This window comes from Rhizobium sullae (assembly GCF_900169785.1).
Taxonomy (GTDB): domain Bacteria; phylum Pseudomonadota; class Alphaproteobacteria; order Rhizobiales; family Rhizobiaceae; genus Rhizobium; species Rhizobium sullae.
This window is the reverse complement of record NZ_FWER01000015.1, coordinates 114,032-168,917: the sequence shown is the minus strand read 5'-3', so window position 1 is coordinate 168,917 and position 54,886 is coordinate 114,032. Positions and strand designations below refer to the sequence as shown.

The window sequence follows — 54,886 nt, the reverse complement described above, 5'->3', positions numbered from 1 at the left end:
GTTCGAGCGCGCTGCAGTTCGCCATCTCGGTGATAGGTATCCTCGTCTTCGTCGGCCTGACTGCCTGGGACACGCAGAATATCAAGGAACAGTTTTCGGAAAACCACGATCAGGAATCGAACCAGAAGCTTGCCGTCTTTGGCGCGCTCTCGCTCTACCTGAACTTCGTGAACATCTTCCAGCTCCTGCTCAACTTCACCGGCGAGCGGGAATAAAGACCGCGCTTCTGGGGGCAAAGGAAGCGCAAGAGCGCCCGGTCTGCAATCTGTGACAGGATGGCGAGCCGGGCGTTCACCTTAAAAAGACGGCCGGGCTTGATGTCCGGCCGTCTTTCTTTTGTGTCAGATGATGCCCCAGGCGCGGTAACGTCCGCGGCCGGTGATTTCGCGGATGCCGATCTCGTTCAGCAGATTGAGGGCACCTCGGCTCGTGACCTGCAATTGGCGGGCGACCATCGCCGAGGATACCATGGGGCGCGAAAGGACGAATTCCGCAAGCTGCGGCAGACTGCTGTTTGAGCGGCGATCCCGGAAGCGCAGTTCCATCTGGGTGCGGGCAAGAGATAAGCGATCCATCTCCTTAAGCCCGGTCGCAGCGCTCTCCGTGATGGCGTCCAGAAAAGCGAGCAAGCGAGTCAGGCGATCGCGCGAGCGGCGCTTCTCGTGGCGGATGGACTTCAAACCGGCATAGAAGGCAAAGAGATGCGAGGCGACCTTACCCCGGGACCGCAGATAGCCCGAAACAAGGAGGCCGCCCAGCCAGTGCTGACGTCTGATCGGCTCGGTTCGCTCCCAGGCCTCGAAAAGCACTGCGGCGGCCAAGGCAGGAGGCAACTCGTCGGCAAGCGGAATGAGCGCACGCCAATCGGATAGGCGCTGGGCCTCGTCCCATTCGTCGTCGCCGAAGAGGCCGAGCGGATCGGCGCGCGTCTCCTTCGGCCTTTCTTCCACCGCAGGAGCTCCGCCGAGATGGGTATCCAGTAATCGCTGAGAGCGGGCGAGTACGGCGTCGATCTCGGCAAGTTCCACCGATAGCAGCGCTTCGGCTTCCTCCTCCGCTTCATCGGGCGGCGCTATCGCCCCCTTCACTTCTGTTGCGCGCGCGGTTTCCTCCAGACCGGCGCCGGCAAGCGCATTCAATCCGGCAGCACTAAGCGCCCAAGTGGGGTCGGCCGTCCAGATGCGGCGACGCGCCCGCAGGACAGCATGGGCAATCGTCAGTTCGTGGCTCGGCGTCCGGCTGTCCATATGTGCATCATGCAGCACCAGGTCTTCGACATGTACGAGTTCTCCCGCAACCCAGAGAGCGCTTGCCGCATCGAAAAAGTGGCCGCGTTCGGCAAAACCGTCGCCGACAGGCGAACGGGCTGCTCTTTCATCCAGCCTGGCCAGCATATCTTCCGCCAGCGCGATTGCAGGCAGCAGGCTCTTCAGCATTGCGTTGTCGATTTCGTAGCGCATCTTTTATCGGCCGGAAGTCATCTCAACGTTTACTTCCGCTATTTGCAGCATGATTCGCAATAGACGTGCTGCGAATTCTCAGGAGGCCGGGCTGAAGCGCGCGACGAGCGCATGGCGGTCTCCGGGATAGGTAAAGCGCACATGCGTAACCGATCCGGCGCTGCTCCAGGTGCGACGCTCGATAACGAGGCAGGCTGTCGAACGGGCGATGCCGAGCGCTGCTGCTTCCTCAGCACCGGCCTCAAACGCGTAAATTTTGTGCTCCGCCGCACTCCACGGAACCTGTTTTAAGAGCCAGGCGCCAGGGGCGAGCGCGCTGAAGTCGGCATCGGCCGCTTCGGGGACTGCACTAAGATTGATCAGGCGCTGCTCCAGGCAGAAAGGCCGGGTCCCCGCGAAATGGACGCAAACGATCTCTTTCACGAGACCGCCCGCCGGAAGATCGAGGTTGTCTTCGGCCTTTATTTTGCGGCTCACACTTTTCGTGACCGAATAGGAGTAGAGCAAGTTCAGCGACTGAACTTCCGCCTTGATGTCGTGGATTTCCAGTACGGCCGACTGTGCCTGCGGCTGGGTGACGAAGCTGCCGGACTTCTTGCGGCGCTCGATCAGCCCGGCTTTTGCAAGTTGCGTCAGCACTTTGTTGACGGTCATGCGTGAGCATCCATATTGCATGGCGAGATCGACCTCAAATGGAATGCGATAACCAGGCTGCCACTCGCCGGAGACGATCCGGCCTTCGATCTCGCTCAAGATGCGCTGATGCAGGGTCGCATCCTTGCTGCCGTTCATAACTCACTCCGCTTCGGGTCCGCTGCTCTAGTTGGAACGCAGCGGCAAGAAAAGACTTAGGCGGCGACCAGCTCGTGCATTGCTGCGAGGAAACTCCGATTGATCGCCTCGCGCTGCCGATGACGGCCGGCTTCGACCTGTTTGCGCCCAAGGGCCCAGACGCAATCGACAGCGACGCCGCCGGCAAAGATCCAGTGGTCGAGGATATGGTCATCGGTGAGATAAGGCACTGCGCCACAATCGAGCGCGACGATATCCGCATAGTTACCTTCAGCGAGACCCCCTGCAGCATCGAGAGCCGCACTGCCGCCCGCAAGTGCATTGTCCAGCAGTGCACGGCCCGTCGAGCTGCCGCTCTTGGCAATTACGTTGCGGGCGCGAAGCGCCAGCCGTTCGGAATATTCGAACTGGCGGAGCTCTCCAGGAAGCGAGATCTGCACATTCGAATCCGACCCGACGCCATATCGTCCGCCCTCTTCGAGGAAAAGCGGCGCCTGAAAGGTGCCGTCGCCGAGATTGGCCTCGGTGATCGGGCAAAGACCGGCGATCGCACCGCTTTTCGCCATGCGCCGGGTTTCATCGTCGGTCATGTGGGTGGCATGGATAAGGCACCAGCGGCGGTCGACGGGCGCATGCTCAAGAAGCCACTCGACGGGTCTTGCGCCTGACCAGGCGATGCAATCGTCCACTTCTCTCACCTGTTCGGCGACGTGGATATGGACCGGTCCGCCTTCTGCAAGCGGCAGGAGCTTTGCCATCTCATCGGGTGTGACGGCGCGCAGGCTGTGAGGTGCCATACCAAGCTTTCCGCCTTCCAGCTTTTGCGTGACCGCGCGAGCCCGCTCCATCAATTTGCCGAAGCTCTCGAGCGAATTGATGAAGCGCCGCTGGCCCTCGACGGGCGCTGCACCGCCGAACCCGGAATGCGCGTAAAAGACCGGCAGCAATGTCAGGCTTATGCCTGCCGTCTTGCTCGCGGCGCCGATGCGTTCCGCCAGCTCCGCAATATTAGCGTAGGGGCTGCCGTCCTTGTCATGATGCAGATAATGGAATTCACCGACACGCGAAAAGCCGGCTTCAAGCATTTCCATGTAGAGCTGTGCGGCAACTGCCTCCACATGCTCGGGCGTCATCGAAAGCGCGAACCTGTACATGACAGTGCGCCAGCTCCAGAAGCTGTCATTTGCAGGACCACGGACTTCGCCAAGGCCTGCCATGGCGCGCTGGAAGGCATGGCTGTGCAGGTTGGGCATCGCAGGAATAAGGAGGTGGTGGCGCTCGTCGCTCGCCTCGGCCTTCGCGCCGGCCTCGATCTTTGCGATACGGCCGCCTTCAAGCGACAGTCGTACGTTGCTTCGCCACCCCTCCGGCAAGAGTGCGGTCGCCGCATGAAGTGTCGTCATCGCCTTTTCCCTTCCTGTGAGCCTTCTATCTTTCTTTTCCATGGAAACGCCCAAATTTCCACTTGTCACCCGATTAATATGTATATACATGTTTCGGCATAAGGAAAGGCGTAAAGCTGATGAGCGGGAACAATCTTTTTACGAAGGAGCAGAGGCCGAGCCTCTGGCGCAACTGCCGGCTCATGACGCTCGATCCGGGTAAGCCAGGCTTAGGCACCGTCGAAAAAGGCGCGATCGTCACCGATAACGGCCGCATTTCCTATGCCGGTCCGGAAGGCGAGCTGCCCGTTTCTGTCATCGAGCGTGCCGAAATCGTCGACCTTGAAGGCCGTTGGGTGACGCCGGGGCTTATCGATTGCCACACCCACATCGTTCATGGTGGCAACCGCGCGCGCGAATTCGAAATGCGGCTTGCGGGGGCATCCTATGAAGATCTTGCCCGCGCCGGCGGCGGCATCGTCTCCTCGGTCAGGGCGACGAATGCGCTTTCCGTCGAAGGCCTTGTGCAAGCTTCACTGCCCCGCCTCGATACGCTGCTTTCCGAAGGCGTGACGACGATCGAGATCAAGTCGGGCTACGGTCTTTGCATCGCTGGCGAAGTAAGGATGCTGGAGGCTGCCCGAGCGCTCGGCTATGCACGGCCTGTGCGCGTCAACACGAGCTATCTCGGTGCCCATGCGACCCCCACCGAATACAAGGGCCGCAACCGCGATTATATATCCGACATCGTGCTGCCCGCGCTCGAAGAGGCATATGGCAAAGGCCTTGTCGATGCGGTCGATGGTTTCTGCGAAGGCATTGCCTTCTCTGCGGAAGAGATTGGCCTTGTCTTTGATCGCGCCGAGGCGCTCGGCCTCCCCGTCAAGCTGCATGCCGAGCAGCTATCCAATCTGGGCGGCGCCGAGCTTGCCGCCGAGTATGGTGCGCTTTCGGCGGATCATCTCGAATATCTCGATGACGACGGCGTGGTCGCCATGGCGGCAGCCGGAACCGTCGCGGTGCTGCTGCCCGGCGCGTTTTACGCGATCAACGAAAAGCAGAAGCCGCCGGTAAACGCGCTACGTGCCGCCGGTGTTCCGATCGCCGTCGCGACGGATTGCAACCCAGGCACCTCGCCCCTCACCTCCCTGCTTCTGGCGATGAATATGTCGGCGACGCTGTTTGGCCTGACGGTTGAGGAATGTATTGCAGGCGCCACACGTGAAGGCTCTCGCGCACTCGGCCTTCTTGCCGAAACCGGCACGATCCAGGCCGGAAAATCGGCCGATCTTGCCATCTGGGATATCGAGAGCCCGGCCGAGCTTGTCTATCGCATCGGCTTCAACCCGCTTTTTGCGCGTGTCTTCAAGGGCGAAAGGATCGACCGTTGACCATCATCCTCCATCCAGGTTCCGTTTGTCTGAAACAGCTGGAAACGATCTACTGGACCGGCGAACCGGCAAAGCTCGATGCCACCTTCGACGCTGGAATTCAAAAGGCCGCAGCGCGCATCGCCGAGATCGCCGCGGGCAATGCGCCCGTCTACGGCATCAATACCGGCTTCGGAAAGCTTGCCTCGATCAAAATCGACAGCGCCGATGTCGCCACACTTCAGCGCAATCTCATCCTCTCGCACTGCTGCGGCGTCGGCGCACCGTTGCCGGAGAATGTCGTGCGCCTCGTCATGGCGCTGAAGCTCGTGTCACTTGGCCGCGGCGCTTCCGGTGTACGGCTGGAGCTGGTGCGGCTGATCGAGGGAATGCTCGACAAGGGCGTCATCCCGGTCATTCCGGAAAAAGGCTCCGTCGGGGCCTCGGGCGATCTTGCACCGCTTGCCCATCTGGCGGCGGTGATGATGGGAGAGGCCGAAGCCCTCTTCAAAGGTGAGCGCCTTCCAGGCGGGGAGGCCTTGAATCGGGCTGGCCTCAAGCCGGTTATTCTCGCCGCAAAGGAAGGCCTTGCACTGATCAACGGCACGCAAACCTCGACCGCGCTCGCGCTCGCCGGTCTCTTCCGCGCACATCGTGCCGCTCAGGCGGCCCTGATCACCGGTGCCATGTCGACCGATGCCGCGATGGGTTCGTCAGCACCATTCCATCCGGATATCCATACGCTGCGCGGTCATCGCGGCCAGATCGATACGGCAGCCGCACTTCGGACGCTACTTGAAAGCTCTGTCATTCGTGAAAGTCATGTCGAAGGCGACGAGCGTGTGCAGGATCCCTATTGCATCCGCTGCCAGCCGCAGGTCGACGGTGCATGTCTCGATCTCCTGCGTTCTGTTGCCCGCACGCTCGAAATCGAAGCCAATGCAGTGACCGACAATCCGCTGGTGCTTTCCGACAACTCCGTCGTTTCCGGCGGCAATTTTCATGCCGAGCCGGTCGCCTTCGCCGCCGATCAGATCGCGCTTGCGGTCTGCGAGATCGGCGCAATTTCGCAGCGTCGTATCGCGCTTCTGGTCGATCCGGCTCTCTCCTACGGGCTTCCGGCCTTTCTCGCCAAGAAGCCGGGGCTCAATTCCGGCCTGATGATCGCGGAAGTCACCTCTGCCGCGCTGATGTCCGAAAACAAACAGATGTCGCATCCGGCTTCCGTCGACTCGACGCCGACGTCGGCAAACCAGGAGGACCATGTTTCCATGGCCTGCCATGGTGCGCGCCGTCTGCTGCAGATGACCGAAAATCTCTTCGGCATCGTCGGTATCGAAGCGCTGACGGCCGCACAAGGCGTCGAATTGCGCGCGCCGCTTGCGACCAGCCCTGAATTGCAAAAGGCGATCGCTGTCATCCGCAATGTGGTGCCGACGCTGGAAGTCGATCGCTACATGGCGGACGATCTACGCGCCGTCAGCGAACTCGTTGCAACCGGCGCGTTGAACACGTCCGTTTCCGAACACATCCTTCCATCCCTGGAGATCTGAGATGAGCAATCCCCGTCACAACATCCGCGAGATCCGTTCACCTCGAGGGCTGGAACTCAATGCCAAGAGCTGGATGACCGAAGCGCCGCTTCGCATGCTGATGAACAACCTCGATCCGGACGTGGCCGAAAATCCGAACGAACTCGTCGTCTATGGCGGCATCGGCCGCGCCGCCCGCACTTGGGACGATTTCGACCGGATCGTCGCGACCTTGAAGACGCTCACCGAAGAAGAGACGCTTCTGGTGCAGTCCGGAAAGCCGGTCGGCGTCTTCCGCACGCATAAGGATGCGCCGCGCGTTCTGATTGCCAATTCCAACCTCGTGCCGCACTGGGCGACCTGGGACCACTTCAACGAGCTCGATAAGAAGGGCTTGGCGATGTACGGCCAGATGACGGCCGGCTCGTGGATCTATATCGGCACGCAGGGCATCGTGCAGGGCACTTACGAGACCTTCGTCGAGGCGGGCCGCCAGCATTATGGTGGCAACCTCAAGGGTAAATGGATTTTGACCGGCGGCCTTGGCGGCATGGGCGGCGCGCAGCCGCTGGCGGCCGTTATGGCAGGCGCCTGCTGCCTTGCGGTCGAGTGCAATCCGGATTCAATCGATTTCCGCCTGCGCACCCGCTATGTCGATGCCAGGGCCGAAACGCTGGACGAGGCGCTCGAGATGATCGGCCGCTGGACCAAGGCAGGCGAAGCCAAGTCGGTCGGCCTTCTCGGCAACGCCGCTGAAATCCTGCCCGAAATGGTTCGTCGCGGCATCCGTCCGGATATCGTCACCGACCAGACCTCTGCGCATGATCCGATCAACGGCTATCTTCCGAAAGGCTGGACGATCGCGCAATGGAAAGCGATGCGCGAAACCGATCCGAAGGCGGTCGAAAAGGCCGCCCGCGCCTCAATGCGCGAGCATGTCGAAGCAATGATCGCCTTCTGGGATGCAGGCATTCCGACGCTCGACTACGGCAACAATATCCGCCAGGTCGCCCAAGACGAGGGTCTCGAAAACGCCTTTGCCTTCCCCGGTTTCGTGCCGGCCTATATCCGCCCGCTTTTCTGCCGCGGCATCGGCCCGTTCCGCTGGGCAGCACTCTCCGGCGATCCGGAGGATATCTACAGGACCGACGCCAAGGTGAAGGAACTGCTGCCGGACAACAAGCACCTGCACAACTGGCTGGACATGGCACGCGAGCGCATCTCCTTCCAGGGCCTGCCGGCGCGCATCTGCTGGGTCGGCCTGGGCGATCGGCACCGTCTGGGCCTTGCCTTCAACGAAATGGTGAAGAGCGGCGAACTCAAGGCTCCGATCGTCATCGGCCGCGACCACCTCGACTCCGGCTCGGTTGCATCGCCGAACCGCGAGACCGAAGCGATGAAAGACGGTTCCGGCGCCGTCTCCGACTGGCCGCTGCTGAATGCTCTTTTGAACACTGCCTCCGGCGCAACTTGGGTTTCACTGCACCACGGCGGCGGTGTGGGCATGGGCTTTTCGCAGCACTCCGGCATGGTCATCTGCTGCGACGGGACCGATGACGCCGCCCGCCGCATCGAGCGCGTGCTCTGGAACGACCCGGCAACCGGCGTCATGCGTCATGCCGACGCGGGTTATGACATTGCAGTCGACTGCGCTGAGGAGAAAGGTTTGCGGCTGCCGGGGATTCTGGGAAATTGAACCAAGCAACGTCCTCAGAACGGCTTGAGGGCTGGATACTGCAAGACCATTTTGTCGACGGTGACGAGCGGAATACCTTCAATAATCGCCTGAGCAATCAGGATGCGATCGAAAGGATCTTTATGGAGGGTCGGAAGGCCGGCGATGGCGATTGCATGCTCGCTGTTTATCGGAAGCTCGCAATAGCCATTTTCGAGTAGACGATAGCGCAGAATATAGGGATCGGCCTGAAAATCAGTCCGCCCCTGACCATGTTTTATGGCTGTTTCCCAAATACTTGCCGGGCTGAAGAGAAGTTCGTTTTGCTCCTCTTCAATGAGAGCTTTGATGCGATTGGGGATTGCGCCGATATCACCCGCCGCCCAGATCAGAATATGAGTGTCGAGGAGAAATCTCATTTTGGAAAGATATCGCCGCCGTAAAACATCTCCTCGATTTCATCCGCCATCATCGTGTCGAAATCGTCAGGAACCTTTATGAGACCCTTCATGAAGCCGATCCGCCGCTTTTTGGGCGCATCGACATCATCGATTGGAACGACCTTGACCATCGGCTTTCCGGCTTTGGCTATGATAAAGGGTTCTCCCTTCGCCGCCTTCTCGATCAGCCGCGAAAGGTGCGTCTTCGCCTCATGTATGTTCACGGTTTCCATAGTGACCTCCAGCGGACTTAGTCCATTAAACTTAGTCTATTTGATCTCCTATGACAACAACGGATCATAGCCATGCCGCGTACGGCCATTCTCACCGCTGACACGCACCGGCGCATGCCGTGGAAGAACGGCGGCGGCGAGACGGTAGAGATCGCTGTTTCGCCGCATGGTGCAGCCCTCGACGATTTCGACTGGCGGGTCAGTATGGCCACCGTTGCTTCCGACGGACCATTTTCGATCTTTCCCGGTACTGACCGCACACTTTCAATCCTTGCCGGTAACGGAATGTCCTTGGAAATCGACGGCCATGCGCCGGTCGTATTGGCACAACAGAGCGAACCGTTCGCCTTTGCGGCTGACATTGCCGTCATGGCACGGTTACAGGCGGGACCGATCACCGACCTCAATATTATGACGCGGCGAGACGGCTTTGTGCATAAGGTCGAACGGCTACATATCGGCCTGAATTGGAGCGGCACTCTACCGGCTGCACTATCGCTTGTGCTGTGTCACGACGGAAAAGCAGCATTCGAATTGGCCGGAGAACACGGCTCGCTTGAAACTGGCGACGTCTTGATGATCAAAGGTCATTACGGCGCCGCTTTGACACTCGCCGGCGTCGCACACTGCTATCTCATCGGCATCACGGCTATCTGAAGCCAAGGTGATTTCCTCGTATTTTGTATAGACAAAAGAAAAGCAGCGTGCCTAGTATGTCCCAATAAACAGGCAAACTCCTTACATGCCTAAACAAAGAGCAGGGAACTCAGACATGAAAAAAGCACCGATTTTTGCCGCGGCCCTAGCCGCCCTTCTCGCTGGCAGCGCGGCGCACGCCGCCGACACCAAGGTCTCCATCGGCATTTCCGGTTGGACCGGTTTCGCGCCGTTGACGCTTGCCAAGGAGGCCGGCATCTTCAAGAAGCACGGTCTTGACGTCAACATCGTCAAGGTCCCGCAGGCAAGCCGTCATCTGGCGCTGGCATCTGGCGACATCCAATGCGCGGCGACCACCGTCGAAACCTGGATTGTCTGGAACGCGGCCGGCGTCGCGACCAAGCAGATTTTCCAGCTTGATGTCTCGCATGGCGCCGACGGCATTGCCGCCAAACCCGGTATCGAAAAGGTCTCCGACCTCAAGGGCAAGTCGGTCGCTGCGTCCGCGCCGGGTACCTCGCCCTATTTCCTGCTCGCCTTCATCCTTGCCAAGAACGGCCTCAGCATGAAGGACGTGACGATCGTCAACATGGAGCCAGGCCCGGCAGCACAGGCGCTGCTTGCCGGCCAGAACGATGCGGCCGTCACCTATGAGCCCTATCTTTCAAGCGTTCGCGCCGCTCCGGACAAGGGCAAGATCATCGCGACCACGGTCGATTATCCGGCCGTCATGGATACTTTCGGCTGCACGACTGCCTTCCTGAAGGACAATCCGGATGCCGCCAAGGCGCTTGCCGCGAGCTACTACGATGCGCTTGATATGATCAAGACGGACAAGGAAAAGTCCTATGAGATCATGGGCAAGGACGTGAAACAGTCCGGCAAGGCATTCGGTGATTCTGCCGCCTATCTCGAATGGCAGGACAAGGCCGCGGCACAGAAGTTCTTCGAAACGACCTTCAAGAGCTTCAACGAAGAAGCCGCCGATCTTCTGCTTTCGGCCGGCGTCATTAAGGTGAAGCCTGATCTTTCGACTCTCGCCGACCCATCCTTCATCAAGTGATCCGCAGACATTCAAGGGAGCGCCGGGACGGCCCAGGCGCTCTAGTTATTCAGTAAGGGCGCGGCATGCATCCACTTCAACCCATCGGAGCCCGCAGTCGGGCGCTGTTCGGCCTGCTGTTCTTCGTGCTGTTCTTCGCGGGCTGGGGCTATGCCACGCTCGGCGGCTATGTGTCGAAAACCTTCCTCGCCGATCCGATCACCATGGTGCAGGACGGCTACGACCTTTTGGTCAACCAGGGCTTCCTCTTCGACATCGGCATGACGATTTGGCGCGTCGGCGGCGGCTTCATCCTGTCAGCCCTCGTAGCCGTTCCGCTCGGCATCATCATGGGCGCCTACAAACCGGTCGAGGCGCTGCTCGAACCTTTCGTCTCCTTCGCGCGCTACCTGCCCGCCTCGGCTTTCGTGCCGTTGCTGATCCTCTGGGCCGGGATCGGTGAGACGCAGAAATTGTTGGTCATCTTCATCGGCGCCGTGTTCCAGATCGTGCTGATGGTGGCGGTCTCGGTTTCCAATACCCGCCGCGATCTCGTCGAAGCAGCCTATACGCTCGGCGCCAAGGACAGCGGCGTTGTCCGCCGCGTGCTCATTCCCGCCAATGCACCCGACATTGCTGAAACACTGCGCCTCGTGCTCGGCTGGGCCTGGACTTATGTCATTGTCGCCGAACTGATCGGCGCCTCCTCGGGCATTGGCTACATGATCATCAACAGCCAGTCGCTGCTTGCGACCGGCCAAATCATCTTCGGCATCATCGTTATCGGCCTGATCGGCCTTGTCTCGGATTTCGCCTTCAAATGGCTGAACCGCTGGCTTTTTGCCTGGAGGCTCGCATGAGCGAACTCGTCATAAAGGGTCTCAGCCGCACCTTCCCCGGTGTTCGCGGCGGTCAGCCGACGCTTGCGCTGCAGCCGACCGATCTTAGCATTCCGCGCAACGACTTCGTCACCATCCTCGGACCGTCCGGCTGCGGAAAATCGACGCTCTTGCGCATCATCGCCGGTCTCGACCGGCCGACGGCCGGCACCGTCGCGCTTGAGGGCAAGGCAGTCAAAGGTCCAGGCGCCGATCGCGGCATGGTGTTCCAGTCCTACACGCTTTTCCCCTGGCTGACGGTGCGCGACAACGTCGGCTTCGGCCTGCGTGAGAAAGGCATTCCGGAGACGGAAAAGAAGGAGATCGTCGACAGCTACATCGACAAGGTCGGCCTTCGCGGCTTCGAGCATCACTGGCCGAAGCAGCTGTCTGGCGGCATGCAGCAGCGCACGGCAATCGCCCGGGCGCTTGCCAACAATCCGAAAATCCTGCTGCTCGACGAACCCTTCGGCGCGCTCGACAATCAGACGCGCGGCCTGATGCAGGAGCTGCTGCTTGGTATCTGGGAGCGTGAGCAGAAGACGGTCATCTTCGTGACTCACGATATCGAGGAAGCCGTCTTCATGGCCTCGCGTGTCGTCACGATGACGGCGCGGCCGGGCCGCATCAAGTCGATCACGCCGGTCGATCTGCCCCATCCGCGCCACTACACGATCAAGGCCAGTTCCGAATTCTCGGCTCTCCGGCTGAAGCTGACGGAGGAGATCCGAAGCGAGGCGATCGCCGCCGCGGCACATGGATAGGAGGAAGTGGCTGTGGGGGAAATGCCGCTTCACCTGCGCATCCTGAACGATGTCGAAAAGCGGATCCTCTCCGGCGAATGGCCGCCGGGCCACCGCATTCCCTTCGAGCACGAGCTGACTGTGCAATACGGTTGCTCGCGCATGACAGTGAACAAGGCGCTGACGGATCTCGTCAAGAAGGGGCTGATCGAGAGGCGGCGGAAGGCTGGGACCCATGTGAGCTTCCCGCATGTCCAATTTGCCGTCATGGAGATCCATGATCTGCGACGCGAGGTACAAGCGCTCGGCCTCCCCTATCGCTACGAGATCGTCAGCCTCAAGCCCCGGCGTGCACGGCGCGAGGACAATGCGAGGCTCGACCTTGCAGCGGGCGCCTCGGTGCTCGAAATCGTCTGCGATCACTTCGCCGGCGACCGGCCCTTCTGCCACGAAGAGAGGCTGATCAATCTTGCCGCCGTTCCCGAAGCGGCGAAGGAGACTTTCGAAGAAGGACCGCCCGGAACGTGGCTGCTTGGCAAGGTGCCGTGGAGCTCCGCAGAACACCGGATTCGCGCAGAGGCCGCAAAAGCGAAAATCGCTTCCGCTCTCTCAATCCCAACCGGGAGTGCCTGCCTCGTCGTCGAGCGTACAACCCATTACAGCGGCCTGCAGATCACCCATGTAATACTCACCTATCCCGGCGACAGGCACGCGCTCGTGGCCCAGTTCAAGCATGGCTAAGGGCAATCACGCGCCGGTCAATTCGCTGCGCAGGCGATGCAGGAAGATTTTCAGTTCCTCCTCGTCGATGCCGACGAGGTGGCGCTTTTCCGGATAGGTGCCACTTTTGACATCTTCGGCGAACTCGGTGAAGGCTGCGATCCGCTCGCGCTGCAGCCGGTCATTTTCGGCGGCGAAATCGCGATAAACCTTGGCGTGGCGTGGGTAGTGGTTACGGTTTGCGCCAAGCACGTCGTCGGCGAAAAGATACTGCGCATCGCAGCCGCTGCCCGCGCCCATGGAAATCATCAGCATGGAGGTGTTCTGGCTGATCACCTTGGCGACATCGCCAGGTACCACCTCGATTTCGGCGGCAAAGGCGCCGGCCTCTTCCAACGCTTTCGTCTGCCGCCAGATTTCAAACGCGCTTGCGGCTGTCTTGCCGACGGCGCGGAAGCCGCCGGTCCAGGTCGCCTTCGACGGGATCAGCCCGACATGGCCGCAGACCGGAATGCCCTCGTCGCGCATCCGCCGGATCGTCTGCAAGCTCGCCGCGCAATAGACGGCGTCGCCGCCCGCCTTCAACGCCTTGAAGGCCTCGCGCATATATTCCTCGGCTGAAACATAGTCGCCATATTCGAGCCCCGGTATGGCAAAAGAACTTGGGGCCGCCTCACGAAAGAGCGAACCGAGCAGTGCCGGCGGTACGGAGATGATGTCGATCTTCGCCTTTTCAGCAGCCTCTGCCTCCTCGAGCGTCGTCACGCGAAGCATGGTCAACTGCCGCTTGCCTTTCATCGAAAGCAGATCAGCAACGGTCGGCCGGGTGTGTTTTTTCATGGCGTTTCCTCTGAAAAGATCGACGGCCGTCAGGCGGCGAGAAGGGATTTGAGTTTCACATGACTTGTGGTGAGCGCTGCTGGATCGGGACATGCCCGCGCGGCAATCAGCATTTCCGCAAGCCGGATATCGCGGGCAACGGCATTGCCCGGCCCGATACCGCTTGCCGCAATCAACCGCCCTGTCTCATCCAGATGGAAGAGGATGAAAGCTCCGTCCCCGAGGTCGCGCCGCAGATGGGTGACTGCGCCCTCGGCAAGTCCGGCGATTTGCAAGGTCATGTCGTATTGATCGGACCAGAACCATGGAACAGCCGATACGGCTTCACCGGTGCCGAGCATATTGGCGGCAGCAAGGTTGCCTTGCTCCTGCGCGTTGCGCCAGGATTCGAGCCGTACGCGTATGCCGCTGTAAATATCAAGAGGGAACGAGCAGCAATCGCCCGCGGCAAAGACATCCAGCGCCGAGGTCTGCAGATGGGCGTTGACAGCAATCCCGTTTTCGATCGCAATCCCCGCCTTTTCCGCGAGCTCGACATTCGGTCTTGCACCGATCCCCACAAGGACAAGATCGGCCTCGACCACGTCGCCGGCAGCAAGCGTGATCCCCGCCTTTTCGTCGGCTTCATTCAGCGACTCGATGGAGACGCCGCAGCGAATGCGCACACCTTCGACGCGATGCCGCGCACAGACCGCATCGGCGATCACCTCCGGCACGCCGCGTTTCAATATGCGCTCCAGGCCCTCGAGAACGGTAACATCCGCTCCAAGCTTTCTAGCTGTCGCAGCGACCTCAAGCCCGATGAAGCCGCCGCCAATGATTGCAATGTGCCTGCCTGGCTTCAGCATATGATGCAATGCCATCGCATCGTGATGCGTTCTCAGCGAACGGATACAGGCGCTGCTTTCCGGCATCCCGGGAAAGGGTCGCGCTCTTGCGCCGGTCGCCAGCAACAGCTTGTCGTAGGCGATGATCGCGCCATCGGCGAGCGTGACTCTCTTGTTCCTCACGTCGAGATTGATCGCCGTAGCGTCCGTCCGCAGATGGATGCCGCTTTCGGCATATCTCTCCGGCGCGGCGATGAATTTCGGTTGAAGCGCCCCGGCAAGGCCCGCCTTGGAAAGCGGCGGCCTTTCGTAAGGCGCAACCGGCTCGCTGCCGATCAGGGTGACTTCATCGCCAAAACCCTTCTCGCGCAGCCCAAAGGCTGCACGAGTGCCGCATTCGCCTGCTCCGATGATGACATAGTGAGCCACGGTGCACCCCCTAGATGGAAATGAAGACGGTGCCGCCTTCGACCTTGACGGGGTAGGTATTTAGGTTGACGCAGACCGGCGCACCCTTGGCCTCGCCCGTCTTGTAGTTGAAGCGCCCGTTGTGCTTTGGACATTCGATGATCTCGTCCATCACCAATCCATCGGCAAGATGGATGTGCTCATGCGTGCAGAGGCCATCGGTTGCGAAGAACTCGTCGTCGGGACTGCGATAGACGGCAAAGGTCTTGCCGTCATGGTCGAAACGCATGACATCCTCCTCGTCGATATCGCCAGTGGCGCACACTTCGATCCAGTTTCCGCTCATTTTCATCCTCCCAGAGGGCTGGTCTCATTGCGCAGCAGGCGCGAGCTCGTTGTGAAATTCCTCGCGATAGGGCCGCGCCGTCGGCGGCAGCTCACGCTTCAGGAAGTAGTCCTCATTGCGCAATTGGCGCAGAAAGGCCGGGGCCATTTCGCGATAACCCGACCAGATCGACGGGCTTGGCGCCGGCAGGTCGTGCTTGATCATCGCATGCAACTGCGGCAGCGCATGGTAGGGTACCATCGGGAACATGTGATGCTCGACATGATAGTTCATGTTCCAGTAGATGAAGCGGCTGATGGCATTCATGTAGACCGTGCGGCTGTTCAGCCGATGGTCGATGACATTGTCAGCAAGCCCGCCATGCTGCAGCAGGCCGGTCAACACATGGTGCCAGGCGCCGTAAAGCCGCGGCAGGCCAATCAGCACCAGCGGCAGGAACGAACCCAAAGTGATCGCAAGCGCGACGGTTGCGCCGTAGATCGCCAGCCAGATACGGGCAATACGGATCGCCTTCGGCTGTTCCATCTCCGGAATGAACGTCTTTTCCTCGGCGCTGATCACGCCAAAACCGTTGCGGATCATATCGACCACGGCATGCCAAACGTCGAGAAGGCCAAAGAAATTAAGGATCAGCCGCACAAGATCCGGCGGGCGCATGACGGCAATTTCCGGATCGCGGCCGACGATGACCGTATCAGTATGATGGCGGGTGTGGCTCCAGCGCCAGGTTACCGGATTGCGCATGATCATGAAGCAGGCGATCTGATAGACGGCATCGTTCATCCAGCGCATTTTGAAGGCGGTGCCATGCCCGCACTCATGCCAGCGGCTATCGGATGCCGAGCCGTAGAGCACGCCGTAAGCAAGGAGGAACGGCACACAAAGCCACGAGCCCCAGAAATAGATACCAAGCCCAGCAAAGGCTGCCATGGCGCCTAGCCAGATCGCCGTATCGCGAATTGCCGGCGCATCGGAACGCTGCATCAGCGCCTTCATATCCTTGCGCGGAATCTCGGTGTGATACCACTCGGCCGCGGCCAACCCGATCTCAACCGCAGTGCGGCCGCTTTCGCCGAGCAGGCTGTAATCGCGCTTCGTCGCCTTCGTCGTCATGCTTTCCTCCCGGGCCTCCGCACCCATCGCTGATGGACGAGAATAAGTTGACTTTGAAAAGCACTCAATGCAGGTTTGATATAATCTATCAAAGAACATCATGAGTGAATTGCATTCGTGATGGAATTCCATCAGGATTAAGCGTATGCGCCGACCGACCATCTCCGATCTCGCCCGCGCTTCCGGCGTCAGCGTTGCGACTGTCGACCGCGTGCTGAACGGTCGCCATCGTGTGCGTGAGGAAACGGCAAGACGTGTCTATGATGCGGCGGAATCGATCGGCTATCACGCGCTCGGCCTCATCCGTCAGCGCGTCTTCGAAGACCTGCCGCAATACAAACTGGCTTTTCTACTGCAGAAGCCGATGCAATCCTTCTATCAGAATTTTGCAAGAGAGATTGAAACTGCAGCACGCGGGGTGGCGACGGCGCGCATTCAGACGCAGATCGATTTTCCCGCGGCGTCCACGCCCGCCGCGATCACGGAAAAGATAAAGGCGCTTGCAGCACGCAGTCAGGCCATTGCCCTTGTCGGTCCGGATTATCCTGCTGTGGCAGCCGCAATCGAAGAACTCAAAGAGAAGGGTGTACCAGTCTTCTCCCTTCTTTCAGATTTTGCCGCCGGCGTGCGCAAGGGCTATATCGGGCTCGACAACAGCAAGGTGGGCCGGACCGCTGCATGGGCAATCGCCAAAACGGCGCCGCACCCAGGAAAGGTTGCCTGCTTCGTCGGCAGCCATCGCTTTCACGGTCATGAACTGCGGGAAATGGGCTTCCGATCCTATCTTCGCGAGAATGCGCCGGAATTCGAGGTGGTCGAGACGCTTATTAATCTCGAGACTTCGGAAATAACCCATGAGGCGACTCTGACGCTTCTGCAAAAACACCCGGACCTCGTCGGGCTTTATGTCTGCGGTGGCGGGATGGAAGGTGCTATTTCGGCAATCCGCGAGGAAGGGTTCGTCGGCAAGATCGTGCTGATCGTCAACGAGCTGACGCCGGAAAGCAAGGCAGGGCTCGCCGATGATGTCGTCACGATGGCGATCTCAACGCCACTGCCCGCCTTGTGCAAGGAAATGATGACATTGATGACGACCGCCGTCGAAAACGGCGAGGCTGCCGTTCCCGGCCAAACCTTTTTGCCCCTCGAAATCTACATTTCAGAAAATATCTGAAGACTGATGGAATTCCATCATTCCTTTGGAAATTCTTGCATAAATGATGGAGTAACAGGCCCGATATGGCGTGGCTTGCGCCAGGATTTCCATTAGAGATTGCCCTGACGAAACCATATAGGCTCATCGATTGATGTGCCTTGGGAGGAGAGACTGAAATGACATCCATCCCCTTTGCGCTGAACCATATGTCGGCGCCCGCGCTGAAGATCGGCGAATTTTTCGCGCTCGCAAAGCAGCTCGGCATCGACGCCGTCGAAATCCGCAACGATCTGTTCGGCAACGCCATTCTCGACGGCACCGAACCGGAAGAGATCAAGCAGGCGGCGGCCGATCATGGGCTTTCGATCATCTCCATCAACGCGCTGCAGCGCTTCAACGAATGGAACGAGACGCGCTCGCACGAAGCTGCGGAACTGATCGGCTATGCAGCCGCCTGCGGGGCCGAAGCGCTCGTGCTTGTACCCAAGAATGACGGCACCGGCCGCGAAGATGGTGCGCGTCAGGCCAATCTGCGCCAAGCACTGCAAGCGCTAAAGCCGATGCTGGAAGCGGCCGGCATCATCGGCCTCGTCGAGCCGCTTGGTTTTGAAATCTGCTCGCTGCGCTCGAAAACAGAGGCAGCCGATGCGATCGAGGCGCTTTCGGCGCAATCGACGTTTAAATTGGTCCACGACACGTTCCATCATCACTTAGCCGGCGAGGAACCGATCTTCCCGCGTCTGACCGGCCTCGTCCATCTCTCCGGCGTCAGCGATCTGGACGTTTCCGTCAGCGACATGCGCGATTCGCACCGCGTTCTCGTCGACGCCTCCGACCGACTCGACAACGCCGGGCAGATGCGCACGCTCTTGCAGGCAGGCTACAAGGGTCGCTTCTCCTTCGAGCCCTTTGCGGACGAAGTGCATGGTTTGACAGATCTTGCGGCAGCCTTGAAGGCAAGCATGAACTATCTGTCGGCAGCGATCTGAGCGTTAATGACGAGCCGGCGATCCGGCTCGCTATTCTCTACCCCTGAACCGCCGCTGATAGGCGGGGTCGTAAAGCGCGCTTTCGCGAAAATCGCGGGCAGAAAGCGTCGGACCGACGAAGATGATCGCCGTGCGTTCAACCGGTTCGAGAGCGACCCTCGCCTCGATATCGGCAAGCGTGCCGTGCAGGATACGTTCGTCAGGCCAGGAAGCCTTGACGACAATGGCAACGGGGCAATCGGCGCCGTAAAGCGGAGTCAGTTCTTCGACGACCTGCCTGAGCGCATGAATTGCCAAATGGATCGCAAGAGTCGAGCCCGTCGCGCCGAATTTGGCAAGTGTTTCCTCATTCGGCATCGGCGACGCGCGGCCTGAGACGCGGGTCAGCACCAGGCTCTGGGCAACAGCCGGAATAGTCAGCTCGCGGCCAAGTGCGGAGGCGGCCGCGGCAAAGGCCGGAACGCCCGGCGTCATCGTGTAGGCGATGCCCAGTTTTTCGAGGCGTCTTGTCTGCTCGGCAACCGCGCTCCACACGGAAAGATCGCCGGAATGCAGGCGCGCCACGTCCTCGCCGGCCTTGGCGGCACGCAGATACTCCGCCTCGATCTCATCGAGCGACATCGGCGCGGTATCGATGATGCGCGCATCCGGCGGGCAGTATTGCAGCAGTTCCGGGGATACGATCGATCCGGCATAGAGGCAGACCGGGCATCTGGAGATGAGGTCGCGCCCTCGAACGGTGATGAGATCGGCCGCACCCGGGCCTGCTCCGATAAAGTGAACCGTCATCCTTCAATCCTTGATCCAGCGCCATTGCACCACGGGCATTGCCGGGCGCCAGCCGCTCATTGCGCCGAGGGGACCGGCGCGGGAAATCTCAATCCTTGTCAAAAGACCGCCGCGCCTTGCCTGCTCGGTAAGCAGCACGGCCTCCATTTCCAGCGTCACCGCGTTGGCGACGAGGCGTCCGCCGCTTTTGAGTGAGGCGATTGCTGCGTCCATGACGCCCGGCTCGCTGCCGCCTCCGCCGACAAAGATGGCGTCCGGTACCGGCAATCCACCCAATGCCGCAGGTGCTGTTCCCTCGACAACAGCGAGCCCCGGCACGCCGAAAGCGAAAGCATTGCGGGCGATCCTTTCCGCGCGCTCGCGTGATTGCTCGATGGCGACTGCCTTCAGCGACGGATCGCTGAGCATCCACTCGATGCCGATCGAACCAGAGCCGGCTCCGATATCCCACAGCAGTTCCCCGTGGCGCGGCGCAAGCGCAGACTGTGTCAGAGCGCGGACTTCACGCTTGGTGATCTGCCCGTCATGCTCAAAGAGTTCGTCGTCCAGGCCGGCGGCAAAAGGCAGGATGCGAGCCCCTTTACCTGCCTTGACCTCGACACCGCAGACATTGAGAGGATCTATATCGGAAAGCCGGAAATCGTCTGCGGAGGTACTGAGGATACGCTCGCGCGCGCCGCCAAGCGCCTCCAGAACAATCATGCGAGAATGGCCGAAGCCGCTGTTTGACAGCAGCGCTGCCAGTTCCCCCGGCCCCCTCGCGTCGGAGGTCAGTGCAATGATGCGCCGCCCGGAATGCAGATGCGGGCGGACGAGATCGATGGAACGGCCATGAAGCGAGAGGCAGGCAGTTTCCTGCAAAGGCCAGCCGAGGCGCGACGCGGCCATGCTGAAGGCCGATGGAGCTGGAATGGTGAGCATCTCATCGGCGTTCACGTGCCGCGAGAGTGTCGCGCCGATACCATAAAGAAAGGGGTCACCGGAAGCCAGCACGACGACCGGTGAGCCCCGCCGGCTAAGGATTGCATTGATCGACTTTTCGAAGGGGCTTTGCCAGAAAAGCCGCTCGCCTGTAATCAGACTGTCCATCAGTGCATGATGCCGTTCGCCGCCGAAGACGGCGGGTGCCGCAGAAATGAGCCGCTTGGCCTGCTCGCCAAGTCCTTCTGGACCATCCTCGCCGATGCCGATAATGACTAGCCAGGGTTTCGTGGTGTGACTAGGCATATCAGACATGGCAAAAATCCGCGGACTGATATTGGGCGGAACGACCGAAGCGCGTGCTTTGGCGCAGGCGCTCTCCAAGAAGGCCGGTTTTGACATCCTGCTGTCTCTTGCCGGCCGCACAGAAAAACCGTCCAATCAGCCTGTTCCTGTTCGCATTGGCGGTTTCGGCGGAGCCGACGGCCTCGCGTCTTTCCTGCGCGATGGAGGCTTTGACCTTCTCGTCGATGCGACACATCCCTTTGCCGCCCGCATCTCCGCCAACGCCGACGGCGCTGCACGTCTGTGCGGAATTGCGGCGCTTGCCCTTCGCCGGCCCGAATGGGTCCAGCAACCGGGTGATCAATGGATCGCGACTAGAAACATTCAGCAGGCGATTGCTGCGCTTGGCCCTGGCGCTCGCCGCGTCTTCCTGGCGACCGGACGCCAGGAGGCGCACTATGCAGAGGCGGCGGCGCATCATTTCTTCCTTGTTCGCAGCGTCGATCCCGTCAATCCGCCGCTCAATATTCCGAACGTGGAATATATTCTCGATCGCGGCCCCTTCGATGTCGACCGCGAGATCGGACTTCTTGCATCTCATCGCATTGATGCGGTCGTTGCCAAGAATAGCGGCGGTGCGGCGACCTATGCGAAAATCGAGGCAGCACGCCATCTCGGCATCGAAGTCTTCATGATCGCCCGTGCGCCCGCGCCTGCCATGAGAGCGGTCGAAACCATCGAGGAAGCGCTCCGCGCGATCGATCACCTGTTTCCTCCCGCCATGGAACGGGGCGTGTAGACAAGCTCCGGCTTGCCGCCGCCGGAAATGATCCGCGTTTCCGGCGAGCCGATGATGATGCAGGTCGCCATATCCGCAACGGAGGCGTGGGCGTCGCCGAGCGGCTGAATGATGATCCGTTCATCGGGACGTCCGGCTGCGCGGCCGAAGATCACCGGTGTCTGCCGCGGCAGATGCGCGCGCAGCACCTCAAAGGCCTTGCCGAGCTGCCAAGGCCGCGCCTTGCTGATCGGGTTGTAAAGGGCAATCACGAAGCCCGCCTTTGCAGCCAATGCCAGGCGTTTTTCGATGATATCCCAGGACTTCAGGTTATCCGAAAGCGAAATCGCGCAGAAATCGTGCCCGAGCGGGGCGCCGACGCGGGCTGCAACCGCAAGCATTGCGGTAATGCCCGGCACCACGACCAGCTCGACGGATCGCCATTCCGCCGGACCCGTATCGATTGCTTCGCAGACGGCAGCGGCCATGGCGAAAACGCCGGGATCGCCGCCTGAGACGATACAGACCTTGCGGCCGCTTGCCGCCATCGTCAAAGCGTCCCCTGCCCGTGTCATCTCCTCGCGATTGTCGGACGGATGGCGTTTTTGATGGGCGCTGAACTGCAACCGGTCGAGATAGGGACCATAGCCGAAGAAATCGGTCGATGCCGAAACCGCCGAATGCGCTTCCGGCGTCATCTGATCAGGGTTGCCGGGGCCGGTGCCAATGACAAACAGGATTCCACTCATCGGTTCGCCTCCCAGCCGGGCACAAGCACCAGCGAGAAATACGGTGCGTCACCGTCCGGCCGTTCTGCAAGCTTCAGCATCGCGGAATTCGCCATCGTGCCGCGCTCGACATAGACTGCTTCGCCGAGCCGCCCCGCAGCTTCAAGCGCGCGGCGGATCTTCGCAAGATTGCGGCCGACCTTCATGATGACGGCTGCCTGGGTATCGCCCAGCCGTCGCGTCAGTTCTGCTTCCGTCATCGTGCCCGGCAGCACGGAAAGCACGTCGTCGCCCTGGACGATCGGCATGCCGGCAAGCGACCAGCAGCCGGACATGGCGCTGATGCCCGGGATCACCTCGACCGGGTAGCGATCTGCAAGGCGCACATGCAAGTGCATGTAGGATCCGTAGAACATCGGATCGCCTTCACTGAGGACCGCGACCGTTTTTCCCGCATCGAGGCATGCTGCGACCACGGCTGCAGAACTATCGTAGAAAGCGGTGATCTGGCTTTGATAGAGCGCTTCGCTCTTTTCGATTTCGGTGGTCACCGGATAATAGAGCGGCAGCAGTTCGGTTTCGGGTCCGATCAGGTGCTGCACGACAGCCCGGCCGTTGCCCGCCCTGCCCTGTTTGGCGAAATAGGCAATGACGTCCGCGGCTTCGATCGCCTTGATTGCCTTGATGGTCAGCAGATCCGGGTCGCCTGGCCCCGTGCCGACGCCGATGAGACGGCCGGGCCTGGTCATAGTCCGGACCTCGCCAGCGCGTTGATTGCGGCTGCCGTCATAGCACTGCCACCCAGGCGGCCTCGAACGATCGCGAAGGGCACGCCATAGGAATTTTCCGCCAACGCATCCTTGGATTCGGCAGCACCGACGAAGCCGACCGGCATACCGATGATCGCAGCAGGCTTCGGCGCGCCGCCACGCAGCAGTTCGAGAAGATGGAAGAGTGCCGTCGGGGCATTGCCTATCGCGACGACGCTGCCCGCCAGGCGATCGAGCCAAAGCCCGATGGCCGCCGCCGAGCGCGTGTTGCGGCTTGCTACAGCCAGTTCCGGGGTGCGGGGGTCGCGCAGCGTGCAGATCACGTCGTTTTCGGCCGGCAGCCTGGCACGCGTAATGCCATGGGCGACCATTTCTGCATCGCAGAAAATCGGAGCCCCCTTCTTGAGCGCGCCGCGCGCCGTGATGACGAAATCCGGCGAGAAGTCGAAATGCGCGGCGGCTTCGACCAGCCCGCAGGCATGAATCATGCGCACGGCAATCTCGGTTTCTTGCGGTGAAAAGCGCGAAAGATCTGCTTCGCTGCGGATGATTGCAAAGGAGCGTTCGTAGATCGCCTCGCCGCTGCGGATATAATCGTAATCTGGCATCCCTATTCCTGTTTCAGCGCGTTGGCGATCGCCTGGGGGCCGAGCCGCGTCAGGCAGGCAGCCGCCGATTCGCAAGGGCTCTTGTTCTTCCCGACAAGCCGGGCGAGCTTCTCTATAGCGGAATCGATCTCGCTGCCAGCAATCGTTACATCCGGCCTGTCGCCCGCCCGTCCGTTCAACACAATACCATAACCGCCGGGCATCCCAATGATTGTGAGAGCTTGCCGCGGATGAGCACATCCCTTGGCACAGCCGGAAAGGTGAACCGCCAGCGATCCGTCGAGAAGGGCCGATGCATGCTGCAGCAGATGCTCTGCCCGCACCTTCGTTTCATAAAAACCCGAGGCGCAGGCCCCCGCGCCAGCGCAAGCCGCAATCTTTGCAAACGAATCGTTTGGATCGGAGCTAAAGCCAAGATCCGTTGCTACCTCTTGCAACCGCTCTGCACTTTGTGGGTTCAAACCGGTCAAATAAAATAGCCGGCCCGGCGCCAGCCGAATTTCTGCTGCCGCGAAGCGCTCGGCCTCTCCCAGAAATATCGACAGATCGCTTGCATTGATCTGGCCGAAATGTGGCCTGAGGCCAAGGACAACGCTGCGATTGGCAAGCTGATGAACTCCGGGCCTTGGCGTTTCTGAATGAGGCGCGGTGACAAATTGCGCCTCCATTGCCGGAAACATGTCGCGCAAGGCAGCCGGTCCGATGTCGCGCGCTCGAGAATGCATGCCGATTTTCACGAGCATCGCCAGCAATTGCCCGATCGTCCGGACAGCGTCATCCGCCGAGCCGATGCAAACAGGCACGGCCGTTTTACCATCGCCGTCTATCGCAACCCGCCAGCGGCCTTCGCCCAGAGCGGCAACGCGGATATCGGCTGAAAGACCAGATAGACCGAAACGTCCTCCACCGTCGACGATGATGGAGAGCTTCGGGGCCAGAAGTGGTGAAGACAGCGCAATCCTTAGCTCATCACGCAGCCGCGCTTCGATGGCGGCGGGATTTCCTATCTCGCGCGGGTCGATGCCATGTAGGGGCGAAAGCTCGATCGACGGGCCTGCCGGAACAAGAATTCCTGCCGCATCGACATCAGCAGCAAGCCGATCGACAGTCTCCGGCCGCAGACCGCGGACTTGCAGACTTCCGCGCGCGGAAATTTCCAGAAGATCGTTGCCGTTTGCCGCTGTGGAGGCTGCAAGCATCTTGAATTGCGCAGGCGTCAGCGCGCCGCCGGCCGGCCGCAACCGCACGAGCAGGCCGTCGCCGGTCGCCATGGGTGCGGCAAGCGTCGGACAGGCGCCGCGGCGCGATTCTTGCGCGGCAACGACGTGCGCTTCCCTGTCGATCTTTCTTTCGCCGGCAAAGCCCATGGCTCGTCCTTTCATTCCTGCCCTTACAGGACGGCGGCCCCCCGGCAAAGCGCCGCGACTAGTTCTTAACGTCGCAGCCTTTGCGCAATAAGTAGATGTCCATGATCCAGCCATGCCGTTCGCGCGCTTCAGCGCGTGCCCTGACGATATCATCGGCGACATCGCCGAGGCGCCCGGCACGGACGATTTCGTCTTCCGTGCCAAGATAGGCTCCCCAGAAGATTTCCGCGTCCGGATCATCGACCGTCGTAAACGCCTGGATTCCATCGAGCATTACAACCGTACTTTCCGTCTTGAGCCCCTCTTCGGCAAGCCTACGGCCGGTCGTAATTTCCACCGGCTTGCCGACGAGATTGACGGGGATGCGGTGGCTCGCGGCGAGCGCTTGAATGCTGGTAATACCCGGGATGACGGTGATCTCAAATTCCACTTTATCCCGCACCCGCTCCAGGATGCGCAACGTGCTGTCGTAGAGGCTCGGATCGCCCCATACGAGAAAGGCGGCTGTGCCGTTTTCCGGCAGATCGCCGACCAACTGACGATAGGTTGCAGCGATAGTCTCATGCCACTCATCGACGCTCTGCCCATAACTGCGCTCCTTCGTCTCGCGACGAGGTACGGCGAATTCGATGATCTTGCTGTCCGCCTTGTTGAGATATCGCGCACAGATTTCGCGGCGTACATCTGCAAGCTCTTCTTTCTGTGCGCCCTTTGTGGGGATAAAGACGTGATCGGCAGCGTTCATGGCGTTGATCGCCTGAATGGTCATATGTTCCGGGTTTCCGGTGCCGATGCCGATGACGTAAATATTCTTCACTGAGCCTCCTTGCGGGGTTTGCGCCGCTTTTAACGGATCAGGAGCGCGGTGCCGAAAAGCCCGATCGCGAAAACGGTATGCGCGATCAGATTGAGTGCACGTACCTTGTTCGGGTTTAGCGTCTTCGACGCGGCCCAGCCGATGCCGAGCCCCGGCTGCAGCAGAAACCAGCCGGCCCCGACGGTCACAATACCGAGGATCCAAGCGGGGATGAAAGTTGGCGCTGTCAGCCAGGATGGCCCCATGAGAACCGCAAGAACAAGGCCATAGATGATGCCGGTTGCATAATGCCCGATCCAGCCCAGCGCCAGTTCGTGCCTATAGGGCTCGGCATCGGCAATATTGTCGTGAAAAACCTTGCCGCGCCCGAGGTGCCAGAACCACCGTCCGACAGGCGCCCAGTTGGCAGGCGCCTGACCGAAGGCCCGGAAAAGGACGATTGCCCAAATATCCATGAGGATCGTCGCGCCGATCCCGATTGCGACGCCGCGCCATAAAATATCGAACATGATGACGATCCCGAATGGTAGAATTGCCGGACTGTCTTAAACACGGGCGGCAAACCCTGCAACATCGCTCTTACACTCAGGGGCCGGTTCCGGTACTGCGCGAAATGACACCCCAAGCGCTTGCCTCAGTTGGCCACAGATATTCTCCGGTCAGCAATGAAGGCTGAACCGGACGCGAGGAGCTGACCCGGTCCGCCCCTCGTAACTATCGAGAGGCAATGTGCCCAAGGGCAGCCCGCAGCGGCCCGTCCGAGACGTGGATGACACCGAGATACGGATGCGCCATGTCGATGACAAGGAAGACCGCTGCTGCGACCGACAGCGAGCAGACCAGCATGACGCCGATCACGGTCGGATTGGCCGGAGCCTGGAGCCCGAAGGTCAGGAACAGCCACGCGAGCCAAAAGACAAGGATGACGAGAAACGCGGTCGGCAACCCTTCCGAACTGCTTTCGACGAGCATCCAGTGGGCTTCGGCCAAGAGGCCGCTGATCTCGAGGGCGCGAGCCTGAAGCAGTCGCTGCGGCTCGGTCGCCGGAACGAGGTTGCGAAGTTCACCCTGTACAGGCTCGATGCCTTGGTTTTCATCATACGGTTCGATTCCCGCCTGCTCGGCCGCGGTGCCCCACCCCTGAACAAGTCTGTTCTCGACTAGACGATGCAGCCGGCTGCGTGCATCCGCCGTCTCTGGGCCGTACTGCGCCATTACCCGGTCAAGCAGCAGCAAGCGGGCAACCGAGGTCCGCAGTTCGGCTTCGGCGTTGTTGTAGACGGTGTTCGCGGACGCGATCAGCAGCCCGAGGGCAAGGGCAGACAACGTGCCGACGACCGCCGTCGACAAGCGGATCACGTCCTTGGATTCGGCATCCAGGTGATGGGCTGGCAGGCGGTTACGGACAAGGATGCCGATGAGCGATGCCCCGAACAGGCAGATGAAGACAAGCGTGCCAAGGGCGATCGAACTCAAACGGGCGCCTCCTGCTATCTCTGCGTCAGGCACGTCGGGGCGGTCGGCATCGCCGCGCAATTCTTGACCGCAACCTTCTGCCTTCCGCTGACTTGTCCGGTCAGGCCGCCGACATGATTGGCGTAGTTGCCGCGAGTATCGGCGTCAAACACCGCGACGGGGGCGGTCAGTACGAGGCCCGCGGCACTTCCGGCGGCAGCGGCCACCTCGGTTGTTCCGGCAAGGATGGTGTCGCCGAGACCGACCCGGCTGTCGGTCAGCGTCTGCCCTTCGGACAGCCGCGCGCCGATGAGCTGGGCGACTTCCGGGGATTCCGCGAACTTGCTGTGATTGCGATCGTCGCTGACCTTGATCTTGGTGAGGTCGATCTCCGAAATCTTGTAGTCGGCAAGCTCCGCCTTGTACGGCGCGGTTTCGGGATCGATCGACCCGAGGCGCGGAATGTTGCCCCAGACCCGTCGCGAGAAAGCGAGCGCCTTGTCGTCACGGGAGACGAACAGAGTGAACTGCGGGTGCGGGTCGCCCATGTCCTCGATCTGCGCAAGGCATGGAAGAAGTCGCCGAATACGACCAGCAGTCAACGAGTTAAACAAGCGCAAGTCATCCCCCATTAGCATTCCGACGTCGGCTCGCAGTCACATTCCCGAAATCAGGCAGTAGTTTGTGGATGCGACAGACACTTGTGCTGTTCGCGTGACATGTTCCGTCGCCATATCAGGGGGCGAGGATCTTCTCAATCATTTACGTGGTGCTTCTGCCCATGAGACGGCGCGAGGCATAGTCTTCCACCTGCTTGTGTGTCGCACTGACCCTGTCTGCGGTTGTCTGTCTAAAGCTGTCGTCGTCCGTCCTCAAATTTCATAGCACGTTATCGCGGCCAGACGTCACAGAAACCCGTGTTCTCGGTGCTGTCGGTACATGCCAGACTGCGGCGGCGTTCCGGCGAGGGAGGCCGCGCCTGCGATGCACGGGGGGCTTCGGCCCGGGTCGGAGCGAGCATTGGTGCGGCCACCATCATCAGGAGGTCCGTAGCCGTGGTGACGTTCTGAAAGTGCTTAATGAGCTTCACGTTCCGTCCTGCTTAAGGGCGCAGGTGAAACTTCACCTAGCGAATTCCTGAGAGGGTGCACCATGCCTCAATCATCGCGATTTCCTCAGCATGTTACTGGTGGTTACGGCGTAGCGACGGCGGCCGGGGCGGGCACGCCGAGACGGATTGCCTTCGAGAAGTTGGGCGATAATCCATCCGCCCGCGCCCGCTCGTCGATTTTCGAAATTTCTCGCAATCGGGCGAGCGGCATCGACGTGTCGATGGCTCCTCGGTCATAGGCGTAGTCGGGAAGATAACCGTTGAGGATCAGCCGCCAGTCGAACGGCACCTTGTCTCCGGCGACACGCATCAGCTTGGCGACGGTCGTCGTGCAGTTCGTCGTGATCGAGTTGTAGAACTGCGGAGTCTGGGCAAGGGCGTTGGCCCCGGCGACGTATTCGAGAAGCAGATTTCGTGCCTGCTCGGGACTGGCTCTCAGCCGATAGATTTGCACGTCCTCGCCCCGCACATTGGAGCGGACGCCGACAACGTCACGTTCGTCCGCGGCAAGGATTACAAGTGGGTCGTTCTTGAAGAGATCGGCAAGGGGAGAAAACGCCCCACCGACCTTGTGGCGTACCTCGATCGACCAGGCGAGCTGCTCGCCGCCTTCGAAGCCGAAGCTGAAGATGACATGTGCGATCTTCGGCCCCGCCCAGTATGACATGAACAGGTCGACGGTCTTCACCTTGCTGACATCGTAGGTTCGTGTCGTCCAGCGCTCCGTGAAGTCGGAATTGCTTCGCCAGCCGAAGTCCCGGACATCAGTCAAGGTCAGCGAATTTCCGTCGACACGACCCGTGACCTGCCGGGCGACATCTGGTGCCCATGCAGCGTTCGCTTCCGGCTTGATCGAGTTCCACCAGAAGAGAACCGGGGCGAACACGACAGCGAACGAAAGGATGGCTCTCATGCGCAGCCGGCTGGCAAGCGCCGCTACAGTAAAGAGACCGAAGACGAGGAAGACGCCAGCGCCAATTGCCCGCCCGGCATCAGGCAGGGGCAGGCGATACCAGAGGGCCAGTGAACACCAGGCTGTCAAAGCCGCCATGATTACGGCGACCGCGAAGTTGAGGATGAGCGCCATCAGTCGAGGCATGTTATTCCTTTTCTGTAGCCGCGGCAGTGCTGCGACGATTCGGCGATCGCGCGTTCAACGGCGACACAGAATGGCACGACCTTGGCAAGATGCAGCATGGTGCGGATCTCTTTGCCGAGGCCATCTTTGAGTTCGAGCGCCTCGGCGTAACGTCCGTCTCGCTCCGGAGCCGTAGACGACTCCCACTCTCGCACGAGATGGTCCGCAATGGAAAAGTCGTTGTACGGTTCTCCGAATCTTCATTGCGGGAGGCAAGCGCGTCGATCTCCAGCGCCTGCTCGGAAAACCTGCGCTTGGTGACTCCGTGTCGTATTCCATTCCTTCGCTCCCGGACAGGCAATGTGAGGGGGCCCGCACGTCGCGCAGTCGTCATGAATATGACACAGAATCCGACCGACACCATGTAGGTTACAGTAACACGGCGAGTTTCTTGCGGTGCGCGGCCACCGTGGCTTCAGGCCATCGCCGCGGCGGCAGCGACCGCATGGGGGTCCTGATGGCATCGGAACCTGCCGATCGGGTTGGGCAATGGATCTCGCAAACCAAGCGACCGTAGGTCGTGTCATACGGATTCGTTGCCGGAAAGGATGCTCGGTATCCTTGCGACGCTCAGATCAGATCCTTGCTGTGAACATCACTGTCTGAATTGATTTCCAGGCCTGCAACCAAATTGCCGCAGCCCGGTTTGCTCGATTGAGAAAGACGGAAACGAGCGTATAGTGATTTCAGTAATTTCTGAAATCACAGGAACAACGGAAATTGGCATGAACCTTCCGCCGCTCGTTCAATCCTTCGTTCTGCATTTCGGTGAGATGGGCTCGCGTTGGGGCATCAATCGCACGGTCGGCCAGATCTATGCGCTTCTTTATGTCGCGCCGTCGCCGCTCTGCGCCGAAGAGATCGTCGACGCGCTCGGCATCTCGCGTTCCAACGTGTCGATGAGCCTGCGCGAACTGCAGGCCTGGAACCTCGTGCTTTTGAAACACAAGCCCGACGACCGCAGGGATTTCTTCACCACGCCTGACGATGTCTGGCTCATCCTGCGCACGCTCGCCGAAGAACGGAAGAAGCGCGAAGTGGATCCCACCCTTTCGGTTTTGCGCGAAATCCTCATGCAAAGGCCTGCCAGCGAAGCCGAACGCTTCGCCCAGCAGCGGATGAGCGAAATGCACGGCTTGATCGAGCAACTGACACATTGGTATGAGGACGTAAAACAACTTGAAACAGAGCGCCTCGCAACGCTACTCTCTTTGGGAGCAAAGGTTACGAAGCTTCTGGAAGCCAAGGACCGGGTGGTATCGCTCGGCCGCGGGCGTCGGCCTGCGAACAAGAGCTAGCGCTATGGGGAGTGCTTTCTTCGACGAGGAAAAAGCGCGCGCAGCCGGAGCGCCAGCGATTGGCTCGCCGGTGCTTTCGTCCAAGCCTTCACGTCTTCGTCATGCCGCTACGGTTCAAACCGCTGCCGCCCTCTTGTGGATCCCGCAAGCTGGTCTACTTGCTTACGCCGTCGGCCGCACTGCGGATGGCGGCGGTCTTCGCGATGTCCTTTGGCCCGCCTTTTTTGTCTTGGTACTCGGCATTGCAAAGGCGCTGCTTGACGCGGCTGGCGGCCAGATCGCCTTCGACAGGGCGCGCACTGAACTGGGTTTGAGGAGACAGATTGCCGTTGCAGCGCTTGCCCGGCGATCGCCGATCGACGGCACGCGTCCTGCTTCCGGGCGGGTTGCGAGCATTCTCGGCGAGCAGGCGGAGCTGATCGTTCCCTACCTTTCGCGCTTCCTGCCGGCTCGCTTCAAAGCGAGCGCCATTCCTCCCATCATCCTCATCTGCATCTTGCCGATCTCCTGGGTCGCGGCACTTGCGCTGTTCATCGCAATGCCGCTTATTCCACTTTTCATGGCGCTCATCGGCTGGCGGGCGCAGGCAGCGAGCGAAAAGCAGCTCGCCGCAACAGGCAGCCTCAACGCATTTCTTCTCGATCGGCTCCGCGGACTGGCCACGATCCGCTCGCTTGATGCGGTCGGGCTGACTGCCACGCGGCTGCGGGCAGATGCAGAGGACCTCAAGACACGCACCTTGGCGGTGCTGAAAATCGCCTTTCTCTCCTCAGCCGTGCTGGAGCTCTTTGCAGCGCTCGGCGTTGCAATGGTCGCGGTCTATGTGGGCTTCAGTCTTCTCGGCGAACTCCGCTTCGGAACATGGTCGGGAAAGCTCAGCTTGACCGAAGGTCTTTTCATTCTCCTGCTTGCGCCCGCCTTTTTCGAGCCCTTGCGCGAACTTTCCTCAGTTTGGCACGACCGCGCCGCCGGAGAAGCGGCAGTTAAGGCGCTTGATAGCCTTTCCGATTGCGGCATGGAGATCGTCGAGTTGGAGACGGCCGGCTCGGCGCCGCGCACTTATCGGTTCGACATTGAGTTCAACGACGTCAGCTTCCGTTACGATCGCTCGCGGCCCTTCGCGCTTGCCGGCTTCAACTGTCTTTTCACAGAGGGCGAGCATGTCGCGCTTGCCGGTGCGAGCGGTGCGGGAAAATCCACGCTGCTTGCGCTGATCGCCGGTCTGGCACCACCTCTGACGGGTCAAGTCCTGATCGGCGGCCGGCCTGTCGATGCGGGCGCGCGCAGGGCCATGGCCTGGATCGGGCAGGCGCCACATATATTTGCCGGAAGCTTGGCCGGCAATGTCTTGCTGGGCAGGCATCGCGGCATTCTGCACGAGGCTTTGGCGCTTGCCAGGCTGGACGGCGTCGCGGCTGCCTATGGCAAGCGGCCGCTCGGCGAAAGCGGTACCGGCCTTTCGGGCGGCGAGGCGTTGCGGCTTGCGATCGCACGGGCGGCCGCCAATCCCGACATTCGCATCATCCTGGCGGACGAGCCGACGGCACATCTCGACGCGGTGACCGCAGCGGAGATCACGGAGAGCTTGCTTACGCTTGCCAGGGGCCGGACGCTCATTGTCGCGACACATGACCCGCGTTTTGCGGCACGCATGGGCCGCAGGATCGCCATCGGCACACAGTTCTTACAAGAGGCGGCTGAATGAGAAACCAGTTCCGGACCCTTGCGCCGATCCTTGAGCTTTTCTTCGCTGAAAGACCGCGCAGCCTGCTGACCGGTGCTTTGCTTTCGGCCGTCACGGTTATCGCCGGCCTTGCCCTGCTCGGCCTGTCGGGCTGGTTCATCACCGCCGCATCGATTGCCGGACTATCGGCGGCGGCGATCGCCTTCGACGTCTTTGCGCCAGCAGCTGCAATCCGCATGCTTGCGATCGGCCGCACGGTCGCGCGTTACGGCGAGCGGATAACGACGCATGACGCAACGCTGGGCATACTGGCAGCACTTCGCGAGAAGCTTTTTCGCGGCTGGGCTGGCCCAGGAGCAGCGCGCCATCTGCTCCGTCGGCCCTCCAGACTGCTTTTTCGCCTGACGGCCGATATCGATGCTCTGGATTCGCTCTACCTCAGAATTCTTGTTCCGATTGTTGCCGCGATAGGCGCTGCACTTGTCGCCGTCATCACGCTCGGCATCATGCACCCAGCATTCGGTCTCGCGGTCGGTGGGCTGTTGATCTGCTCCGGCATCGGTATTCCGCTCGTTGCCGGTTGTCTTGCCCGAAGGCCTGCCCGCCGGCGCGCCTATGGCATCGAGGCGCTTCGCTCACGCGCCATCGATTTGACCGCCGGCCAGACGGATCTCCTAATGGCATCGCGCATTCAAGCGCAATGCGCTGCCGTCATCGCAGCCGATGCTTACACGGCCAAGGCCGATCGTCACCTGAACCGGATCGAGACAGGTGTCATCTTGAGCTTCGGTCTCGTCACGGCGATCCTGCTCGCCGGCTCGCTTCTTGCGGTGGCAGCACTCACTGAAGCAAAGGCGATCACCGCGCCGGTTGCCGCATTGGGGCTATTGATCGCCTTTGCAGCAGTCGAACCCTTCACGGCCCTGCGGCGAGGCGCCTTGGAACTCGGGCGGATCCTTGTCGCCGCTAGGCGTATCGGTCCGCACCTTGCTGAAGAGCCATTGCGGCCGAAAGGCCGTGCGGCTGAAGCCGGCATGGCTCTTTCGTTACAGGCCGCAGGCGTCAGGCATGATGGCTCCGCCAGAGATGCGCTGCATGCAATCAGCCTGGAATTGAAGCTGGGTGAGACTCTGGCCGTGATCGGCCCGAGTGGTGCCGGAAAATCGACCCTGCTGTCGGTTTTCGCGGGCGAAATCCAGCCCCGCTTCGGGACTGCCGCATGCATGGACGCGACGCGTCTGACGCAAAGGACCGAGCTCTTCCAGGATACGCTCGAGGGTAATTTGCGGCTTGCCAAGCCACAGGCGTCCGAAATGGAACTGCGCGAAGTGCTTGCCGCCGCGGGGCTGCTTTCAGATGTCGATGCTCTACCGAAAGGTCTTAGGACCCCTCTTGGCGAGGGCGGTTTCGGTCTGTCGGGCGGCCAATCCCGCCGTCTGGCGCTTGCGCGCCTCTTCCTTCGGGATACGCCGCTTTGGCTGCTCGATGAGCCGACGGAAGGTCTCGACAGCGCAACAGCACGTGACGTGATGGCCCGTCTCAAGGCGAGGGCACATGGCCGGTCGCTCGTCATTGCAAGCCATACCCGCCGGGAGGCGGCGATCGCCGATCGGATCGCGATCATTGAAGGCGGCCGGATCACCGAAATCTCGCGCCGCGGAGAGGCGGCGTTCGAAAGCGCGCTCGAACGGCTGAGGCCGGATTGAGTGCTGTGCGTAACTGCGGACGCCGGCCGGCGCCCGTGGAATTCTCGACATCCCGTGGGACCGTGGGAGAAAGACAATGGAACTAGATATCGTCGCGCTATCGCGCTTCCAATTCGCGCTGACGGCACTTTACCACTTCCTGTTCGTGCCGCTGACGCTCGGTCTGTCGGTGCTGCTCGCGATCATGGAGACGACCTATGTGATGACCGGCCGCCAGATCTGGCGGCAGATGACGAAATTCTGGGGCACGCTCTTCGGCATCAACTTCGCACTGGGCGTGGCTACCGGCATCGTCATGGAATTCCAGTTCGGCATGAACTGGAGCTATTACAGCTATTATGTCGGCGACATCTTCGGCGCACCCCTGGCAATCGAAGGGCTCATGGCCTTCTTCCTGGAAGCGACCTTCGTCGGCCTCTTCTTCTTCGGCTGGGACAAGCTCTCGAAAGTCGGGCATCTGGTCGCAACCTGGGCCGTGGCGCTCGGCTCGAACTTCTCGGCACTGTGGATTTTAATTGCCAACGGCTGGATGCAGAACCCGGTCGGCTCGGCGCTCAATCCGCAGACCATGCGCATGGAGATCGTGAGCTTCTTCGACGTCGTCTTCAATCCCGTCGCGCAGGCGAAATTCGTTCATACGGTCTCGGCCGGTTATGTCTGTGCCTCGATCTTCGTGCTCGGCGTTTCGGCCTGGTATATCTTGAAGGGCCGCCATATCGAGCTTGCCAAGCGCTCGATGACGGTTGCCGCCTCCTTCGGCCTTGCCTCGGCTCTCTCGGTGGTCGTGCTCGGGGACGAGAGCGGTTATCTTGCGACGGAAAACCAGAAGATGAAGCTCGCGGCAATCGAGGCGATGTGGGAGACGGAACCGGCGCCGGCAGCCTTCACGGCCTTCGGCTTTCCGGATCAGCAAACCCGCGAAACGCATTTTGCCATCCATATCCCGTGGGTCATGGGCCTGATCGGCACGCGCTCGCTGACGACCGAAATTCCGGGCATCGACAAGCTGGAGAAGCAGGCCGAAACCCGTATCCGCGATGGCATCAAGGCTTACGATGCGCTGATGCAAATCCGCTCGGCCCCGACGCCGGACGGCATCGCGCAGGAGGTTCGCACCTCCTTCGAGGATCTCGGCCACCAACTCGGCTATGCACTTTTATTGAAGCGCTACGTCGACGACCCCCGTCAGGCAACGGAAGAACAGATCGCCCAGGCTGCACGGGACACGATCCCGCATGTGCCGACGCTTTTCTGGTCGTTCCGCATCATGGTCGGGCTCGGCATGTTCTTCATCGTCCTGACGGCAGTCTTCTTCTGGCTGTCGGCCCGCCGCCATCTCGACAAATATCCGTTGCTCTTGAAGATCGCCGTCTTTGCCATACCGCTTCCCTGGATTGCCATCGAGGCAGGCTGGATCGTCGCCGAGATCGGCCGCCAGCCCTGGGTCATCGAAGGGGTATTGCCGACGGCGATGGCGGTCTCCAGCCTGGGGGCAAGCACGGTGCTCATCACCATCATCGGTTTTGCCGCACTTTATACGACGCTGATCGTCGTCGAAATGAGCCTGATGCTAAAGGCGATCAGGCAAGGCCCGGAACCGGATGACGAGCCGGGCGCCGCCCTCATTTCCGAAACCCTCGCACCGGCAGCGGAGTGATCGCCATGATCCTTCATGAACTCATCGACTACGAAACCCTGCGTGTGATCTGGTGGCTGCTGCTCGGCGTGTTGCTGATCGGCTTTGCGGCAACCGACGGCTTCGACCTGGGTGTCGGCACGCTTTTGCCCTTCGTCGCGAAGACCGACACGGAGCGCCGTGTCGCGATCAACACGATCGGCCCGATCTGGGAAGGCAACCAGGTCTGGCTCATCGTTGGCGGCGCCGCCACCTTCGCCGCCTGGCCGCCGCTCTATGCCGTTTCCTTCTCGGGCTTCTATCTTGCAATGTTTGCGGTCCTCTTGGCGCTCATCCTGCGCCCGGTCGGCTTCAAATACCGTTCGAAGCGTGAGAGCGCCCGCTGGCGCAACAATTGGGACTGGGCGCTCTTCATCGGCGGCTTCGTGCCGTCGCTGATCTTCGGCGTTGCCGTCGGCAATGTGTTGCAGGGCGTTCCCTTCCGTTTCGCCGACGACATGCGCATCTTCTATGAAGGCTCGTTCTTCGGCCTTCTCAATCCATATGCGCTGCTTTGCGGCTTGCTCTCGGTCGCCATGCTCGTCATGCACGGCGCATCCTGGCTGGTGCTGAAGGCGGGCGGCCCCGTTGCCGAGCGCGCCAGAAACTATGGAAGCATCGCTGCCCTTTGCGTTATCGTGCTCTTTGCGCTCGGCGGCCTCCTCCTGGCGCTTGGCATCGATGGCTATCGCATCACCAGTCCTATCAGTCCGGCCGGTCCGTCGAATCCGCTCTTGAAAACCGCGGAGCATGGCGGTTCATGGCTTGCGAACTACAGCACCCATCCCTGGCTGCTGATCATTCCGGCGTTCGGCTTTTCGGGCGCCGCACTTGCGTTTGCGGCAATGCGGGCCAGGCGGGAGGCCTCGACCCTGCTCTTCAGCAAGCTCTCGATCTTCGGCATCATCTCGACGGTCGGCGTCTCGATGTTTCCCTTCATCCTGCCCTCCTCGCTCGATCCACGCTCGAGCCTGACCGTCTGGGACGCGTCGTCGAGCCATATGACGCTCTTCATCATGCTCGTCGTGTCGCTGATCTTCCTGCCGATCATTTTTGCCTATACCGCCTGGGTCTACAAAGTGCTCTGGGGCAAGGTGGACGAGAAGAGCGTCACGGACAAAAGCGGCCACGCATACTGAAGGAGAAAAACAATGTGGTATTTTGCATGGATTCTGGGGCTCCCGCTCGCAGCCGCCTTCGCCGTCCTCAACGCCATGTGGTACGAACTGGTCGACGACGAAGCCAAGAAGAAGAAACAATAACGCACAAAAAGGTCAGGCCCTGCGGCCTGATCTTTTTGAATGCGTCCTGTCGAACCGCCGCTCACCAGCGCTGACGCGTTTTTGGTTAATCTGGCACAAGGATTGCCTCTTAATATCTATCGGAATATGGCGCGCCGGCAGGAGAGGATATCATGGTGTCAGTCACGGATATGATTGGTGCAACCTGGCGTCTCGAAGATGCGATCCGGGAAGTGATCGCCGACCCACAGGCTTTCTCCAATGAAACCAAACCCATGAAGCAAAAGGCTAAAGTTCTGCCGCACCTTCTGGTGCAGAAGTATCCGCATCTCTCCGATATTGAACACGAACTGCGCGGCGTCTTCGAAACCTGCCGCCTGGCCATTGATCACAAATCGATCAGTCCGGTCGTTGCGAAGGCAGCGGTTGCCATTGCCGACGAATATCGGGAGATCATCATCAAGTTGAAGCACTGAATTCGCCTGGACGCGCGCGCCCCTAAAACTTGGGGACAGGAACGTTTCCCACGCCGCATTTGCTTGACCTTGCGTTATTCATGGTTGACGCGGCGTTCCTGGGACACTAGCACGCTTCTCGAAGGCATTCTGGGGACGTTTCCATGGAAATCTTTACTGCTGCGGGCCTGACTGCACTCCTGCAAGTCATCGCGATCGATCTTGTTCTTGCCGGCGACAACGCCGTCGTCATTGGCCTTGCTGCAGCCGGGCTTCCCGCCGTGCAGCGCAAGAACGCCATTCTGGTCGGTATTCTTGCCGCCACCGTTTTGCGTATTCTGTTTGCATCCGTGACGGTTCAGCTTTTAAGCATCGTCGGCCTGCTGCTTGCCGGTGGCCTGCTTCTGCTCTGGGTCTGCTGGAAGATGTGGCGCGAACTTCGCTTGCAGCATGCGAACGGTGGCGAGTTTGGTCAGGAAGGTGCTGCGTCCACCGGGCCCAAGAAGACCTTCATGCAGGCTGCAACCCAGATCGTGATCGCCGACGTGTCGATGTCGCTCGACAACGTGCTGGCGGTTGCCGGTGCTGCCCGCGAGCACCCGACAGTGCTGGTCCTGGGCCTTGCACTGTCGATCGCCATGATGGGCGTCGCGGCGGGCATCATCGCCCGGCTGCTCAACCGCCACCGCTGGATCGCCTATGTCGGCCTGCTGATCATCCTCTACGTCGCGCTCGACATGATCCATCGCGGCATCCTGGAAGTTTGGCCGCACCTGCAGCCCTAAGAGCTGACGCAATTGTGATTGAGGGCGGATCGGCGAAAGCCGGTCCGTTTTAATATTCCCAGAAGACAGCGATGCTCATGAGACTGGCGATAGCGATGTCGGTCCCAACGGAACCTTCACGGGTGTGATGACCGCCTGGGAACCGCTCTGCCTGGCAGTGCTACTTTCTGCCTTGGATGCCGGCCGAACGGGGCGAGGCCTGCTTCAGGTGCGGGCGATCGAAACAACAGGTGCCGGGCAGCCGCGGGACGGCGCACAAAACTCGATGCGTACTGTCAGGGTCATCGTGCAGTGATCGAACGGACGCAATCGCGCTATGTTAGTTTGCCTTCAAACACCGCGCGCTCGCGGATGAGGCCCTCACCGACAATATCGAAAAACGCGCGCACGCGAGCAGTGCCCTTCAGGTCGGTATGGGTTACGATCCAGAGCTCGCCCGCCAGTTCCGCGATGGGGTCGGCGAGTGCGCGCACCAGTTCAAGGTGGCTGTCGCCGAGATAACAGGGAAGCAGGGCAACGCCTATCCCGGCTTTGGCAGCTACCAGTTGATTGACCAGACTGCTCGTGCGATAGACAAAGGCGGCTGCCGGGGCGTGACGGCCGAGCCAGTCGGCAGCAGCGATCCCGGCCACATATTCTTCCCAGCCAATCAACGGATGCCGGACGGCATCCGCCGCCCGCGTCAACGGCCCCCCGATGGCCTCGAGAACCATCGGCGATGCATAGAGCATCCAGCCGACATCGGCGAGTTTGCGTCCCCAAAGGTCACCTTCTCTCGGACGAACCGGACGGAGCGCGATGTCGGCCTCGCGGCGGGACAGGCTGAGCACGCGGTTATCGATCAAGAGCTCGACGACAATCCCCGGATGCACTTGGCGGAACGCAGCGAGGTGCCGTGTCAGCATGCTGTATGCAAGCGTTTCGGAGGAAGTGACGCGCAGCTTGCCGGAGAGCTGGTGATCGCGGCCCGCAATGTCACGATCGAGCGCAAGCGTCTCGTCTTCCATCCGCTCGGCAGCGGCGGCCATTCGTTCACCGGCCTGCGTCACCTGATATGATCCACCCGGAAGGCGTTCGAACAAACGCACGCCAAGTCTCTTTTCCAGCGCATTCAAGCGGCGAAACACGGTCGAATGATCGATAGAGAGCACGCTTGCCGCCGCTGTGAGACTGCCTGTCCTGTGCACGGCCAGGACGAGACGCAGTTCATTCCAGTCTTCCATTCCAGCCTCCATTCGAGGTCGATAACATATCGCGCGCTTGCAACTGTGCAAGCAGGGCTGGCAAAACTCCAACGAGCTTTGCGTTCGTACTGGGCCTATCCTTGCGCTTGTCGAATGACCCATGGGGTCTTCGTCGAACCGCGACAGCACTCGGCACAAGAAGTGACGATTAACCGAAAGGACCCGCCGTGAAGCTCTACTACGCCCCCGGAACCTGCGCGCTATCCCCGCACATCGTCGCCCTGGAAGCTGGAATTCCGATTGAACTCGAGCGGGTGGATATCCGCAAGACGCCACACCTGACCAAAGCGGGTGTGGATTTCGCTGTGATCAATCCCAATCTTTACGTACCGGCGCTAGAACTCGACGACGGCTCGGTGCTGACCGAAGGTACCGCCATCGTCCAGTTGATTGCCGACCTGAAGCCGGATGCCGGTCTGGTTCCGGCATTTGGTTCGCCGGAGCGATATCGCTTGCAGTCCTGGCTGAATTTCATCGCGACCGAACTACACAAGGTGTACAGCCCCTGGCTGTTCCACTCTGAATATGGAACCCAGGCGCAGGACGTGGCGCGCACGAAGATCACCGAGCGTCTTGAATTCGCCGAGGATCATCTCGCCAGGAGCGGACCGTTTCTGATGGGCGACCGGTTTTCTGCTGCGGATGCCTATCTCTTCACCATTGTCGGCTGGTCCGAATTCGCGAAGATCGACCTTGCCGCCTTTCCCCACCTCCGCGACTTCATGAGCCGGGTCGGTGCGCGGCCGGCGGTTCGTGCGGCAATGGCGGCGGAAGGCATGAAGGTGGCGGCATGAGAAAGTTACAGTGGTTCAGCGCAGCTTCAAGTTCCAGTGCTGTCCAAGCAAAGCCGCGTAAGTGCATTCAATGAAAGGGAGACTTTCCATGGGCGCTCCATCCCCCGAACTTTGCAATCTCTGGCTCGCCCGCGCCTTCAACGCTCGCGATGTCGAAGCCGCGGCGGCAATGTATCATCCAGAAGCCTCGATCGTGCAGGTCGATGAGGTCCACGGCGGAACCACGATTGCCCGCGGGGCCGACGGCATCCGCCAAACCATGGCTGCCTATATCGGCCTCAAGCCGCACATGGATGTGGTCACCCATCACACCACGATCGCCGGAGACTTCGCCATGACCCGTTCGCAATGGTTAATCAAGGGCATTGACGAGGACGGCCAACCAACTGAAGTGCATCATCATGGCATGGAAGTTCACCGCCGGTTGCCCGATGGAAGCTGGGTGTTTTACCTGGATCATCCATTTGGAGCTGATCCAAGTTGGGCTGTCGGCGCACCCCCGCATACCGAATAGCGATGCCGCCATCATCGATGCGCCTGCTGCCGAGTGAGCAGCCAAATCAGATACGGGCCGCCGATCAGTGCGGCAAAGAGCCCTACGGGAACCTGATATGGATAGATGACGACACGCGAGAGCCAATCGGCGAAAATCAGAACGGCGGCACCGATAAGGATGCTTGCCGTAAGCTGATGCGCCTGTTTCTGGAAGCCCATCAATCTCGCAAGATGCGGGGCCATCAGACCCGTCAGGCTGAGAGGACCAACGAGGTAGGAAGCAATGGCCGTCATGAGTGCTGCGATCGTTGCAAGGACAAGGCGGCTTATGCTCGCTGAAAGGCCGAAGGCGCGAGCCGCCGAACCGCCGAGCGGCAGGATGGTCAACCATCGGCTCAGGCAGGGTAGCGGCGCTGCCAGAACGGCCAAGGCGGCCACGGCGATCCATGCCTCGAACGGTCCCGCCCGATTTGTCGAACCCGAAAGCCAGGTCAGCAGGGTGTAGCCGCGCATGTCGCCCTGCGCGAGGACCATCGTCACGACCGCCATCGAAAAGGCGCTGATGGCAATGCCGGCAAGCAGCATGCGCTCAGGAGCATACTGCGCGCGCGCCGCAATCGCGATTATGATGAGCAAGGAGGTAAACGCACCAAGCGCCATCGCGGTCAGCATGACGGTCGGCGACGGAAAGCCGAAAATGAAGAGGGCAACCGTGAGCCCTGCCCCGCCGCCGGCGCTGACGCCCAATACCTCCGGACTGGCAATCGGATTGCCGGTCACGCGCTGCATGATGAAACCTGCAGCCGCCAGCATCGCACCCGCACCGCCGGCGGCAGCCGTGCGCGGCAGGCGAAACGGCAGGAGGTCCGCGAAAAGCGCGCCGCTTGCGATGTGCCACCCGTCATCGGAGGGAGCCACCATCAATGCGAGCGCAATGACGCCCGTGAGTGCGACCAGCAGCACAAGCAAGCCGGCGGAAGGCTTGCGGATGTGGCGAAAAGCAGACGGAGACTGAGGTGCGACCGCCGAGAAGGAATGAATGCGCGGCAGCAGGTAAAGCAGCAGCGGACCGCCGAGGAATGCCGTTGCCGCTCCTGCAGGCGCAAGATCGGTGAAGCCTGGGCCTAGCAGCTGCGTGATGCAGTCGGTCAAAAACAGCAGCCCTGCGCCCGTCAGCGGCGCCGCTATCATGATTTGTCCGGTGGTTCGCGCGCCGGCGAGGCGCGCGATCGTTGGCGCGGCAAGCCCCATGAAGCCAATGATTCCTACACGCGCGGTGACCGAAGCCGAGAGCCAGACCGCCAAAGCCAGCACCGCAAAACGCGTCGCACGGAGAGCCACGCCGAGGCTTCTTGCTCCCGTATCATCCAGCGATAAAACTCTGAGCGGCCGAATAAGCAAGGCGGCGGCGGTGAAGCCGATCGCAAGCCGCGGCGCAAGCGAAATGACGCCGTCCCAGTCCTGCTGGCTGAGCGACCCGGCACCCCAGATGTAGATCGACATCGCATATTCGCCGCGGGCGAGGATGACGGTAACGCTGAGGGCCGACGCAATCAGCGTGATGATCATGCCCGATAGAGCGACGGTTACCGGATCGAGCCCGCGCCGCCAGCTCAAAGCCAGGACGATGGCGACGGCGGCAAGCCCGCCCGCAAAGGCCGCAAGCTCGCGCGAGATGCCCGGCAACAGGGGTGAAAAACTCATCGCCAGCGTGAGCGCCAGCTCAGCACCGGAAGCGATACCCAACGTCGAGGCGTCGGCGATCGGGTTGCGCAGAACTCTCTGCAGCAGCAGGCCGGAAAGCCCAAGAGCAGCGCCGGCGATCAGCGAAAGCACGGCGCGTGGCATCAAGCTCTGCCAGAGCAGGATTGAGTCGAGCGCTGCCTCATCGTCTGGAAGCCTGGGGCGAAGCAGGACGAGCAGCGCGAACGCGACAAGGCAAAGGCCCGCCAGCACGAAACCGGCGGCAAACGGCTGCCGGGTTTGGCATGCCGCAATCGTGCGGTCAGCCATTCCATGCATCGGAAAGCGCCTCCGCGAGAAGATCAGCAAAACGCATCGCTGCCGGTAGCGCGCCGTAGGGGTTGATGGAACCGAGCCTCATCACCCGGCCTTCACGAACGGCAGGAAGCGCGTTCCAGAAGGCGCTGGCGCTCAAAGTCGCCAGCGCATCTTCGGGGTGCGGCGGGATCAGGACGATCCAGGCATCCGGCATAGCGGCGAGCGTCTCGATCCCGACCGGCGCCGTGGCGGAATAGCTGGTCGCGCCCTGCCAGGCATTCGTCAGCCCTGTGCGGTTCAGGACGGCACCGAACATGCTGTCTGAACCGAAGACGCGATAGTGGCGCGAATCGCCGAGATTGATCGGGATGACGGGACGCCCGTCGCCTTGAGAAAAGATGGCGCGATAGCGCTGAAGTTTCGCAGCCAGTTCTTCCGTGAGCTGCCTTGCGGCCTCAAGCTGAAGCCGTTCACCGATTGCCAATGTCGTCTGCTGCGCAAGTGCGTATGGGTCTTCGCCCGGTTTGTAGATCGCGTGATTTTCAACCGGTGCGATCGGGCTCATGCGTGCATCCGCCCAGGCATAGAAATTCGAGTTGAAGATCAGGTCGGGTCTGGCGAAACGCAGCACTTCGAAATTCGGTGTGCCCCGCAGTCCGAGGTCGGAAACAGATGCCGGAATCTCGGGCTTCACCACGATCTGGCGGAACTGCCGGAGCTCGGTTCCGGCAACTACATTTGCGCCGATTGCAAGCAGCGTTTCGAGCAGCGCCCAGTCAAGCGTCGCCACCCGTGGCGCGTCAGCCGCCCTGACAAAAGGTGGCGTTGCGAGCACAGCTGTCAGCGCCATGAACCGCCTGCGGGTAAAGTGCGCCATGGCCGTCACAGCAGATAGCTGACGGGTTCGCCGCGTGCCGGATGCGAAAAAACGCCCATGCCGACGCCGAAAATCGCGTGCAGCAGGTCGGCGTGCATGATCTCGGCCGGTGTTCCCTGCGCGGTGATGCGCCCGCGGTTGAGCGCGATGATCTCGTCACAATAGCGCGCAGCAAGGTTGATGTCGTGCAGCACGATCACGACGCTCAATCCGCGCTCATGGCTCAGCGACTGGACGAGCGAAAGCACGGATGCCTGGTGCGCGAGGTCAAGCGCCGAGGTAGGCTCGTCAAGCAGCAGGCAGCGGGCGTTCTGCGCCAGCATCATGGCGATCCAGGCGCGCTGGCGCTCGCCGCCGGACATGTTCGCCACCATTCTGTCGCTGAATTCATCAAGATCCGTTCGTGATATGGCGTCATCGACCAAATCACGATCCACTTTTCCGAACCGGCCAAGCGTGCCACGCCATGGAAAGCGGCCGAGCGAAACAAGCTCGCGCACCGTCATGCCGTCGGTTGCCGGCGTGAATTGCGGCATATAGGCGATGTTGCGCGCAAAGGCGCGGCCGCCCCATTCCGCCGCCGCTCTGCCCGCAAGCGTGAGTGTGCCGGAGACGGGTGCGATCTGCCGAGCGATGATTTTCATGAGCGTGCTCTTGCCGGAGCCGTTCGGTCCGACGAGCCCGTAGATGCGCCCGTGCTGCAATGTCAGATCGATGCCCGAAAGGATCGTCCTTGCGCCCGCCGCATAGCCGATGCCCGACATCGTCAAAAAGGGTGTGGACACGATCAAAACCTCCGCTGCCGCATAAAAAAGCATTCGGGAGGGCAAATACCCTCCCGCCTCGCGTTTCCTGCAAAACTATACTTCTATTGTCAACTTACCACTTCTTGCTGAGTTTGAAGGTGATCGTGCGCGCATCGCCGTAGCCGCAGACCGTCAGCCCTCGGCAAGCCGTGACATATTCCTTGTCGAATATGTTGGCGACGTTGAGAGAGGCGCCCCAGTTTTCCTTCTCGTAGCGGATTGCTGCATCGAAGACCGTGGCGGCGGGGACCTTCTTGGTATTGGCTTCGTCTGCCCAGGACCAGCCCTGATAGCGGACACCTGCGCCAAAGCTCATGCCCTCGAAGACACCTGTCGTCAGCGTATAATCGACCCAGAGCGAAGCGGTAACCTTAGGCACGACATAGAGCGAGTTGCCGACGAGCGCCGGGTTGCCTGCATTTTCGAGGACGTCCGTGTCGGTATACGCGATGGAACCGAGCGCCTTCCAGTTCTCGTTGACGTTCACCTTGCCTTCGAGTTCGGCGCCGTGCGACTCGACCTTGCCGAGCTGGGTCTGAGCGAAGGTCACCGGATTGCTGACTGTGTTGTTCCGCTTGGTTATATGGAAGAGCGATGCAGTCAACGAGCCGTCAATGAACGTCGGATCGTATTTGATGCCACCCTCGAACTGCTGGCCTTCTTCCGGCTTGAGCGGCCCGGAAACGCCGGTGCCGATCAGCGGGTTGAAGAAAGTTGCCGCGCTGAAATAAGGTGTCAGACCGTTTTCGAATTCATAAGCAAGGCCTATGCGGCCGCTAACGGCGCTATCGTTCGAGGCATAGGTGGTTCCAACGACAGCATCCGAATTGGTATCGACGTAGTCATAGCGGCCATTGAGCGTCAGCAGCCAACCGTCGCCGAAATGGATGCGGTCCTGAGCATAGACGCCGATCTGCTTCTGAGTCACGACTTGATCGATCCCAACGCCATTTGCCGGCTGCGGCAGTCCGTAGATTGGGTCCGTCGCGCTGATCGGCGTTGCGGTGATCGGCCAGGTCGGCCACTTCTGAATATGATCCAACCTATAATATTTATAGTCGACGCCTGCGAGCAGATTGTGCGTCGCGCCGCCGAGTTCTGCTTCGCCCTCAAGCCGGTTGTCGATCGCAAAAGTATCGACGGCCGAGCGGCCTTCGAAGCCGATGCGGGCGAGCAGGTAGTTCGGCCCAGCCGGGACACCGCCGACCCAACCGTTGAGATACGGGCCGATTTCATGCTTATCGAGGTGGCCGTAACGGAAGTTCTGCGAGAATTTGACGCCGTTGTCGAATTCGTGCTCGAACTCGTAACCAATCATCTTCTGCACATAGCTGCCGTCGTCGATATCCGGCTCGCCGTAAAAAGCGTCACGGTCGATCTTGCCGAAGGTCGCGTCCTCAACCGTGCCAACATAAGGGAAGAAACCGTTGCCGGTGTGCACTTGGTCGAGACCGGAAAGGTAGGCCCAGGCGGTAAAGCGGGTGGAAGCATCCGGCGAGACGGTGATCTGCGGCACGATGAAGCCGCGCAGGTCCTCCGAGAAATCCGAATAATTGTCACCGCCGGCAACCTTGCCGGTGATGCGGTAGGTCATCGTCTCGCTGGAGCCGACCTTGTCGGAGATATCGAGACCGGTGAAGGCATTGCCGTTACTGTTGATGCCGATGTCGGTATAAAAAAGCGGCTCGTCCAGGGGGCGCTTGCGGACCAGATTGACGATGCCGCCGGGATTGGCGCCTCCGTAAAGAACAGACGCCGGGCCTTTCAATACCTCGACGCGCTCCAGCATGAACGGATCGAGCTGGAATCCGCCGAAACCGTAACTAAAGAGCGTGAGGTTATCGAGGAAGACGCCCGTCTGTGTCGCGTCGAAGCCACGGATGTAGAACCAGTCGGTGTCGCCGTCGGTGCCGAAAGGTTGAGTGGTCACGCCCGGAGTATAGCGCAGTGCCTCATCCACCTTGTTCACGACACCGCGGTCGTTCATTTCCTCAGCCCCGACAACCGAGACAGACTGCGGTATCTCATTCAAAGGCGTGTCCGACTTGGAACCCGTCGCAGAGCGCTTCGCCACATAACCGTTCACCGGGCTCGTCGCGGTTGCCTCGGAGTCGCCACTTCCTGCCTCCCCCTGGATGACGACCGGTTTCAGTTCGGTTGTTTCCTGCGCCCCTGCCGGCATCGCGGCCGCCAGCCCGATGGCGGCAACACCGGTCAATAGTTGCGCCTGGAAGATAAGCCCCTTGGTTTGCCCACGCATATTCGTTTACCCCACTTGCACCGCGAAGCTTTGAATACCGCGGCCAATGCCCATTTTGATAAGATGAGCGTTTAACTCAAATTTAAGGGTGTGGATTGTCACATTCGGTGGAATTTGAATGTTCTTGGGCAAATTTTCGCACTGCACGCAAATGCTCGCAGGGCGTTGTTTTCAGGCAACGTGCGCCTTTTTCCAATGGGCCGGCGTGGTGCCCACATTCTTGCGGAAGACACGTGTGAAATGCGCCTGATCGGAAAAGCCGGTCTCGGCGGCGATCGCCGGAAGCGTGAATTCGCCCCGTGAAAGCAGTTGTTTGGCCCTGTCTAGCCGCGCATTCGTCTGCCACTGGTGGGGCGCAATGCCGGTCGACGCTTTGAAGGCATGGCTAAAATGCGATTGCGACAGGCCGGTGAGATTTGCAAGCTCTTCCAGCCTGATATTGCGAAGGCAATTCTGTTCAATGAATTCCGTGACGCGGCGGAGCTGCCAGCTCGCAAGCTTGCTTCGTTTGCGGGCTGGCGCTTTCGTCAGCTTCATCACGTCGATGATCAGCGACAGGCAAAGCCCGTCGCCGTAAAGATCATGCAGCGGCTCGGGATTGATGCATTCGGCGGCAATCAGATTTGCCAGCGTCAGAACGCGCTCGTCGTGAAAAAGCAGCTGCGCGTCGTTCAAGCGCTTCGGATCGATATCTTCCATTAGCCGACGGCCGACGATCTCAGCGTCGAAATGGACGTCCAGATGCCGGACGAACTGCACATCGACGAGATCGGCCCAAAGCTCCATGCCTGCCGGAACATAAGAGATCGGCCGCCGCGCCGTATCCTGCACTGCGCCGCTGCTCTTCGGCGCCAGTTTGACCTTGGAATTGCCTGCACCGCGCAAGTCGAGAAGAATGAAAAGCCGTGGGTCGCTGGCGACATAATAGCCGCCCGCGTAAGGCGCACACTCGACATCCCACACGTCTGCGACGATGCCGTTCCAATTCCGGCGGTTCATCCCGCCGACAACGGAAAAGCCTTCGATCCTGTTCTGCATCCGCGGTTGAAATGTCATATCCGATCCCGCGCCGGTGGGGTCACGATTAAACCTTCTTGCAATACTCAAGTTTTCGTACCGAAAACGGGAGCGATTAGCAAGAGGCAAACCGGGCACGGGAAGCCATCGCACCGCGAGATAAGCGTCATCTTCGAGCCTCTCAAAGCCCGTAGAAGCGCTCGCCGTTCGATGCCCAGATCTTTTGCTGGTCGGCGGGCGGCAGGTTCGTCATGGCATGGCCAAGCGTTTCGATCCAGCGGCTGTAGTCCGCGACCAGATTGACGACCGGCCAATCGCTGCCGAAAACGAGACGATCGGGACCGAAGATTTCGAAGACCGCCTCGAGATAGGGCTGAAGGCGTTCCGGCGCCCAATCCGGACCATCTTCGGTCACGATGCCGGAGATCTTGCAATGGACATGGCGAAGATCGCGGAAGCGTTCCATATCCCGCAGCCAGGGCTCGAAGCTACCGCTTCCGATTTCAGGCTTCGCCATGTGGTCGACGATCACCGGCAGATCGGGGTAGCGCTCGATGAACCGGATCGTGTTGAGGATATGCCGCGGCTTGATCAAGGCGTCGAACCGGAGCCCGAGGTCGAGCATGGCCCGGACGGCCGGATCGAGCTCTTTCTTCAATATCCAATCGTCTTCGGGCAGATCCTGCAGATAGGGACGGATGCCCTTCAGCTTGGCAAAGCGTGCCCAACAGGCAAGGTCGGCTGCGGCCGTCGGCGCAAGAAGATCGAGCCATGCAACGACGCCCTTGATGAAGTCCCGCCCGTCGGCAAGGCCGAGAAGGTAGCCGGTCTCATGAACGGAAGACGCTGCGGATACGACGACAACGCCCTCGACGTTGTTCTTCTCCATCAACGGAACCGCGTCGCGCGGCCCGTAGTCGCGATAAAGCACCTTGTCACCCGGCGACATCCAGAGCGAATAGTAGGGCTCCATCGACAGTGTCCAGAAATGCATATGGCAATCGACGCGCCGCATCGTCTCCTCCTCAAACGTCTCTCCGCGCGACAAAGAAGGTCAGAAAAGCGTCGGGACGGCAAGTGCAGCGATACACGAAATCGGATTGAAATTCCTCAAGTATCGGATACGGTTCGGAGGCTTTTTTCAAAATCCCGATCTTCCTGGATAGCATACGCCATGAGCTTCGAATCCGTCCGCGCGTTTTTCAGCGCACATGCACCTGACATCGAAATCGTCGAAACCGCCGAAAGTTCTTCGACGGTGGCACTTGCGGCCGAAGCGCACGGCGTCGAGCCGGCGCAGATCGCCAAGACGATCTGCCTCAGGGTCGGGAACGAAACCATGCTGGTTGTTGCAAGCGGCACTGCCCGCCTCGACAACCGGAAATTCAAGGATGCTTTCGGCGGCAAGGGCCGCATGCTCGGACCGGAGGAAGTCCTGGAGGTTACAGGCCATCCGGTCGGGGGCGTTTGCCCCTTTGGATTGCCCGCGCCGATCCCGGTCTATTGCGATGTTTCTCTGAAGCGTTTCGACGAAGTCGTGCCGGCCGCCGGTTCCACGAACTCGGCGGTGCGCATCCCGACGGAACGGCTGGCCGAACTTACCCGTGCCAAATGGGTCGATGTCTGCCAATAACTCGGCTCGCCAACTTCACATCATCAACAGAATACCTATATTACATCGCAAACATGCCGTGGTTGTGCATGACAGGAGATAAGATGCCGAGTGCCGTTTCGCGTTTTGCCAAGATAGCGGCGATAGCCGTTCTGACGAGCGCTTCCGTTTTTGCTGCCTATAGCGATGCCGAGGCGCGCCGCGCCGGAGGTTTCGGCGGATTCGGCAGCCGCGGAACGCGCACATTCGACGCGCCGCCGGTCACGCGCACCGCGCCTGCACCGGCCGCACCCATGGAACGGACGATGACGCCGCGCCAGCAGACGCCCGCTACCGCTCAGCAGCCTCTTAATGCCCAGCGTCCGGGCGGCCTCTTTGGCGGCTTTGGCCGTTCGATGATCGGCGGCCTGATTGCAGGCGGCCTGCTCGGCATGCTGCTCGGCCATGGCTTCGGCGGCGGCTTCGGTTTTCTTGGCATGCTGCTGCAGATCGCCCTGATTGGTGGCGCGGTCATGCTTGCCATGCGCTTCTTCGCCAATCGCCGCCAGCCGTCCTACGGTGCGGCAGGAGGCCGCGGTCAATCCTTTAACAACATGTCCAGCAACATGTCGTCAAACAGCAATTCGTCCAGCAATTCGTCGTTTCGCATTCCGACGATCGGCTCAGGCACTGCGGGTTATCAACAGCAACAGCAGCCTCGCGCCGACCGGCCGAGCGACGAAATCGGGCTGGCACAGGCCGATCTCGACCAGTTCGAGGAACTGCTGACCAAGGTGCAGACCGCCTATGGCGCCGAGGACTATAATACGCTTCGCAAGCTGACGACGCCCGAAGCGATGTCCTATCTTGCCGAAGAACTTGGCGAGAATGCCACAAACGGCGTGCGCAACCGCGTCTCGGACGTCAAGCTTCTGCAGGGCGATATCGCCGAAGCCTGGCGCGAGAATGGTCAAGACTATGCAACGCTTGCCATGCGCTATTCGTCAATCGACGCAATGGTCGACCGTGACAGCGGCCATGTCGTTTCCGGTGACGATCGCCAGCCGAGCGAGAGCACCGAGATCTGGACCTTTGTGCGCAAGACCGGCAGCGACTGGAAGCTTGCCGCCATCCAGGGCACGGAGCAGCGTGCCGCCTGAGATATCAAGTCTTGAAGGTGTAGTCGGTGATCGACTGCGCCTTCATTTCAATTGAAAAACCTGGTTTTGACGGCGGCATATAGGCCGCGTCCCTGATCACGCACGGGTCGAGGAAGTGTTCGTGCAGATGGTCGACATATTCGATCACGCGCCCGTCCTTGGTCGCGGACACCGCGACATAGTCGATCATCGACAGGTGCTGTACATACTCGCAAAGACCGACGCCGCCGGCGTGCGGCCAGACTGGCAGACGGTATTTGGCGGCGAGCAGCAGCACGGCCAGAACCTCGTTCAGGCCGCCCATGCGGCAGGAATCGATCTGAACGATGTCGATCGCACCTTCGGCGATGAACTGCTTGAACATGATGCGGTTCTGGCACATCTCGCCGGTTGCCACCTTGACCGGGCCGATGGCATCGCGGATCTTCCGGTGTCCGGCGACGTCGTCGGGACTTGTCGGTTCCTCGATGAAATAGGGTTTGGCAAAAGCGAGTTCCTTCACCCAGCCGATCGCCTGCCCGACCTCCCAGACCTGATTGGCATCGATCATCAGGTAACGATCCGGGCCAATCACCTCGCGGGCAATGCGCAGCCGGCGGATATCGTCTTCAAGATCGCGGCCGACCTTCATCTTCACGTGGTTGAAGCCGGCATCGATTGCCTCCTGGCAAAGGCGGCGCAGCTTTGCGTCGTCATATCCGAGCCAGCCGGCAGACGTCGTATAGCAGGCGTAACCTTCCTTTTCGAGCGTCGCGATCCGTTCCGTCTTTCCGACCTCGGCACTCCTTAGGATCGTAACCGCCTCGTCGCGCGTCAGCACGTCGGTCAGGTAGCGATAGTCGACGATGTCAGCGATCTCCTCGGGGCTCATCTCCGCAACCAGCCGCCACACAGGCTTTCCCGCCTGCTTGGCGAGAAGATCCCAGACCGCGTTGACAACGGCGCCTGTCGCCAAATGGATGGCCCCCTTCTCCGGACCGATCCAGCGAAGCTGGCTGTCGCTCGTCAGATGCCGCCAGAATTTGCCCGGCTGGGCGAGGACGTCGGCAAGGTCCGCGCCGACAACCAGATGCGCCATCGCCTTTATCGCCATGCAGCAGATGTCGTTGCCGCGGCCGATCGTGAAGGTGAGCCCGTGGCCCGAAAGCCCTGGCTCATCCGTATCCAGAATGACGTAAGCCGCTGAATAATCGGGATCCGGGTTCATAGCATCGGAGCCGTCGAGGCTTTGCGAGGTCGGAAAACGAAGATCGGAAACACGAATGCCGGTTATGCGGGTCATGGGCTCCTCCCGAACTGGCCGGGCAGTCAGATCGTCCAGCCGCCGTCGATGGCGAAGGCCTGTCCGCTGGTATAGGTAGCACCGGCGAGATAGACGGCAAGATCGGCAATTTCTTCCGGCGTGCCGAGGCGGCCCATCGGCTGGCGGGAAATGAAGGCGGCCCGTGCTGCGTCGTAGTCCCCCTGCGCGCGCATGCGGTCCTGCAGCGAGGGGCTCTCGACGGTTCCGGGGCAAATGGCGTTGCAGCGGATGCCGTTCGAAACGTAATCGGCGGCAACCGATTTCGTAAGGCCGATCACCGCCGCCTTGGTGACGCCATAGGCAAAGCGGTTCGGCACGCCCTTGATGCTGGAGGCGACCGAAGCCATGTTGATGATTGAGCCGTCCTTCCGCTCCAGCATGCCGGGAAGCACAGCGCGGATCGTGCGGATCATCGCCTTGACGTTTAGGTCGAAAGCGAATTCCAGATCGGAATCCTTCATTTCCAGGATGGATCCGGCATGAACGAAACCGGCGCAGTTGAAGAGCACGTCGACCGCGCCGATTTCAGCGACCAATGCCTTCACGGCCTCCTCGTCGAGCACGTTCAGCTTGTGTGCCGACACCCCGGTCTCGGCGGCAAGAGTTGCCAGTGCATCCGTATTGATATCTGTCGCATGAACCGTGGCCCCGGCGTTCTGAAAGGCAATCGCGCTGGCACGCCCGATGCCTTGGGCCGCCGCTGTGATGAGAACGGTCTTGCCGGAAAGAGTGATGGTCATGTCTTGGCCTTTTCATGGTTTTAATGCGTGAGGAAGCGCATTTGGCGCCCGGCTTCATCGGTGCAGAAACTGAACGGCGGCTCTTATGGTGTCAATCGAATAGTGAAATCCGCCAACGCGGGCTGTCTACCGCTGCCATTGACGCAACGCCACTAACCGTTTTCGCCCGGAACTTCTGTTTGCAGAGCAAGTTTGCACAAAAGGAGGCATTGGCAATGACAGTCGGCGCCGTTCAGTTTCTCGCCATTACCATTTCAGCGCTTGCACTTGTCCCGTCAGGAGCACATTTCGCGGCCCTGCCTAACAAGATCGCGCTGCCGCAATCCGAATATTTCACCGTTCAAACCATCTATTATGGATGGGCAATTTTGGGTTTGCTTTGGCCTGCTGCGCTCATCATGAATGCGCTGCTCGCTGTCGTTGTTCGTTCGCAGAAATGTCCATTCTGGCTTGCCGTGGCTGCCGCGCTCTGTTTTGCCCTCATGTTTGCGATATTCTTTCTTTGGACGCTTCCCGCCAATCAGGCGACGAACGACTGGACGACAGCTCCCGAAAACTGGGAAACGTTCAGGCGGCAGTGGGAGTATTCTCATGCCGCAAACACAATCATTGTGTTTGTCGCACTATGTTTCACGACCCTGTCGGCGCTTTCGTGGCGGGAGATAGGTTCGCCTTGAAGGCACTCCCGCTGTCGGACGGAGGCCAGCCTGAGAAGCTCATCGGCGAATAGCGCCGATCCGCGCAAGAACTTCGCCGGGAATCCCATACCGCGCGATGACGTCCCGGTTATTGCGGAGCCCGCAGACCTCTCGCTGAATGAACAATGCCCAGACCGCTTCCGAGGCCTCCTCAAGGAGGCTTTCCCGATCAGCTGTGCGATGATCGTTTTCCGACGAGGCGGCAAGCTTCGCAAGTGCCGCTTCGACTTTGCGGCCTTGGCGGCCAAGTGCATCGGCCCGCTCCGAGGCGAGTTCGTACTCCAAGGGGTTGAGTGCAGTGCTCGGCCGATCCGAAAGCGATCGCGGCGGTCTGAAACTCACGAGGGGCCTCTCAGGAAACAGAGGAACAGTTACGACCTATGGAAGTTTGGTTCTTTACGAAGCGGGATCAAGAGGAGGAGACCGTGTGGACAATCTTGATTGGTGCTATTTTCGTCATATGCGGCATACTTCTCCTGTGTCGGGAGGCACTCGGCCGGCGGCCCCTCAGCGATCCTCACCGATCATCCCTTAGCGAGCGGACATTGGAACCCAGGGGACAAGGCGTTCGATTTCTGGGACTGACGAGGAACTGGCTGGGTGTCGCCATGATCGCGGCCGGAGCAGCGCTTTTACTGCTGGTCTCATTCACGTAGCGCTCGCTTTCTTTGCCGCGGTCTCCCAGTTCTGGTAGGGGAGACGGAAGGTGGGAAGGCGATCTGCGACGCAGGCGAGCTTCTCGAAGGGCTTGTGAGGCTCTGCCTGGTACCAAAACGCGACCGAGGAAATATCGTCCGATCGGCGGTTTGCATGGCCGTGCTCGATGGTGACGCGAATGCTTTTTTGGAAAATCGCCGGATCTTCGATGTGCCAGCGTTAGAGCGTGACGGGGTTCGGTCCAGTTCGGCCCGCCGGCTGCGATGATACCGTGATAGGGCCTGCTGTATTCTTGCGTCGGGCACCAGGCGGTGTTGAAATAGTCTTCCGTGCCGGTCCCGTGCAGCGTCGCTGGCCAGGCATCGTTGGCGCCGGGCGTGCTTTCGCCGCGCGGCTCGATGAGTGCGGCCTTCGGCCCGATGCGCGGATCCGGCTTGCGCACGGTATCTGATACGGAGAGCCCCGATTCGCCGTCGATGAAGATCATGTCGTCTCCTTCGCCGTACCAGTCCCAGACGCCGGAGCGCCGGCGGGAATAGACGCTGAAGAGAACGCCGACATAGTGCCCTTGCCCCTCGGCTTCCAGAATAGTGTAGTTCTTCCTTCCGTCGGTCGTCTCTCCGCCGAACAGGAACTGTTCGTTGGTGAGCCCATCCTCGCTCTCGGCATGCGCAGTTGAATTTGCACTGCTCTGCCACGAAAAGGCTGGCTTCGGATGTGAGAACATGCGCCGCGTCGAATTGCAGAACGGGGGTCTATATTCTGCAATGGCTCGGGAGCAGCGCCATTTAATTGTCTTTCCGCTGCTTCAGGGCGCTCTAATTGCTTCGGCAAACCCATCAGCCGGTAAGAAATGGCAAACACCGCAGACAATTCAAAAGAAACTGGCAGCTCAAAGCAAACTGGTGATCGCACCGCCGCCGGATCTGCGCGTCCGCCGAAGGTCGAAGGATTTCCGGCTGAGGGCGCTGAAGAAACAAGTGGCGATCACGAGGGATCATCCGGATCATCATCATTGCCAGAACAGTC

57 protein-coding genes and 1 pseudogene (2 of these 58 cut by a window edge) are annotated in these 54,886 nt (G+C 60.5%); 26 read left to right on the top strand and 32 right to left on the bottom strand.

The window, feature by feature from the left end; genetic code table 11:
* A protein-coding gene (locus BN1800_RS15530) for a Bax inhibitor-1/YccA family protein (protein ID WP_027509649.1) crosses the window boundary here: on the top strand, positions 1-215 show its 3' portion. The gene continues 502 nt to the left of window position 1, outside the view; 215 of the gene's 717 nt are visible here — the last part of the coding sequence; its start codon lies off the left edge, out of view; it ends in the stop codon at positions 213-215.
* Positions 216-341: 126 nt separating this feature from the next.
* On the opposite strand, the gene BN1800_RS15525 is transcribed toward BN1800_RS15530, so the two are convergent.
* The 3 genes from BN1800_RS15525 to BN1800_RS15515 form a co-directional block, all read right to left on the bottom strand.
* A complete protein-coding gene (locus BN1800_RS15525; protein ID WP_086999087.1) occupies positions 342-1,460 on the bottom strand; it encodes an RHE_PE00001 family protein in 1,119 nt (372 codons plus the stop codon).
* A gap of 78 nt (positions 1,461-1,538) precedes the next feature.
* Positions 1,539-2,252 (bottom strand): histidine utilization transcriptional repressor HutC, encoded by a 714-nt coding sequence (gene hutC, locus BN1800_RS15520; RefSeq protein ID WP_086999084.1) that lies wholly within the window; start codon positions 2,250-2,252, stop codon positions 1,539-1,541.
* A 56-nt stretch (positions 2,253-2,308) separates the two neighbouring features.
* Positions 2,309-3,655, bottom strand: a complete 1,347-nt coding sequence (locus BN1800_RS15515) for a formimidoylglutamate deiminase (RefSeq protein WP_086999081.1) — start codon at positions 3,653-3,655, stop codon at positions 2,309-2,311.
* A gap of 119 nt (positions 3,656-3,774) precedes the next feature.
* On the opposite strand from BN1800_RS15515, the gene hutI reads away from it, so the two are divergent.
* From hutI to hutU, 3 genes are read left to right on the top strand one after another with little or no spacing between them, the layout of a single operon-like run.
* Positions 3,775-5,025 (top strand): imidazolonepropionase, encoded by a 1,251-nt coding sequence (hutI, locus tag BN1800_RS15510; protein ID WP_086999078.1) that lies wholly within the window; start codon positions 3,775-3,777, stop codon positions 5,023-5,025.
* Positions 5,022-6,557, top strand: a complete 1,536-nt coding sequence (gene hutH, locus BN1800_RS15505; RefSeq protein WP_086999075.1) for a histidine ammonia-lyase — start codon at positions 5,022-5,024, stop codon at positions 6,555-6,557. The genes hutI and hutH overlap by 4 nt, the downstream gene beginning before the upstream one ends.
* A 1-nt stretch (position 6,558) precedes the next feature.
* Complete coding sequence (hutU, locus tag BN1800_RS15500) at positions 6,559-8,232, top strand: urocanate hydratase (protein WP_086999071.1); 1,674 nt, start codon at positions 6,559-6,561, stop codon at positions 8,230-8,232.
* 14 nt (positions 8,233-8,246) lie between these two features.
* Here hutU and BN1800_RS15495 read toward each other — a convergent pair whose 3' ends face one another.
* Together BN1800_RS15495 and BN1800_RS15490 are read right to left on the bottom strand one after the other, a co-directional pair.
* Positions 8,247-8,630, bottom strand: coding sequence for a type II toxin-antitoxin system VapC family toxin (locus BN1800_RS15495; protein WP_086999069.1), 384 nt, complete (start codon positions 8,628-8,630; stop codon positions 8,247-8,249).
* On the bottom strand, positions 8,627-8,884 hold the full coding sequence (locus BN1800_RS15490) for a type II toxin-antitoxin system Phd/YefM family antitoxin (protein WP_086999066.1): 258 nt from the start codon (positions 8,882-8,884) through the stop codon (positions 8,627-8,629). Before BN1800_RS15490 ends, BN1800_RS15495 begins: the two co-directional genes overlap by 4 nt.
* Positions 8,885-8,956: 72 nt before the next feature.
* On the opposite strand from BN1800_RS15490, the gene BN1800_RS15485 reads away from it, so the two are divergent.
* From BN1800_RS15485 to hutC (BN1800_RS15465), 5 genes are all read left to right on the top strand, one after another.
* Positions 8,957-9,541 (top strand): HutD/Ves family protein, encoded by a 585-nt coding sequence (locus BN1800_RS15485; protein WP_086999063.1) that lies wholly within the window; start codon positions 8,957-8,959, stop codon positions 9,539-9,541.
* 115 nt (positions 9,542-9,656) lie between these two features.
* Positions 9,657-10,604 (top strand): ABC transporter substrate-binding protein, encoded by a 948-nt coding sequence (locus BN1800_RS15480; RefSeq protein ID WP_086999060.1) that lies wholly within the window; start codon positions 9,657-9,659, stop codon positions 10,602-10,604.
* A gap of 65 nt (positions 10,605-10,669) precedes the next feature.
* Positions 10,670-11,443, top strand: a complete 774-nt coding sequence (locus tag BN1800_RS15475) for an ABC transporter permease (RefSeq protein WP_086999057.1) — start codon at positions 10,670-10,672, stop codon at positions 11,441-11,443.
* Positions 11,440-12,225, top strand: coding sequence for an ABC transporter ATP-binding protein (locus BN1800_RS15470; RefSeq protein WP_086999053.1), 786 nt, complete (start codon positions 11,440-11,442; stop codon positions 12,223-12,225). Before BN1800_RS15475 ends, BN1800_RS15470 begins: the two co-directional genes overlap by 4 nt.
* 21 nt (positions 12,226-12,246) lie before the next feature.
* Positions 12,247-12,945 (top strand): histidine utilization transcriptional repressor HutC, encoded by a 699-nt coding sequence (hutC, locus tag BN1800_RS15465; protein WP_086999050.1) that lies wholly within the window; start codon positions 12,247-12,249, stop codon positions 12,943-12,945.
* Positions 12,946-12,951: 6 nt separating this feature from the next.
* On the opposite strand, the gene BN1800_RS15460 is transcribed toward hutC (BN1800_RS15465), so the two are convergent.
* From BN1800_RS15460 to BN1800_RS15445, 4 genes are read right to left on the bottom strand one after another with little or no spacing between them, the layout of a single operon-like run.
* Complete coding sequence (locus tag BN1800_RS15460) at positions 12,952-13,764, bottom strand: 3-methyl-2-oxobutanoate hydroxymethyltransferase (RefSeq protein WP_086999047.1); 813 nt, start codon at positions 13,762-13,764, stop codon at positions 12,952-12,954.
* A 29-nt stretch (positions 13,765-13,793) separates the two neighbouring features.
* Entirely contained in the window at positions 13,794-15,020 is a 1,227-nt protein-coding gene (locus tag BN1800_RS15455; RefSeq protein WP_086999044.1) for an NAD(P)/FAD-dependent oxidoreductase, read from the bottom strand.
* Positions 15,021-15,030: 10 nt separating this feature from the next.
* Positions 15,031-15,345, bottom strand: a complete 315-nt coding sequence (locus BN1800_RS15450) for a MocE family 2Fe-2S type ferredoxin (RefSeq protein ID WP_086999041.1) — start codon at positions 15,343-15,345, stop codon at positions 15,031-15,033.
* 24 nt (positions 15,346-15,369) lie between these two features.
* Positions 15,370-16,458 (bottom strand): fatty acid desaturase family protein, encoded by a 1,089-nt coding sequence (locus tag BN1800_RS15445; protein WP_086999038.1) that lies wholly within the window; start codon positions 16,456-16,458, stop codon positions 15,370-15,372.
* Between the two features lie 145 nt (positions 16,459-16,603).
* Here BN1800_RS15445 and BN1800_RS15440 point away from each other — a divergent pair, with 145 nt between their 5' ends.
* Together BN1800_RS15440 and BN1800_RS15435 are read left to right on the top strand one after the other, a co-directional pair.
* Positions 16,604-17,632 carry a LacI family DNA-binding transcriptional regulator gene (locus BN1800_RS15440; protein WP_086999035.1) on the top strand — a complete coding sequence of 343 codons (1,029 nt, stop codon included), beginning with the start codon at positions 16,604-16,606 and terminating at the stop codon, positions 17,630-17,632.
* A 158-nt stretch (positions 17,633-17,790) separates the two neighbouring features.
* A complete protein-coding gene (locus BN1800_RS15435) occupies positions 17,791-18,603 on the top strand; it encodes a TIM barrel protein (protein WP_086999032.1) in 813 nt (270 codons plus the stop codon).
* Positions 18,604-18,633: 30 nt separating this feature from the next.
* On the opposite strand, the gene cobM is transcribed toward BN1800_RS15435, so the two are convergent.
* Together cobM and cbiE are read right to left on the bottom strand one after the other, a co-directional pair.
* Positions 18,634-19,392: a precorrin-4 C(11)-methyltransferase gene (gene cobM, locus BN1800_RS15430; protein ID WP_086999029.1), complete on the bottom strand. Its 759-nt coding sequence runs from the start codon at positions 19,390-19,392 to the stop codon at positions 18,634-18,636.
* Between the two features lie 3 nt (positions 19,393-19,395).
* A complete protein-coding gene (gene cbiE / locus BN1800_RS15425; RefSeq protein WP_086999026.1) occupies positions 19,396-20,628 on the bottom strand; it encodes a precorrin-6y C5,15-methyltransferase (decarboxylating) subunit CbiE in 1,233 nt (410 codons plus the stop codon).
* Here cbiE and BN1800_RS15420 point away from each other — a divergent pair.
* Complete coding sequence (locus tag BN1800_RS15420; protein ID WP_086999022.1) at positions 20,627-21,397, top strand: cobalt-precorrin-6A reductase; 771 nt, start codon at positions 20,627-20,629, stop codon at positions 21,395-21,397. The two genes, cbiE and BN1800_RS15420, sit on opposite strands and share 2 nt — an antisense overlap.
* On the opposite strand, the gene BN1800_RS15415 is transcribed toward BN1800_RS15420, so the two are convergent.
* The 10 genes and pseudogenes from BN1800_RS15415 to BN1800_RS42400 form a co-directional block, all read right to left on the bottom strand.
* Positions 21,361-22,125 carry a precorrin-3B C(17)-methyltransferase gene (locus tag BN1800_RS15415; protein ID WP_086999019.1) on the bottom strand — a complete coding sequence of 255 codons (765 nt, stop codon included), beginning with the start codon at positions 22,123-22,125 and terminating at the stop codon, positions 21,361-21,363. The genes BN1800_RS15420 and BN1800_RS15415 overlap by 37 nt on opposite strands.
* Positions 22,122-22,853 (bottom strand): precorrin-2 C(20)-methyltransferase, encoded by a 732-nt coding sequence (locus BN1800_RS15410; RefSeq protein ID WP_027509625.1) that lies wholly within the window; start codon positions 22,851-22,853, stop codon positions 22,122-22,124. The genes BN1800_RS15415 and BN1800_RS15410 overlap by 4 nt, the downstream gene beginning before the upstream one ends.
* Positions 22,850-23,482, bottom strand: coding sequence for a precorrin-8X methylmutase (locus BN1800_RS15405; protein WP_086999016.1), 633 nt, complete (start codon positions 23,480-23,482; stop codon positions 22,850-22,852). Before BN1800_RS15405 ends, BN1800_RS15410 begins: the two co-directional genes overlap by 4 nt.
* 2 nt (positions 23,483-23,484) lie before the next feature.
* The gene (gene cobG / locus BN1800_RS15400; RefSeq protein ID WP_244564516.1) at positions 23,485-24,864 is read right to left on the bottom strand and encodes a precorrin-3B synthase; all 1,380 of its coding nucleotides are present in this window, start codon (positions 24,862-24,864) and stop codon (positions 23,485-23,487) included.
* Between the two features lie 43 nt (positions 24,865-24,907).
* Positions 24,908-25,666, bottom strand: a complete 759-nt coding sequence (gene cobF, locus BN1800_RS15395; protein WP_086999010.1) for a precorrin-6A synthase (deacetylating) — start codon at positions 25,664-25,666, stop codon at positions 24,908-24,910.
* 29 nt (positions 25,667-25,695) lie between these two features.
* A complete protein-coding gene (locus BN1800_RS15390) occupies positions 25,696-26,175 on the bottom strand; it encodes a DUF2938 domain-containing protein (protein ID WP_086999007.1) in 480 nt (159 codons plus the stop codon).
* A 205-nt stretch (positions 26,176-26,380) separates the two neighbouring features.
* Positions 26,381-27,142 carry a bestrophin-like domain gene (locus BN1800_RS15385; protein ID WP_086999004.1) on the bottom strand — a complete coding sequence of 254 codons (762 nt, stop codon included), beginning with the start codon at positions 27,140-27,142 and terminating at the stop codon, positions 26,381-26,383.
* Positions 27,143-27,156: 14 nt separating this feature from the next.
* A pseudogene (locus tag BN1800_RS15380) lies at positions 27,157-27,684 on the bottom strand (alpha/beta hydrolase); the annotation flags it as partial.
* Positions 27,685-28,314: 630 nt separating this feature from the next.
* Positions 28,315-29,331, bottom strand: a complete 1,017-nt coding sequence (locus tag BN1800_RS15375) for an Lnb N-terminal periplasmic domain-containing protein (RefSeq protein ID WP_086999001.1) — start codon at positions 29,329-29,331, stop codon at positions 28,315-28,317.
* Positions 29,319-29,525 carry a hypothetical protein gene (locus BN1800_RS42400; protein WP_244564515.1) on the bottom strand — a complete coding sequence of 69 codons (207 nt, stop codon included), beginning with the start codon at positions 29,523-29,525 and terminating at the stop codon, positions 29,319-29,321. Before BN1800_RS42400 ends, BN1800_RS15375 begins: the two co-directional genes overlap by 13 nt.
* Before the next feature lie 570 nt (positions 29,526-30,095).
* On the opposite strand from BN1800_RS42400, the gene BN1800_RS15365 reads away from it, so the two are divergent.
* The 8 genes from BN1800_RS15365 (at position 30,096) to BN1800_RS15330 (ending at position 38,214) form a co-directional block, all read left to right on the top strand.
* The gene (locus BN1800_RS15365; protein WP_086998998.1) at positions 30,096-30,668 is read left to right on the top strand and encodes a GbsR/MarR family transcriptional regulator; all 573 of its coding nucleotides are present in this window, start codon (positions 30,096-30,098) and stop codon (positions 30,666-30,668) included.
* Between the two features lie 4 nt (positions 30,669-30,672).
* A complete protein-coding gene (cydD, locus tag BN1800_RS15360) occupies positions 30,673-32,373 on the top strand; it encodes a thiol reductant ABC exporter subunit CydD (RefSeq protein WP_027509617.1) in 1,701 nt (566 codons plus the stop codon).
* Complete coding sequence (locus BN1800_RS15355) at positions 32,370-34,058, top strand: amino acid ABC transporter ATP-binding/permease protein (protein WP_086998995.1); 1,689 nt, start codon at positions 32,370-32,372, stop codon at positions 34,056-34,058. Before cydD ends, BN1800_RS15355 begins: the two co-directional genes overlap by 4 nt.
* Before the next feature lie 76 nt (positions 34,059-34,134).
* Positions 34,135-35,715 carry a cytochrome ubiquinol oxidase subunit I gene (locus BN1800_RS15350; protein WP_086998992.1) on the top strand — a complete coding sequence of 527 codons (1,581 nt, stop codon included), beginning with the start codon at positions 34,135-34,137 and terminating at the stop codon, positions 35,713-35,715.
* 5 nt (positions 35,716-35,720) lie between these two features.
* Positions 35,721-36,872 carry a cytochrome d ubiquinol oxidase subunit II gene (cydB, locus tag BN1800_RS15345; protein WP_027509614.1) on the top strand — a complete coding sequence of 384 codons (1,152 nt, stop codon included), beginning with the start codon at positions 35,721-35,723 and terminating at the stop codon, positions 36,870-36,872.
* A gap of 12 nt (positions 36,873-36,884) precedes the next feature.
* Positions 36,885-36,995 (top strand): cytochrome bd-I oxidase subunit CydX, encoded by a 111-nt coding sequence (cydX, locus tag BN1800_RS15340; protein ID WP_027509613.1) that lies wholly within the window; start codon positions 36,885-36,887, stop codon positions 36,993-36,995.
* Positions 36,996-37,147: 152 nt separating this feature from the next.
* Positions 37,148-37,450: a hypothetical protein gene (locus BN1800_RS15335; RefSeq protein WP_027509612.1), complete on the top strand. Its 303-nt coding sequence runs from the start codon at positions 37,148-37,150 to the stop codon at positions 37,448-37,450.
* A gap of 143 nt (positions 37,451-37,593) precedes the next feature.
* The gene (locus BN1800_RS15330; protein ID WP_086998986.1) at positions 37,594-38,214 is read left to right on the top strand and encodes a TerC family protein; all 621 of its coding nucleotides are present in this window, start codon (positions 37,594-37,596) and stop codon (positions 38,212-38,214) included.
* Positions 38,215-38,528: 314 nt separating this feature from the next.
* Here the strand turns inward: BN1800_RS15330 and BN1800_RS15325 are convergent, their stop codons facing one another.
* Positions 38,529-39,437, bottom strand: coding sequence for a LysR family transcriptional regulator (locus BN1800_RS15325; RefSeq protein ID WP_086998984.1), 909 nt, complete (start codon positions 39,435-39,437; stop codon positions 38,529-38,531).
* 188 nt (positions 39,438-39,625) lie between these two features.
* Here BN1800_RS15325 and gstA point away from each other — a divergent pair, with 188 nt between their 5' ends.
* Together gstA and BN1800_RS15315 are read left to right on the top strand one after the other, a co-directional pair.
* Positions 39,626-40,252 (top strand): glutathione transferase GstA, encoded by a 627-nt coding sequence (gene gstA / locus BN1800_RS15320; protein ID WP_086998980.1) that lies wholly within the window; start codon positions 39,626-39,628, stop codon positions 40,250-40,252.
* 88 nt (positions 40,253-40,340) lie between these two features.
* On the top strand, positions 40,341-40,766 hold the full coding sequence (locus BN1800_RS15315; protein WP_179213798.1) for a YybH family protein: 426 nt from the start codon (positions 40,341-40,343) through the stop codon (positions 40,764-40,766).
* An 11-nt stretch (positions 40,767-40,777) separates the two neighbouring features.
* Here BN1800_RS15315 and fhuB read toward each other — a convergent pair whose 3' ends face one another.
* The 6 genes from fhuB to BN1800_RS15285 form a co-directional block, all read right to left on the bottom strand.
* Positions 40,778-42,769, bottom strand: a complete 1,992-nt coding sequence (gene fhuB, locus BN1800_RS15310; RefSeq protein WP_483251925.1) for a Fe(3+)-hydroxamate ABC transporter permease FhuB — start codon at positions 42,767-42,769, stop codon at positions 40,778-40,780.
* The gene (locus BN1800_RS15305; protein ID WP_086998971.1) at positions 42,753-43,625 is read right to left on the bottom strand and encodes an ABC transporter substrate-binding protein; all 873 of its coding nucleotides are present in this window, start codon (positions 43,623-43,625) and stop codon (positions 42,753-42,755) included. The genes fhuB and BN1800_RS15305 overlap by 17 nt, the downstream gene beginning before the upstream one ends.
* Positions 43,626-43,630: 5 nt before the next feature.
* Positions 43,631-44,389, bottom strand: coding sequence for an ABC transporter ATP-binding protein (locus tag BN1800_RS15300; protein ID WP_425299018.1), 759 nt, complete (start codon positions 44,387-44,389; stop codon positions 43,631-43,633).
* Between the two features lie 115 nt (positions 44,390-44,504).
* Positions 44,505-46,691, bottom strand: a complete 2,187-nt coding sequence (locus BN1800_RS15295) for a TonB-dependent siderophore receptor (protein WP_086998968.1) — start codon at positions 46,689-46,691, stop codon at positions 44,505-44,507.
* 171 nt (positions 46,692-46,862) lie between these two features.
* A complete protein-coding gene (locus tag BN1800_RS15290; protein WP_086998965.1) occupies positions 46,863-47,747 on the bottom strand; it encodes a helix-turn-helix domain-containing protein in 885 nt (294 codons plus the stop codon).
* 142 nt (positions 47,748-47,889) lie between these two features.
* Positions 47,890-48,723, bottom strand: a complete 834-nt coding sequence (locus BN1800_RS15285) for an amidohydrolase family protein (RefSeq protein ID WP_086998962.1) — start codon at positions 48,721-48,723, stop codon at positions 47,890-47,892.
* Between the two features lie 159 nt (positions 48,724-48,882).
* Between BN1800_RS15285 and BN1800_RS15280 the strand changes: the two genes are divergently transcribed.
* Together BN1800_RS15280 and BN1800_RS15275 are read left to right on the top strand one after the other, a co-directional pair.
* On the top strand, positions 48,883-49,341 hold the full coding sequence (locus tag BN1800_RS15280; protein WP_027509602.1) for a YbaK/EbsC family protein: 459 nt from the start codon (positions 48,883-48,885) through the stop codon (positions 49,339-49,341).
* Between the two features lie 83 nt (positions 49,342-49,424).
* Positions 49,425-50,459 (top strand): Tim44 domain-containing protein, encoded by a 1,035-nt coding sequence (locus tag BN1800_RS15275; RefSeq protein WP_086998959.1) that lies wholly within the window; start codon positions 49,425-49,427, stop codon positions 50,457-50,459.
* A 4-nt stretch (positions 50,460-50,463) separates the two neighbouring features.
* On the opposite strand, the gene BN1800_RS15270 is transcribed toward BN1800_RS15275, so the two are convergent.
* Positions 50,464-51,741, bottom strand: coding sequence for an L-fuconate dehydratase (locus BN1800_RS15270; protein WP_027509600.1), 1,278 nt, complete (start codon positions 51,739-51,741; stop codon positions 50,464-50,466).
* Between the two features lie 26 nt (positions 51,742-51,767).
* The gene (locus BN1800_RS15265) at positions 51,768-52,502 is read right to left on the bottom strand and encodes an SDR family oxidoreductase (RefSeq protein ID WP_086998956.1); all 735 of its coding nucleotides are present in this window, start codon (positions 52,500-52,502) and stop codon (positions 51,768-51,770) included.
* A gap of 41 nt (positions 52,503-52,543) precedes the next feature.
* Here BN1800_RS15265 and BN1800_RS15260 point away from each other — a divergent pair, with 41 nt between their 5' ends.
* Positions 52,544-53,179, top strand: a complete 636-nt coding sequence (locus tag BN1800_RS15260; RefSeq protein ID WP_244564514.1) for a hypothetical protein — start codon at positions 52,544-52,546, stop codon at positions 53,177-53,179.
* A 39-nt stretch (positions 53,180-53,218) separates the two neighbouring features.
* Here BN1800_RS15260 and BN1800_RS15255 read toward each other — a convergent pair whose 3' ends face one another.
* A complete protein-coding gene (locus BN1800_RS15255) occupies positions 53,219-53,542 on the bottom strand; it encodes a DUF6665 family protein (RefSeq protein WP_086998948.1) in 324 nt (107 codons plus the stop codon).
* A gap of 175 nt (positions 53,543-53,717) precedes the next feature.
* A complete protein-coding gene (locus tag BN1800_RS43905) occupies positions 53,718-54,584 on the bottom strand; it encodes a DUF2961 domain-containing protein (protein ID WP_425299013.1) in 867 nt (288 codons plus the stop codon).
* On the opposite strand from BN1800_RS43905, the gene BN1800_RS42390 reads away from it, so the two are divergent.
* Positions 54,583-54,886, top strand: the 5' portion of a protein-coding gene (locus BN1800_RS42390) for a hypothetical protein (RefSeq protein ID WP_086998945.1). It continues 62 nt past the right edge of the window; the window shows 304 of its 366 coding nt (coding positions 1-304); it begins with the start codon at positions 54,583-54,585; its stop codon lies beyond the right edge, outside the window. The two genes, BN1800_RS43905 and BN1800_RS42390, sit on opposite strands and share 2 nt — an antisense overlap.

Bases quoted from the DNA above. Each gene is read 5' to 3' on its own strand.
- BN1800_RS15525 (WP_086999087.1), bottom strand. From the start codon at position 1,460: ATGCGCTACGAAATCGACAACGCAATGCTGAAGAGCCTGCTGCCTGCA.
- hutC (WP_086999084.1), bottom strand. From the start codon at position 2,252: ATGAACGGCAGCAAGGATGCGACCCTGCATCAGCGCATCTTGAGCGAG.
- BN1800_RS15515 (WP_086999081.1), bottom strand. From the start codon at position 3,655: ATGACGACACTTCATGCGGCGACCGCACTCTTGCCGGAGGGGTGGCGA.
- hutI (WP_086999078.1), top strand. From the start codon at position 3,775: ATGAGCGGGAACAATCTTTTTACGAAGGAGCAGAGGCCGAGCCTCTGG.
- hutU (WP_086999071.1), top strand. From the start codon at position 6,559: ATGAGCAATCCCCGTCACAACATCCGCGAGATCCGTTCACCTCGAGGG.
- BN1800_RS15495 (WP_086999069.1), bottom strand. From the start codon at position 8,630: ATGAGATTTCTCCTCGACACTCATATTCTGATCTGGGCGGCGGGTGAT.
- BN1800_RS15490 (WP_086999066.1), bottom strand. From the start codon at position 8,884: ATGGAAACCGTGAACATACATGAGGCGAAGACGCACCTTTCGCGGCTG.
- BN1800_RS15485 (WP_086999063.1), top strand. From the start codon at position 8,957: ATGCCGCGTACGGCCATTCTCACCGCTGACACGCACCGGCGCATGCCG.
- BN1800_RS15480 (WP_086999060.1), top strand. From the start codon at position 9,657: ATGAAAAAAGCACCGATTTTTGCCGCGGCCCTAGCCGCCCTTCTCGCT.
- BN1800_RS15475 (WP_086999057.1), top strand. From the start codon at position 10,670: ATGCATCCACTTCAACCCATCGGAGCCCGCAGTCGGGCGCTGTTCGGC.
- BN1800_RS15470 (WP_086999053.1), top strand. From the start codon at position 11,440: ATGAGCGAACTCGTCATAAAGGGTCTCAGCCGCACCTTCCCCGGTGTT.
- hutC (WP_086999050.1), top strand. From the start codon at position 12,247: ATGCCGCTTCACCTGCGCATCCTGAACGATGTCGAAAAGCGGATCCTC.
- BN1800_RS15460 (WP_086999047.1), bottom strand. From the start codon at position 13,764: ATGAAAAAACACACCCGGCCGACCGTTGCTGATCTGCTTTCGATGAAA.
- BN1800_RS15450 (WP_086999041.1), bottom strand. From the start codon at position 15,345: ATGAGCGGAAACTGGATCGAAGTGTGCGCCACTGGCGATATCGACGAG.
- BN1800_RS15445 (WP_086999038.1), bottom strand. From the start codon at position 16,458: ATGACGACGAAGGCGACGAAGCGCGATTACAGCCTGCTCGGCGAAAGC.
- BN1800_RS15440 (WP_086999035.1), top strand. From the start codon at position 16,604: ATGCGCCGACCGACCATCTCCGATCTCGCCCGCGCTTCCGGCGTCAGC.
- BN1800_RS15435 (WP_086999032.1), top strand. From the start codon at position 17,791: ATGACATCCATCCCCTTTGCGCTGAACCATATGTCGGCGCCCGCGCTG.
- cobM (WP_086999029.1), bottom strand. From the start codon at position 19,392: ATGACGGTTCACTTTATCGGAGCAGGCCCGGGTGCGGCCGATCTCATC.
- BN1800_RS15420 (WP_086999022.1), top strand. From the start codon at position 20,627: ATGGCAAAAATCCGCGGACTGATATTGGGCGGAACGACCGAAGCGCGT.
- cbiE (WP_086999026.1), bottom strand. From the start codon at position 20,628: ATGTCTGATATGCCTAGTCACACCACGAAACCCTGGCTAGTCATTATC.
- BN1800_RS15415 (WP_086999019.1), bottom strand. From the start codon at position 22,125: ATGAGTGGAATCCTGTTTGTCATTGGCACCGGCCCCGGCAACCCTGAT.
- BN1800_RS15410 (WP_027509625.1), bottom strand. From the start codon at position 22,853: ATGACCAGGCCCGGCCGTCTCATCGGCGTCGGCACGGGGCCAGGCGAC.
- BN1800_RS15405 (WP_086999016.1), bottom strand. From the start codon at position 23,482: ATGCCAGATTACGATTATATCCGCAGCGGCGAGGCGATCTACGAACGC.
- cobG (WP_244564516.1), bottom strand. From the start codon at position 24,864: ATGAAAGGACGAGCCATGGGCTTTGCCGGCGAAAGAAAGATCGACAGG.
- BN1800_RS15390 (WP_086999007.1), bottom strand. From the start codon at position 26,175: ATGTTCGATATTTTATGGCGCGGCGTCGCAATCGGGATCGGCGCGACG.
- BN1800_RS15375 (WP_086999001.1), bottom strand. From the start codon at position 29,331: ATGCCTCGACTGATGGCGCTCATCCTCAACTTCGCGGTCGCCGTAATC.
- BN1800_RS15365 (WP_086998998.1), top strand. From the start codon at position 30,096: ATGAACCTTCCGCCGCTCGTTCAATCCTTCGTTCTGCATTTCGGTGAG.
- cydD (WP_027509617.1), top strand. From the start codon at position 30,673: ATGGGGAGTGCTTTCTTCGACGAGGAAAAAGCGCGCGCAGCCGGAGCG.
- BN1800_RS15355 (WP_086998995.1), top strand. From the start codon at position 32,370: ATGAGAAACCAGTTCCGGACCCTTGCGCCGATCCTTGAGCTTTTCTTC.
- BN1800_RS15350 (WP_086998992.1), top strand. From the start codon at position 34,135: ATGGAACTAGATATCGTCGCGCTATCGCGCTTCCAATTCGCGCTGACG.
- cydB (WP_027509614.1), top strand. From the start codon at position 35,721: ATGATCCTTCATGAACTCATCGACTACGAAACCCTGCGTGTGATCTGG.
- cydX (WP_027509613.1), top strand. From the start codon at position 36,885: ATGTGGTATTTTGCATGGATTCTGGGGCTCCCGCTCGCAGCCGCCTTC.
- BN1800_RS15335 (WP_027509612.1), top strand. From the start codon at position 37,148: ATGGTGTCAGTCACGGATATGATTGGTGCAACCTGGCGTCTCGAAGAT.
- BN1800_RS15330 (WP_086998986.1), top strand. From the start codon at position 37,594: ATGGAAATCTTTACTGCTGCGGGCCTGACTGCACTCCTGCAAGTCATC.
- BN1800_RS15325 (WP_086998984.1), bottom strand. From the start codon at position 39,437: ATGGAAGACTGGAATGAACTGCGTCTCGTCCTGGCCGTGCACAGGACA.
- BN1800_RS15315 (WP_179213798.1), top strand. From the start codon at position 40,341: ATGGGCGCTCCATCCCCCGAACTTTGCAATCTCTGGCTCGCCCGCGCC.
- fhuB (WP_483251925.1), bottom strand. From the start codon at position 42,769: ATGCATGGAATGGCTGACCGCACGATTGCGGCATGCCAAACCCGGCAG.
- BN1800_RS15305 (WP_086998971.1), bottom strand. From the start codon at position 43,625: ATGGCGCACTTTACCCGCAGGCGGTTCATGGCGCTGACAGCTGTGCTC.
- BN1800_RS15300 (WP_425299018.1), bottom strand. From the start codon at position 44,389: ATGTCGGGCATCGGCTATGCGGCGGGCGCAAGGACGATCCTTTCGGGC.
- BN1800_RS15295 (WP_086998968.1), bottom strand. From the start codon at position 46,691: ATGCGTGGGCAAACCAAGGGGCTTATCTTCCAGGCGCAACTATTGACC.
- BN1800_RS15290 (WP_086998965.1), bottom strand. From the start codon at position 47,747: ATGACATTTCAACCGCGGATGCAGAACAGGATCGAAGGCTTTTCCGTT.
- BN1800_RS15285 (WP_086998962.1), bottom strand. From the start codon at position 48,723: ATGCGGCGCGTCGATTGCCATATGCATTTCTGGACACTGTCGATGGAG.
- BN1800_RS15280 (WP_027509602.1), top strand. From the start codon at position 48,883: ATGAGCTTCGAATCCGTCCGCGCGTTTTTCAGCGCACATGCACCTGAC.
- BN1800_RS15275 (WP_086998959.1), top strand. From the start codon at position 49,425: ATGCCGAGTGCCGTTTCGCGTTTTGCCAAGATAGCGGCGATAGCCGTT.
- BN1800_RS15270 (WP_027509600.1), bottom strand. From the start codon at position 51,741: ATGACCCGCATAACCGGCATTCGTGTTTCCGATCTTCGTTTTCCGACC.
- BN1800_RS15265 (WP_086998956.1), bottom strand. From the start codon at position 52,502: ATGACCATCACTCTTTCCGGCAAGACCGTTCTCATCACAGCGGCGGCC.
- BN1800_RS43905 (WP_425299013.1), bottom strand. From the start codon at position 54,584: ATGTTCTCACATCCGAAGCCAGCCTTTTCGTGGCAGAGCAGTGCAAAT.